At 60.0% G+C, this 56,161-nt stretch carries 52 protein-coding genes and 1 other RNA gene (1 of these 53 cut by a window edge); 16 read left to right on the forward strand and 37 right to left on the reverse strand.

Annotated features, from left to right (window positions below):
* Positions 1-244: 244 nt before the first annotated feature.
* From WAW39_RS14160 to WAW39_RS14200, 9 genes are all read right to left on the reverse strand, one after another.
* Entirely contained in the window at positions 245-874 is a 630-nt protein-coding gene (locus WAW39_RS14160) for a hypothetical protein (protein WP_422319852.1), read from the reverse strand.
* A 103-nt stretch (positions 875-977) separates the two neighbouring features.
* A complete protein-coding gene (locus WAW39_RS14165) occupies positions 978-1,319 on the reverse strand; it encodes a YciI family protein (protein WP_422319853.1) in 342 nt (113 codons plus the stop codon).
* A gap of 443 nt (positions 1,320-1,762) precedes the next feature.
* Entirely contained in the window at positions 1,763-2,032 is a 270-nt protein-coding gene (locus WAW39_RS14170) for a hypothetical protein (protein WP_422319854.1), read from the reverse strand.
* A 108-nt stretch (positions 2,033-2,140) separates the two neighbouring features.
* Positions 2,141-2,554, reverse strand: a complete 414-nt coding sequence (locus WAW39_RS14175; RefSeq protein WP_422319855.1) for an ankyrin repeat domain-containing protein — start codon at positions 2,552-2,554, stop codon at positions 2,141-2,143.
* Positions 2,555-3,384: 830 nt separating this feature from the next.
* Positions 3,385-4,650 (reverse strand): hypothetical protein, encoded by a 1,266-nt coding sequence (locus WAW39_RS14180; RefSeq protein ID WP_422319856.1) that lies wholly within the window; start codon positions 4,648-4,650, stop codon positions 3,385-3,387.
* Positions 4,651-5,215: 565 nt separating this feature from the next.
* Positions 5,216-6,337, reverse strand: coding sequence for an AAA family ATPase (locus WAW39_RS14185; RefSeq protein ID WP_422319857.1), 1,122 nt, complete (start codon positions 6,335-6,337; stop codon positions 5,216-5,218).
* A 535-nt stretch (positions 6,338-6,872) separates the two neighbouring features.
* Complete coding sequence (locus WAW39_RS14190) at positions 6,873-8,699, reverse strand: phosphoenolpyruvate carboxykinase (GTP) (protein ID WP_422319858.1); 1,827 nt, start codon at positions 8,697-8,699, stop codon at positions 6,873-6,875.
* Positions 8,700-8,922: 223 nt separating this feature from the next.
* Positions 8,923-9,741 (reverse strand): SGNH/GDSL hydrolase family protein, encoded by an 819-nt coding sequence (locus tag WAW39_RS14195; RefSeq protein WP_422319859.1) that lies wholly within the window; start codon positions 9,739-9,741, stop codon positions 8,923-8,925.
* A 2-nt stretch (positions 9,742-9,743) separates the two neighbouring features.
* Positions 9,744-10,454, reverse strand: a complete 711-nt coding sequence (locus WAW39_RS14200) for an SGNH/GDSL hydrolase family protein (protein ID WP_422319860.1) — start codon at positions 10,452-10,454, stop codon at positions 9,744-9,746.
* Between the two features lie 390 nt (positions 10,455-10,844).
* On the opposite strand from WAW39_RS14200, the gene WAW39_RS14205 reads away from it, so the two are divergent.
* On the forward strand, positions 10,845-11,480 hold the full coding sequence (locus tag WAW39_RS14205; protein ID WP_422319861.1) for a 3-keto-disaccharide hydrolase: 636 nt from the start codon (positions 10,845-10,847) through the stop codon (positions 11,478-11,480).
* A 278-nt stretch (positions 11,481-11,758) separates the two neighbouring features.
* On the opposite strand, the gene WAW39_RS14210 is transcribed toward WAW39_RS14205, so the two are convergent.
* The 12 genes from WAW39_RS14210 to WAW39_RS14265 all read right to left on the reverse strand — a co-directional run bounded on the left by WAW39_RS14210 (position 11,759) and on the right by WAW39_RS14265 (position 25,498).
* Positions 11,759-13,621: a monovalent cation:proton antiporter-2 (CPA2) family protein gene (locus WAW39_RS14210; protein ID WP_422319862.1), complete on the reverse strand. Its 1,863-nt coding sequence runs from the start codon at positions 13,619-13,621 to the stop codon at positions 11,759-11,761.
* 3 nt (positions 13,622-13,624) lie between these two features.
* A complete protein-coding gene (locus tag WAW39_RS14215) occupies positions 13,625-14,218 on the reverse strand; it encodes an NAD(P)H-dependent oxidoreductase (RefSeq protein ID WP_422319863.1) in 594 nt (197 codons plus the stop codon).
* A 48-nt stretch (positions 14,219-14,266) separates the two neighbouring features.
* Positions 14,267-14,824, reverse strand: coding sequence for a hypothetical protein (locus WAW39_RS14220; RefSeq protein WP_422319864.1), 558 nt, complete (start codon positions 14,822-14,824; stop codon positions 14,267-14,269).
* Positions 14,825-15,186: 362 nt separating this feature from the next.
* Positions 15,187-16,062: a DMT family transporter gene (locus tag WAW39_RS14225; RefSeq protein WP_422319865.1), complete on the reverse strand. Its 876-nt coding sequence runs from the start codon at positions 16,060-16,062 to the stop codon at positions 15,187-15,189.
* Between the two features lie 398 nt (positions 16,063-16,460).
* Positions 16,461-16,889 (reverse strand): ribose 5-phosphate isomerase B, encoded by a 429-nt coding sequence (gene rpiB / locus WAW39_RS14230; protein WP_422319866.1) that lies wholly within the window; start codon positions 16,887-16,889, stop codon positions 16,461-16,463.
* A 551-nt stretch (positions 16,890-17,440) separates the two neighbouring features.
* Positions 17,441-18,046, reverse strand: a complete 606-nt coding sequence (locus tag WAW39_RS14235) for a nitroreductase family protein (RefSeq protein WP_422319867.1) — start codon at positions 18,044-18,046, stop codon at positions 17,441-17,443.
* A 208-nt stretch (positions 18,047-18,254) separates the two neighbouring features.
* Positions 18,255-19,151 (reverse strand): YceI family protein, encoded by an 897-nt coding sequence (locus WAW39_RS14240; protein WP_422319868.1) that lies wholly within the window; start codon positions 19,149-19,151, stop codon positions 18,255-18,257.
* Positions 19,148-19,639: a VOC family protein gene (locus tag WAW39_RS14245; protein WP_422319869.1), complete on the reverse strand. Its 492-nt coding sequence runs from the start codon at positions 19,637-19,639 to the stop codon at positions 19,148-19,150. Before WAW39_RS14245 ends, WAW39_RS14240 begins: the two co-directional genes overlap by 4 nt.
* Positions 19,640-19,748: 109 nt before the next feature.
* Positions 19,749-20,126 carry a hypothetical protein gene (locus WAW39_RS14250; protein WP_397379945.1) on the reverse strand — a complete coding sequence of 126 codons (378 nt, stop codon included), beginning with the start codon at positions 20,124-20,126 and terminating at the stop codon, positions 19,749-19,751.
* A gap of 44 nt (positions 20,127-20,170) precedes the next feature.
* Positions 20,171-20,872: a pirin family protein gene (locus WAW39_RS14255; protein WP_422319870.1), complete on the reverse strand. Its 702-nt coding sequence runs from the start codon at positions 20,870-20,872 to the stop codon at positions 20,171-20,173.
* Positions 20,873-21,451: 579 nt separating this feature from the next.
* The gene (locus WAW39_RS14260; RefSeq protein WP_422319871.1) at positions 21,452-23,788 is read right to left on the reverse strand and encodes a PQQ-binding-like beta-propeller repeat protein; all 2,337 of its coding nucleotides are present in this window, start codon (positions 23,786-23,788) and stop codon (positions 21,452-21,454) included.
* 276 nt (positions 23,789-24,064) lie between these two features.
* Positions 24,065-25,498, reverse strand: a complete 1,434-nt coding sequence (locus tag WAW39_RS14265; protein WP_422319872.1) for a DUF1501 domain-containing protein — start codon at positions 25,496-25,498, stop codon at positions 24,065-24,067.
* Between the two features lie 93 nt (positions 25,499-25,591).
* On the opposite strand from WAW39_RS14265, the gene WAW39_RS14270 reads away from it, so the two are divergent.
* Positions 25,592-26,494, forward strand: a complete 903-nt coding sequence (locus WAW39_RS14270; protein ID WP_422319873.1) for a LysR substrate-binding domain-containing protein — start codon at positions 25,592-25,594, stop codon at positions 26,492-26,494.
* 520 nt (positions 26,495-27,014) lie between these two features.
* On the opposite strand, the gene WAW39_RS14275 is transcribed toward WAW39_RS14270, so the two are convergent.
* Both WAW39_RS14275 and trpC read right to left on the reverse strand, forming a co-directional pair.
* Complete coding sequence (locus WAW39_RS14275) at positions 27,015-27,206, reverse strand: hypothetical protein (protein ID WP_422319874.1); 192 nt, start codon at positions 27,204-27,206, stop codon at positions 27,015-27,017.
* A gap of 215 nt (positions 27,207-27,421) precedes the next feature.
* Positions 27,422-28,216: an indole-3-glycerol phosphate synthase TrpC gene (gene trpC / locus WAW39_RS14280; RefSeq protein ID WP_422319875.1), complete on the reverse strand. Its 795-nt coding sequence runs from the start codon at positions 28,214-28,216 to the stop codon at positions 27,422-27,424.
* 111 nt (positions 28,217-28,327) lie between these two features.
* Between trpC and WAW39_RS14285 the strand changes: the two genes are divergently transcribed.
* Positions 28,328-28,588 carry an acyl carrier protein gene (locus tag WAW39_RS14285; protein ID WP_397379955.1) on the forward strand — a complete coding sequence of 87 codons (261 nt, stop codon included), beginning with the start codon at positions 28,328-28,330 and terminating at the stop codon, positions 28,586-28,588.
* Positions 28,588-29,883: a hypothetical protein gene (locus WAW39_RS14290; RefSeq protein WP_422319876.1), complete on the forward strand. Its 1,296-nt coding sequence runs from the start codon at positions 28,588-28,590 to the stop codon at positions 29,881-29,883. The genes WAW39_RS14285 and WAW39_RS14290 overlap by 1 nt, the downstream gene beginning before the upstream one ends.
* 18 nt (positions 29,884-29,901) lie before the next feature.
* On the opposite strand, the gene ffs is transcribed toward WAW39_RS14290, so the two are convergent.
* Positions 29,902-29,996: signal recognition particle sRNA small type (gene ffs / locus WAW39_RS14295), an RNA gene on the reverse strand.
* 136 nt (positions 29,997-30,132) lie between these two features.
* Between ffs and WAW39_RS14300 the strand changes: the two genes are divergently transcribed.
* Genes WAW39_RS14300 through WAW39_RS14310 form a run of 3 tightly spaced genes read left to right on the forward strand, consistent with a single transcriptional unit; the run spans position 30,133 to position 32,308 of the window.
* Complete coding sequence (locus tag WAW39_RS14300; RefSeq protein ID WP_422319877.1) at positions 30,133-31,233, forward strand: hypothetical protein; 1,101 nt, start codon at positions 30,133-30,135, stop codon at positions 31,231-31,233.
* A gap of 50 nt (positions 31,234-31,283) precedes the next feature.
* A complete protein-coding gene (locus tag WAW39_RS14305; protein ID WP_422319878.1) occupies positions 31,284-32,084 on the forward strand; it encodes a hypothetical protein in 801 nt (266 codons plus the stop codon).
* 26 nt (positions 32,085-32,110) lie between these two features.
* Positions 32,111-32,308 (forward strand): hypothetical protein, encoded by a 198-nt coding sequence (locus WAW39_RS14310; protein WP_422319879.1) that lies wholly within the window; start codon positions 32,111-32,113, stop codon positions 32,306-32,308.
* Between the two features lie 446 nt (positions 32,309-32,754).
* Here WAW39_RS14310 and hisI read toward each other — a convergent pair whose 3' ends face one another.
* Together hisI and WAW39_RS14320 are read right to left on the reverse strand one after the other, a co-directional pair.
* Positions 32,755-33,171, reverse strand: a complete 417-nt coding sequence (gene hisI, locus WAW39_RS14315) for a phosphoribosyl-AMP cyclohydrolase (RefSeq protein WP_422319880.1) — start codon at positions 33,169-33,171, stop codon at positions 32,755-32,757.
* A 44-nt stretch (positions 33,172-33,215) separates the two neighbouring features.
* Complete coding sequence (locus tag WAW39_RS14320; protein WP_422319881.1) at positions 33,216-34,742, reverse strand: hypothetical protein; 1,527 nt, start codon at positions 34,740-34,742, stop codon at positions 33,216-33,218.
* A gap of 75 nt (positions 34,743-34,817) precedes the next feature.
* Between WAW39_RS14320 and WAW39_RS14325 the strand changes: the two genes are divergently transcribed.
* Positions 34,818-36,641 (forward strand): ATP-binding cassette domain-containing protein, encoded by a 1,824-nt coding sequence (locus tag WAW39_RS14325; RefSeq protein WP_422319882.1) that lies wholly within the window; start codon positions 34,818-34,820, stop codon positions 36,639-36,641.
* 50 nt (positions 36,642-36,691) lie between these two features.
* On the opposite strand, the gene WAW39_RS14330 is transcribed toward WAW39_RS14325, so the two are convergent.
* Both WAW39_RS14330 and WAW39_RS14335 read right to left on the reverse strand, forming a co-directional pair.
* The gene (locus tag WAW39_RS14330; RefSeq protein ID WP_422319883.1) at positions 36,692-37,846 is read right to left on the reverse strand and encodes a M56 family metallopeptidase; all 1,155 of its coding nucleotides are present in this window, start codon (positions 37,844-37,846) and stop codon (positions 36,692-36,694) included.
* A gap of 2 nt (positions 37,847-37,848) precedes the next feature.
* Positions 37,849-39,219, reverse strand: a complete 1,371-nt coding sequence (locus WAW39_RS14335) for an NCS2 family permease (protein WP_422319884.1) — start codon at positions 39,217-39,219, stop codon at positions 37,849-37,851.
* 110 nt (positions 39,220-39,329) lie between these two features.
* Between WAW39_RS14335 and WAW39_RS14340 the strand changes: the two genes are divergently transcribed.
* The gene (locus WAW39_RS14340) at positions 39,330-41,255 is read left to right on the forward strand and encodes a sulfatase (protein WP_422319885.1); all 1,926 of its coding nucleotides are present in this window, start codon (positions 39,330-39,332) and stop codon (positions 41,253-41,255) included.
* A 19-nt stretch (positions 41,256-41,274) separates the two neighbouring features.
* A complete protein-coding gene (locus WAW39_RS14345; RefSeq protein ID WP_422319886.1) occupies positions 41,275-41,571 on the forward strand; it encodes a Dabb family protein in 297 nt (98 codons plus the stop codon).
* A gap of 474 nt (positions 41,572-42,045) precedes the next feature.
* Here the strand turns inward: WAW39_RS14345 and WAW39_RS14350 are convergent, their stop codons facing one another.
* A complete protein-coding gene (locus WAW39_RS14350) occupies positions 42,046-42,279 on the reverse strand; it encodes an SWIB/MDM2 domain-containing protein (RefSeq protein WP_422319887.1) in 234 nt (77 codons plus the stop codon).
* Between WAW39_RS14350 and WAW39_RS14355 the strand changes: the two genes are divergently transcribed.
* A complete protein-coding gene (locus WAW39_RS14355) occupies positions 42,278-42,466 on the forward strand; it encodes a hypothetical protein (RefSeq protein ID WP_422319888.1) in 189 nt (62 codons plus the stop codon). The genes WAW39_RS14350 and WAW39_RS14355 overlap by 2 nt on opposite strands.
* A gap of 194 nt (positions 42,467-42,660) precedes the next feature.
* On the opposite strand, the gene WAW39_RS14360 is transcribed toward WAW39_RS14355, so the two are convergent.
* The 4 genes from WAW39_RS14360 to WAW39_RS14375 all read right to left on the reverse strand — a co-directional run bounded on the left by WAW39_RS14360 (position 42,661) and on the right by WAW39_RS14375 (position 45,840).
* Positions 42,661-43,338 carry a response regulator gene (locus WAW39_RS14360; RefSeq protein WP_422319889.1) on the reverse strand — a complete coding sequence of 226 codons (678 nt, stop codon included), beginning with the start codon at positions 43,336-43,338 and terminating at the stop codon, positions 42,661-42,663.
* Positions 43,305-44,372, reverse strand: a complete 1,068-nt coding sequence (locus WAW39_RS14365) for a PAS domain S-box protein (RefSeq protein ID WP_422319890.1) — start codon at positions 44,370-44,372, stop codon at positions 43,305-43,307. Before WAW39_RS14365 ends, WAW39_RS14360 begins: the two co-directional genes overlap by 34 nt.
* Positions 44,373-44,386: 14 nt before the next feature.
* A complete protein-coding gene (locus WAW39_RS14370; protein ID WP_422319891.1) occupies positions 44,387-45,292 on the reverse strand; it encodes a universal stress protein in 906 nt (301 codons plus the stop codon).
* Positions 45,293-45,381: 89 nt separating this feature from the next.
* Positions 45,382-45,840, reverse strand: a complete 459-nt coding sequence (locus WAW39_RS14375; RefSeq protein WP_422319892.1) for a hypothetical protein — start codon at positions 45,838-45,840, stop codon at positions 45,382-45,384.
* A 92-nt stretch (positions 45,841-45,932) separates the two neighbouring features.
* On the opposite strand from WAW39_RS14375, the gene WAW39_RS14380 reads away from it, so the two are divergent.
* The 4 genes from WAW39_RS14380 to WAW39_RS14395 all read left to right on the forward strand — a co-directional run bounded on the left by WAW39_RS14380 (position 45,933) and on the right by WAW39_RS14395 (position 48,650).
* Entirely contained in the window at positions 45,933-47,246 is a 1,314-nt protein-coding gene (locus WAW39_RS14380; RefSeq protein WP_422319893.1) for a PQQ-binding-like beta-propeller repeat protein, read from the forward strand.
* 205 nt (positions 47,247-47,451) lie between these two features.
* The gene (locus WAW39_RS14385; RefSeq protein WP_395730041.1) at positions 47,452-47,805 is read left to right on the forward strand and encodes a hypothetical protein; all 354 of its coding nucleotides are present in this window, start codon (positions 47,452-47,454) and stop codon (positions 47,803-47,805) included.
* A gap of 107 nt (positions 47,806-47,912) precedes the next feature.
* Positions 47,913-48,293, forward strand: coding sequence for an NADH-quinone oxidoreductase subunit A (locus WAW39_RS14390; RefSeq protein WP_397379988.1), 381 nt, complete (start codon positions 47,913-47,915; stop codon positions 48,291-48,293).
* 39 nt (positions 48,294-48,332) lie between these two features.
* Positions 48,333-48,650, forward strand: a complete 318-nt coding sequence (locus WAW39_RS14395) for a Dabb family protein (protein ID WP_422319894.1) — start codon at positions 48,333-48,335, stop codon at positions 48,648-48,650.
* 19 nt (positions 48,651-48,669) lie between these two features.
* On the opposite strand, the gene WAW39_RS14400 is transcribed toward WAW39_RS14395, so the two are convergent.
* The 4 genes from WAW39_RS14400 to WAW39_RS14415 are packed head-to-tail and all read right to left on the reverse strand — an operon-like array spanning position 48,670 to position 53,588.
* On the reverse strand, positions 48,670-49,749 hold the full coding sequence (locus tag WAW39_RS14400) for a lipocalin-like domain-containing protein (protein ID WP_422319895.1): 1,080 nt from the start codon (positions 49,747-49,749) through the stop codon (positions 48,670-48,672).
* A 1-nt stretch (position 49,750) separates the two neighbouring features.
* Positions 49,751-52,291: an FtsX-like permease family protein gene (locus tag WAW39_RS14405; RefSeq protein ID WP_422319896.1), complete on the reverse strand. Its 2,541-nt coding sequence runs from the start codon at positions 52,289-52,291 to the stop codon at positions 49,751-49,753.
* Positions 52,288-52,953, reverse strand: a complete 666-nt coding sequence (locus WAW39_RS14410) for an ABC transporter ATP-binding protein (protein WP_422319897.1) — start codon at positions 52,951-52,953, stop codon at positions 52,288-52,290. The genes WAW39_RS14405 and WAW39_RS14410 overlap by 4 nt, the downstream gene beginning before the upstream one ends.
* A 35-nt stretch (positions 52,954-52,988) precedes the next feature.
* On the reverse strand, positions 52,989-53,588 hold the full coding sequence (locus WAW39_RS14415) for a riboflavin synthase (protein WP_422319898.1): 600 nt from the start codon (positions 53,586-53,588) through the stop codon (positions 52,989-52,991).
* A gap of 74 nt (positions 53,589-53,662) precedes the next feature.
* On the opposite strand from WAW39_RS14415, the gene WAW39_RS14420 reads away from it, so the two are divergent.
* Positions 53,663-56,161, forward strand: the 5' portion of a protein-coding gene (locus WAW39_RS14420) for a DUF1549 and DUF1553 domain-containing protein (RefSeq protein WP_422319899.1). Its footprint extends 111 nt past the window's final position; the window shows 2,499 of its 2,610 coding nt (coding positions 1-2,499); the start codon lies at positions 53,663-53,665; its stop codon lies beyond the right edge, outside the window.

Below are 56,161 nucleotides of genomic sequence, written 5' to 3' on the forward strand. Positions count from 1 at the left end.
AAACGCCAGCCAACTGCAGGACCGGCTCATGGAAGCCCTGCGCTCCATGATCGACCAGCCCTCCGTTCTTCAGTCCCAATGCCGTCCAAAGATGAGTTTATGACAGGCTTTCTAAGAACCGGTCTAGATCACGCGCGGCGCATCGTAGTTGGGCGAGCGCCCAGGATCAGCGACCCGGGCCACGATGGCGCAAGATTGCAATGGGAACGCAATGGCCGGGTTCGCTGCATTGCATGGTCAGGCGTTATTGTCGAGTGATGAAGTGCCATATCCGCTTCCAAAACGGTTCGCGTGCTATTCGCACTTTGTCGGGGTTCTCAAGCACCCACAGAAAGCGGCGCATCTGCTCTGGGTCACGTTCCTTGGTTGGTTCTTGCGTGTATGTGGCTCCCAGAGTCGCGCAGAAAGAATGGATAACAGTCTCGGGAAGCCGCCCCGAAACTCGGAGTTGTCCGTCGAAGGCGTCATGGTATGTGAAAACTAGCGCCGAGTCGTGGTAAGCCTTGATGTGGTCGAAAAGCTCTGGGGTGGCGCGCTCGCCTGCTAACTCGCACAATCCGTCGATAACTGTCGGCGAAAAGGAGACGTGAAAAATGTCGGGCACTGGACTGATACAATCGCGCACAACAGGAACCGTGTCGGTGGCTGCGTGACGTTCATAGAAACCGGCAACGTATGGTGCGATGGCTGTGCCTTCGAAATACAAAACGCCACCAGCAGGAAGCAGAGTGGTCAACGCGCGAAAGAACGGAACTGGCTCGCGGACTGACTCGATAACCCACTGAGTCGGCGAGTCGATGTCAATTCCTGCTCCCTCGCCACGTAGCATACCGCGCAGACCGTCCATCAACTGTTCGCGTTCGCTGGCTGGCATATTAGAGGCGCGTTCGATAACGCCTAACAGAAGAATCGGCAACAAAATCGTTGGGCATTGTTCGGCTCTTCTGCGGGAACTGGAGATCGCGGCACCATCGACGTTAAGAAGCGGGATCGAACCCGAACACTCGTAGCTCTTGAGGGCAGCGGCAGGCCTTCGCGATGCGCGCGGCCCACGCGACGGCTTCATCGCGAGAGGGTAGTTCGAGGACCAGTAAGCCGCCATTGAGCGGAGGTGCCCACGAGTATCCGCCTGCGGAGAACGTGCCATCGGCCGAGACGAGGACTGGCGGGACCGATTCGTCGATACCGCCGCCGAAGACATAGACGCCGGCGGTTTTTGCTTCGTCGATAACCGCGTGTGAGTCGCGACAAATCGCCTCCAGTTCGCCATCGGGTATGACCATCGCCGCGCTTGGGAATGAGATGAGGTATTTGGCCATAGAACTCTTTCTTTAGGAATGGAAGACCTTCGGACGTGAAGTTCTTTGCGGAACAGGAGGATGAGGCGACGGTGAGCGGGAAGCGTCGATGATACGACAGATGCCATGCGAGCCGTTGCCTGCATCCATTTTGTTCGCCCTTGTTCCCGAGGTGGTCGTGATCATGGCTTCTGAGTTGGGGGGGCGGACGCCGGCTCAACCGTGAGCCAAAGAAAACACCGAAAGGTCTCCGTCTGGTCCTTCTTGTGCAACTCCAGCTTCTCAAATGAGGGACGAACGATCTTCATTCGGTGCTTTCCAAGCGCTTGATTCAGCACTGTCGCCGTCGGCGTGGCCATGACGGCCTGCGAAAAGCATGTGTGGAGAGCGGTCATCTTGGGGTTATGCATGTTTCCCGCTGAGAGCCGTGCAGCCTTCAGCTTTTCTGGTGCGATGCGCTCCATCTACTCGAAGACCTCTCTCTGGAAGGTCGCATCCTCAACCAACCGGTGAATGGTGAGCATCTGAAGTGAACTCAGATGACCAGCATTCGAAAGGGTTTCGATGGAGTCTGCAATGGACTTGGTGTCTTGATCAGCATCCGACTGGTAAATCATCACATACCTGTCCCCGACAACGCCTTTGAGCTTTGGGACAACGTTAGTCTCCCATCCCGCAGAGGCGAGTCGGCCACAAACTACCATTGCAAACAGAGCCGTGCCAAAAGTGTTCATGGCGAGGGGTGCTATTGGTTGGGCGAACGCTTCGGATCAGGCGATGGCGAGAGGGAAGCGTCGATGTCACGACAGATGTCATGCGAGCCGTTGCCTGCATCCGTTTTGTTAGGCGACGTTGAACTTGCGAGATGCGTTGCAAAGCAACTCATAAACCTTCGGACCGTCGTCCCTCTTTCGGTCTTTTGCTCGATCGAGTGCGCAGAGCTGCATCCAGCCGCGAACGGTGGGATCAGCACCTGCGGCCAGGAGCGCCTGGGCCACGGCAAGCGAACAGTTGCCAGCGATGTCTCCGAGGGGCGTATTGCCAAAGCGTGGTTCGTCGTGTGCGTTGACGTCTGCGCCAGCTTCGAGAAGCAATCGAATGATATGCAAGTGCCCCTCCCTGGCAGCATAATGAAGGGGCGTGAAGGAAAGGTCATCGAATGCGTTCGGATCGTGACCCGCTGCAAGGAATGCTTTAACAGCCGAAATGTCGCCACGCTCGGCTGCCCAGTGGAGATCATCGCAGGAGTTTTCCATTCGAGTGCATGAAGTGGCCTAACAGGAGGATCAGCAACAAAATTGTCAGGCTTGTCCCAACGCCTTTATGGCTGACGGTTTCGTTGTTCTATTGCGCAAAGCTAGCAAAAGTATCGATCAGCCCGCAAGACCTTTGTTTTTCTGCACCCTTTCGTCTGATAACGTGATCGAGAGCGCTATGCCGGCATGGAGGAGCAGCTGCGCAGGGCCATGGTCTCGTGGACGGATGCGCGGCGGAGCTCATTGCAGACGCTGCTGGTGGCCGTGGAGTGTGGCGAGGTGATGGGTTTGCTTTCCGGAGGGGTGGCCTGGGTACCAGGGTAGCCTCGCCGAGGCTCGGCAACCCTTCGCTATGTTACGTGACCCCGTTGGGGTCGGAGGGCGGCGGAGTGAAGAGACAGAAGATGGCGGCAGCCTGCGAAGGAGGTCGTGGGAGACTGGAGGGTGGGCTGAAGAAGAAGGACGGGCTTCAGCCCGCGAAAGCGGTGTCGGCGATGAAGGCTTGCGCCTTGCATCTTTGCCACCGCAGTCCAAGCGGAGGGACACAGAGTTTTGCGAGGAATCTTTTCTTCCGGGGTGTGCTGTCCGTGAACGCTGGGTGGCTGAAAGCTTCTCGCATACCTCTGGCATGCGAACTTGAATGCTGAGATCAGCATCGGCTGGTCCGGTGGTTCTCGCTCGGCAAGCCTCGCTTCACCACCGGCTCATTTCTTTGCTCCTTCCAGGAGCGAAAGCAGTGGTGGTGTTAAGTGAGGTTGAGACTTTTCGATGGTCTGGGGGAATTGGAGAGCGCTGATCGACAGACAGGAGTGTCTGTCGTAGTTTGGGGGTCAGTTTTTTGCGATGGGCTTGGGTTTGAGGAAGAGGACTTCGGCGCGTTCGATCCAGCCTTTGCGGAGGTCCATGCGGAACCAGCCGTCGGTGTTCTTTTTGTTGATGCGGCAGCCGCTGCGGGGGCCGAATTCCTTGAGGTCGTACTGGGCCCAGGTTTTGCCCATGTCGGGGGACCAGATGATACCACACTTATAAGTGGAGGCGGGGGCGCAGTGGGTGGCGAGGAAGACGCCGTCCTGCACGAGCATGTTGGCGGATTCGAACATGGGATTGAAGAGGAGGGTGTGCTTGGAGGTGTCGGTGATGTCCGAGGGGGCGCAGGTGAAGATTCCGCGGTCGTGGCGGTTGGCGATGGCAGGGCCGTTGGCGTCGGCGATCCAGTAGAGTTTGTCGCCGATGAAGTTGATGCCGCCGCATTTGTAGCGGGAGTTTGAGTTGACGGAGATGAGGACTTTCCAGTCCCAGGTGTCGGCGGCGGCATTGTAGGTACCGCGCAGCCAGTGGCATTCGTTGCCGTGGCCGCGGTCGATGTCGCCAGAGCAGGCGTAGAAGGCGTTTTCGGCGGGATTGTAGGTGACGTTGTGAACGTGTCGGGCGATGATGGTGTTATTCGGATCGCCAAGCAGAGGGGCGGTGGGTGGTGCGTCTTTTTGCTGGAACTTGGGGTTCTGGCCGAAGGAGTAGGCGAGCTTCACGGTCTGGCCGCTGTCGGTGGAGTAGTAGATGTTCACGGGGACGGGGCCGCCGAGGACGTTGCAGTAATTTCCCCAGACGAGCATTTCTTTGCCGTTCACATCGAAGCAGTGTTCGCCATCGAGGGAGTGGAAGTACCAGCCGGGCTGATCGGGTTTGACGGGGGTGTGAGGGAGATAGTCGGTGCCGTCGGGTTTTTTGACGATGATCTCGCGATGGGTTTTGAGGTTGTCGGTGCTGAGGAAGAGGTGCTCGCGTGTGGCGAAGAGGATGCTGCCGTTTTTGAGGATGGTGCTGAAGGTGATGTTTTCGGCTTCAGGGAATTCGGCGGTGTGGGGCCAGGTGGTGCCGTTGTCTTCGGAGAGCATGATGCGGGTGCCTTTGAAGGCGAAGGCTTTGTTGTCCCGCTGGGTGTCGATGTAAGGGGCCTCGGGGGAGGGCATGCGGTAGAGGAAGTGCTCGGTCTCGCCGGTGATGGCGGGGGTGGATTCAGCGTGGAGAGGGTGGAGTGCCGGGAGGAGGAGGGTGAGCGCGGCGGCGGTGGTGAGGAAGGTGCGGCGGGTGTGCATGGCGGGAGTGGTGAGGTGTGTGTGTCGCAGAGCCTGGGAGTGGAGGTGGAGGCGTGGGTGGTTGTGAGGGAAGAGTACGTGGGGGCGGTGGGCTTTCTTCGCGCTGCGCTGCGTGAGGATTATCTGAGGCATTGCATCCTGCTGCAGGCTGAGGAGATGAGTGGCCTTTGGGTTTGGCGGTTCGTAAAACGCAGTTCCGGCGTGGCGAGCTCAAGGACGTTCGGTTTGCCGCAGAGGGGCAAAGAGGCAGAGGGAGCAGAGGTGCCAGAGTTGGTAATTCATTCTCTAAGCGGAGTCTCTTTGGAGTGCTGATGCGTGAAGAAGAGGCGCAAAAGTGAAGCGGGTTGGTGGTCAGTGAATCAGTGGGGCAAAGCCAGAGCCGATTAAAAATCGGCGCTCCCAGTACAGACTTTCCGGAGGCTCAAGAGCCAGCAACCCGTGTTCCCCGCTCTTAACTGAGCGTCATTCCTGCCCGGCTGACTCGCACCATCTTGTTCTGCGTTTTCGACAGAGATCGTGGGAGTCGATTCAGTGTGTTCATGAGATGATATGCGGAGCTGCGAGGTCAGGCGGGGGCGGCGAATTCATCATCATCATCGTCGTCGAAGACGTAGCAGGCTTTTGAATTTTCCTGGCCGCGGAGGCGGGTGTCGCCGTGGCGCATGGTGAGTTCCTGGACGCGGACTTTGCAGAGGGTGGCGAGGATGGTGGCGAGAGTTTTTGAGTGGGAGATGATGAGGATCTGGGAGCGCTCGGAGGCTTTTAGGATGAGCTCTGCGAGGGCGGGGAAAACGGATTCGTTGAGGCTGGTTTCGGGTTCGTTGAGGACGAGGAGGGGTGGTGGGCGGGGACTGCAGAGGACGGCGGCGAGGCAGATGAACTGGAGGGTGCCGTCTGAGAGTTCGTGACCGGCGAGGGTGCGGGGGAGATCGTGGGCCTGCCAGGCGAGACGGAACCAGTCGCCGCACTCTATGTGCAAACGAGAGCCGGGGAAGGCCTGCTGCAGGGCGGTGTGAAAGGCGGTGGCTTCGTTGGATTCGTTGATGGTCTGGATGACGGCGGGGAGATTGGAGGCGTCTTCTGCCAGGACGGGAGACCAGCAGCCGCGCACGGGGCGGCGTGCGGGGGCATCCGGATCTGTGCGCATGGAGTGATAGAAGCGCCAGCGTTCGAGGCTGAGGCGTGCATCGAGAAGGAGGGGGTAGTTTTGCAGATCGCGAATGAGCGCGAGCATGGACTCTGAGGAGCCGACGGGCTCGGTGAGGGTATGCATGACGCCTTTGGCATCGGCGAGACGGACCTGGCAGCTGGTGCGTTTGGCGAGGAGCTTTTTGCCGTAACGCAGGGCCTCTAGCTTGATGTCGGGGTCGAGTTTGAAGGCGGAGCGGCTGAGGGGCATGAGGCCGCATTCGAACTCGTAGCCGAAGGTTTCGGAGAGGACTTCGGCGGAGAAGGTGGTGAGGCGGGCGTGCTCATTGTTGCCGGCCCAGAGGAGGCTGCGCATGCCGCCTTCGGCTGCGACGGCTTCGGCGAAGCCGCCACGGGCGAGTGCGGAGAGGAGGCTTAGGGCGCGATAGACGTTGGTCTTGCCGACGCCATTGGCACCGCGAATGACGGTGACGCGGCCGAGGCGCAGACGGAGATCGCGCAGGGAGCGGTAGCCGGAGAGGCGGACGGAGTGGAGCATGAAGGGGACATCCAAGCGGGGGTGGGTGGGGATGTCCAGCGCGGCGGCTTGTGGACGAGGCGGAGTTCTGGGTGACTCGTCCGGAACCTGCTAAAGCAGGTACTACAATACGTATGGTGTGGTCTGCGACAGCGAATGGGGCGTACCATGCGCTGAGGGCTGATGGAGGGGAGGACTGAGGGCTGGCGCGGAAAGGAGGCTGAAGGATCTGTGGAGGTTTTTAGCGTGGGCGAGGGCTCAGAAAACCGCAGCACTCGGAGAGTGCGGACCAGTTCACACTGGGATTCATTTTGCCCTATGGGAGCGTCACGCCTTGGAAGCCAGTCATGCGCTTGATTCAGCCGAATTTTTGCCGTGACTTGATGCCTGCTCCAGAGTCGGGCGGTTTGGCGGGGGAGGCTTTAGGTGCTGGTGTCAACGCAGCGCGCGAAACACACCCAACCTGCGACCAGAGCTGCACGGCTGTTCGAGAAACATTCGTTCTCGAACAGCCATTAGAAGCGATGGGTGGGATTTCGCCGAGGTGGCGGGTGAATCACATGCGGCAGATGAGGAGCTCGCGTTCGTAGATGAGCTCTTTGGGGAGATGGGTCTTGAGATCGATGAAGAGTTCTTCGTGGGAGAGGATCTCGGTGCGCCAGGCATCGCGGTCGAAGCGCTGGAGTTCTTCGAATTTTTCTTTGGGGAAGTCGAGACCTTTCCAGTCGATGTCGGCGTAGCTGGGCACCCAGCCGATGGGGGTTTCCTTGGACTTGCCGTGGCCGTTGGCGCGATCGACGATCCATTTGAGGACGCGCATGTTTTCGCTGAAGCCGGGCCAGAGGAATTTTCCTTCTGCGTCTTTGCGGAACCAGTTCACGTGGAAGATGCGCGGGGTCTCGCTGAGGGTGCGCTGCATGGAGATCCAGTGGCGGAAGTAGTCGCCCATGTTGTAGCCGCAGAAGGGGAGCATGGCCATGGGATCGCGGCGGACTTTGCCGATGGTGCCAGCGGCGGCGGCGGTCATTTCGCTGCCCATGGTGGCGCCGGTGTAAACACCGCCGCTCCAATTGAAGGCCTGATAGACGAGGGGCATGGTGGTGGCGCGGCGGCCGCCGAAGATGATGGCGCTGATGGGGACGCCCTCGGGTTTTTCCCAATCGGGATCAATGGTGGGGCACTGTGAGGCGGGCGCGGTGAAGCGTGAATTGGCGTGTGCGGCCTTGGTGCCTTTTTCTTTGGCGATGTCTGGCGTCCAGAGATTGCCCTGCCAGTCGGTGCATTGAGCGGGGGGGGTATCGGTCATGCCTTCCCACCAGACGCCGCCATCGGGTGTGAGGGCGACGTTGGTGAAGATGGTGTTCTTGCGCAGCGAGGCCATGGCGTTGGGATTGGTCTTGTCGCTGGTGCCGGGAGCGACGCCGAAGAAGCCTGCCTCAGGATTGATGGCGTGAAGACGGCCATCCGCGCCGGGTTTGATCCAGGCGATGTCGTCACCCACGGTCCAGACCTTCCAGCCTTTTTGAGCGAAGTGCTGGGGAGGGATGAGCATGGCGAAATTGGTCTTGCCGCAGGCGCTGGGGAAGGCGGCGGCGACGTAGGTCTTTTTGCCTTTGGGATCTTCGACGCCGAGGATGAGCATGTGCTCGGCCATCCAGCCTTCATCGCGGGCCATAGCGGAGGCGATGCGGAGGGCGAAGCATTTTTTGCCGAGGAGGGCATTGCCGCCGTAGCCGGAGCCGTAGCTCCAGATTTCACGAGATTCAGGGAAGTGGACGATGTACTTCTCCTTGTTGCAGGGCCAAGGGACGTCCTTCTGTCCTTTCTTGAGCGGCATGCCCACGGTGTGCATGCAGGGGACGACGCGCTTCTTTGACTGATCGATCTTCTCGAAGACCTTTTTGCCGATGCGGGCCATGATGCGCATGTTCACCACGACGTAGGGGGAATCGGTGAGCTGCACGCCGATTTGTGACATGGGGGAATCGATGGGGCCCATGCTGTAAGCGAGGACGTACATGGTGCGGCCGCGCATGCAGCCATTGAAAAGCTTGCGCAGTTTTTCCTTCATTTCGAAGGGGTTCATCCAGTTGTTGGTGGGGCCGGCGCCGTCTTTGGAATTGCTGCAGATGAAGGTGCGCTCCTCGACGCGGGCGACATCGCTGGGGTCCGACTTGGCATAGAAGCAGCCGGGCCACGTTTTCTGATTCAATCGTGTGAAGGTACCGGCATCGACCATTTCATTGCACAGGCGGTCGTATTCGGTCTTGGAGCCGTCGACCCAGTAAATGCGGTCGGGCTTGCAGAGAGCGGCCATTTTACCGACCCAGCGCTGAAGATGGATGTTTTTACTGAGGGGTTTCGAGGAGGGAATCGGGGTCATGGGGTGGGGGTTTTGTGGATAGCAACAACATGCCGAAAGCATGCCAAGTGTCACGGTGGTTCATGCCGCCAATCTTGGCGAAGCCAGCGCAGCACTCAGCCCCCACGGAGCCCCTGCTGGATGTTTCCCGGCTTGCTCTCATCCTGCGCAGACACAGGAGCGCCCCCCAAGCGGCAGAGGCAAAGACCGCAGGGGATGGAATGTCTTTGTGACCTGAGGTGATTTACTTCAGCTGTGCTTCAATCGACTTCGCCACCTGCTGGCCCATGAGTTCGTAGCCTTTAGCGTTGAAGTGGACGTCCTGGGGATTGGCGATGCCGGCGAGCTGTGGAGCGAGGAAGGAGTAAAGATCATCGATGGCGATGCCGTGCTTTTTCATGACGCGGAGAGCTATCTCGTTTTTCTCGGCGATCTGGGCGACGATTTCGGGGCCGTCCTTGGTGTCCGGCGGAACGGGGGTGGTGGTGGCGAAGATGATCTTTGCGCCGGTTTGCTGCATGCGGGCGATGAGGGTTTCGAGGCGCTGCTCGTAGTCTGCGGCGGGCGTTTTGCGATCGTGGATGCCGAAGTTGAAGTGGATGACGTCCCATTTGCCGTCGCCGAGCCAGATGTCGATTTTCTTCACGCCGTTTGCGGTGGGTCCGCAGTTTTCGGGAGCGCGATGCACGTTGGCCTTGCCGGCCATGGCCTTGCGCACATCCTGGGTGTAGCCGCGTGAGATGGAGTCGCCGATGAGGAGGACGCGGGGGAGCTTGGGATCATCCTGCACGAAGTCCCAGGCATTGGAGCGACCGGCGATCTTGTCCTTCTTGTGCAGCGGGAGGTAGAAGCCATTGCCGAGGTTTTGCTCGAGCACGGTTTCCCATGCCTGCTGATCGGGCGGGAGCGTGGCTTTCAGGGCCTGATATTTTTCATCCACCGCCTTGTCTTCGGCGGCTTTTTTGGCTGCGGCTTCGGCGGCATTGGTGGGTTCGTTCTGGGTTTTGACCTGGGCGTGGGAGAAGGTGGCGAGGGCGAGGAGGAAGAGGAGGGTGTGTTTCATGCTCATTTCTTTGGCAGGTTTTCGGCGATCACGGAAGCGACTTTTTCGGCGAGGTAGTGATAGCCTGAGGGAGAGTAGTGGACGTTGGCGGGGAGTTGCACGTCCTTGAGCTTGGCGGTGGCGTGGGCGCAGAGATCGTCGGTGGGGATGCCTGCGGCGGTCATGACGCGGGCGGCGGCTTCGTTGTATTTCTTTTCATCGCCTTCGACGCGGCCATCGGAACCGGCGGGCACGGGGGTGGTGTTGCACCAGATGAGCTTGGCGCCGGTGGCCTGCATGATCTTCACGAGTTCGGCGAGGTTCTTTTCATAATCGGCGAGTGGCACCTGGAGATGGGAGCCGGGGGCTTTGGGGTCGGCGCGCTTGGAGGGATCTTCGGCGATGTATTTGAGATCGTGCAGGCCCCAGTTGAAGTGGATGACGTCCCACTTGGAGTCGCCGAGCCAGGCCTTGATGTTTTTGAGGCCGTTCGTGGTTGGGCCGCCGTTGGTGGGGATGCGATGGACGTTGGCCTTGCCTTTGAGGATTTCGCGCACGTCGAGGGTGTAGCCCATGGAGATGGAGTCGCCGATGAGCAGGACACGAGGGAGGCCGGCGACGTCTTCGACTTTGGCGAGTGAGGGATGCGGGGCGCGTTTTTTGGGCGCTTGCTTGGGGGCATCTGCGGCGAGGGCCGTGCTGGCGAGGAGAGCGAGGAGCAGAATGGATTTCATGTGGCGGATTTAAACGCTGGGCTGGTGGTGGAATATCAGGTTGTTGGAGCGATTTCGGATACTCTTTGAGGAGCGGAGATTTGTGTCACCACTACGTGGTTCTACCGACTGATAATGCCGGTTTGTCGGCAGACCGTGGGCTGGCATCCACGGCTACGGTTATGTCAGTGCTACGCGCTTGCGGGGGTTATTCGGGAGGCGTGACTCTGGGGACGTTCGTCCGGAGCCGCCTGAAGGCGGGACTACAAAACGTGAGATGGGTTTGCGATGTTGTGGAGCAAAGAGGAGGAAGGGCTTTCGGGAACTTGGTTTTGGCAATGGCCGTGAAAAAGATGCTGGCAAGTCCGTGCTCACGACGTTTGATGTCGCCAGTCTTCCCCACCAACCCCTATGCGCACGCTGCTTTCCTTTCTCGCCATCGCTACATTCGCCACTGCCGCCGAGCCGGTCTTTCTGACGCTGGCTGATTTCACCGACACCAAGGATGCGGCGCCTTCGGGTGGTTGGACGACGGAGGGTGACAACACGATTCATCTCGTCGGCAAAGGCGGTGGAAACCTCATTTCGAAGAATGAATATTCGAACTTCGAGCTGGAATGGGAGTGGAAGGTGAACCCGAAAGGCAACAACGGGATCAAGTACTGGGTGACCAAGATCGGCGGCAAGGAATGGCTGGGGATTGAGTACCAGATGATCGATGACAGCGGGCATCCGGATGGACTCAAGGGTGGATCACATACGACAGCTTCGATTTATGACATCAAGGAACCCGTGGCAGGCAAGGCGGTGAAGCCGGCGGGCGAATGGAACACGAGCAAGATCGTGGTGCAGGACGGGAAGATTCAGCATTGGCTGAATGGCGCGCTGGCCTGTGAGGCGGATACGACGACGCCGGAGTGGAAGGAGCGCGTGGCGAAGAGCAAGTTTAAGAGCAAGGAGGGCTTTGCGCCGGGCAAGGGCAAGATCATGCTGACGGAGCACGGGGATGAGACGTGGTTTCGGAACATCAAGCTGACGGCGAAGTAGGTCTGGATGCTGGATGGCTGGATTCTAGATGCTGGATGAAATTCTGAGGTGGAGTGGAGCTTTGTGAAGAAGCGGAGCGGCGCACAGAAGATTGTTTTCGCTCGCTTCGGGGGTGCGAACCCTTTTGCTGACGCATTCGAGGTGTCCAACGAGGAGCCTCACTTTGGGAATAATCAGCTATTTAGACCGGCCCAAAACAAGGCGAGTAAGCGGAGCAGGTGGTGTGGCGGAGTGCTGCGGACTGAAGTCCGCGCTCCGGCAGAGTTTTGCGCCTTCGGCTATTTTTCTTCGGCGCGTGCGATTTCCCAGGCTTGATCGTTGTCGGTGGGTAATTCGGCGAGGTCCTTTTCGAACAACTGGGTGAGCTCGACGCGGCGCTCACGCACGATGCTGGCGTAGGCGTCTTCGTCTTCATGCACGGGTATGAGGAGATGAAAGGTCTCGTCATCGTAACGCCGCCAGCGGCGGGCGGCACGCTCGGTGGCGTAGGCGGGCTGGCCCAGAGCACGCAGGGCGCGCACGGCGAGTTCCTGGGCGCTGCCCATCTGCTCGTGCACGGTGTCTTCGGCGGTCAGACCGAGGTTGATGAGTTCAACGCGGTGATCGTAATCGTGGGCACGAGCGAGGATGCGGAGCTTTGGGAATCTTTCGCGTACATCTGCGATGAGCTGTGCAACTTTGGCCTGATCTGCGAGGGCGATGATGAGCATGCATGCCTGCTCAATGCCGGCGGCGTGAAGGAGATCGAGGCGGGTGGCGTCGCCGTAGAAGACCTTGAAGCCGAATTTGCGCAGCATGTCCACGTGATCGGGGTCGCTCTCCAGGACGGTGACTTTGACGCCCTGGGACATCATGATGCGGCCGACGAAATTGCCGAAGCGGCCGAAGCCGGCGAGGATCACGGGGGCGTGTTCGTCGATGCGATCGGGTGAGCGGGTTTCTTTGCTCACGGCGGTGTAGCGGGGCGCGATCAAGCGATCGTAAATGATGAAGAGGAGCGGGGCGATGGCCATGGAGAGGGCGACCACGGCCACGAGGAGCTTGGAGGTTTCGGCATCGAGGATCTCCTGCTGGATGGCCATGGAGAGGAGTGCGAATGCGAATTCACCGCCTTGTGCGAGGGCGAGTGAGAGAAGCCAGCGGTGGCTGCCGCGAATCTTGAGCAGGGTGGCAATGACAAACATGACCGCGGCTTTCAGAGCGATCAATGCAACCACCAGCGCGGCGATCAGCAGCGGCTTTCCGGCGATGACGCTGAAGTCGAGCGAGGCACCGACGGCGAGAAAGAAGAGGCCGAGGAGGAGGCCTTTGAAGGGCTCAAGGTTGCTCTCCAGTTCATGGCGATAATGACTGCCAGCGAGGACGACGCCTGCGACGAAGGCACCTAGCGCAGGGGAGAGGCCGACCTGCGTCATCAGCAGGGCGACACCGACGATGAGGAGGAGCGCTGCGGCGGTGAGGAGTTCGCGCAGGCCGGTCTTTGCCAAAATGTTAAAGCCGCGTGGGACGATGAAACGGCCGCCGATGACAATGACCGCAACGGCACCCAGAGTGATGAGAGGCTGGACCCAGTGGGGGAGCTCCTGCAACCAGCCATGGTGCTCCACCTTGGCCACGCTGGCGGCGAGCAAAGGAAACACCGCGAGCATGGGGATGACGGAGATGTCCTGGAAGAGGAGGACGGCGAAGGAATCAGCGCCGCCATCGGTGCGCATGAGGGCTTTTTCCTGCAGAGTCTGAATGACGATGGCGGTGGAGGAGAGGGCCAGAATCATGCCGGTGGCGATGGCGGGCTTGGTCCCCAGGCCGCAGGCGATCGCAATGCCCATGACGGCCAGTGCGGTGAACACCACCTGCATGCCGCCGAGGCCGAAAATGGGACCGCGCATGCGCCAGAGCCGCGCGGGCTCCAGTTCAAGGCCGATCATGAAGAGCATGATGACGACGCCGAATTCTGCGAAGTGCATGGCCTCTTCCCCCTGTGCACCACCGACCCAACCGAGAACGAAAGGGCCGATCAAAGCGCCGCCGATGAGGTAGCCAAGCACGCTGCCAAGACCGAGGCGATGCGCGATGGGCACCAGCAGGACGGCGGCACCCAGGTAGATGAAAGCGGAGATGAAAAAGTGAGATGCGTGCATGAGCTATGCAGGAATGAGGTCGTTGATCTTTTCCGCCGAGGCCGCCAGTTCCAGAGGCAGTGTTTCATCCCGCAGGGCTGCGAGGAGGCGTGCGTAGCTCTGTGCCAGGGGCCGGATGCTTGCGGCGTCCGCCAGTTGATTGGCACTGTAAACGATGTGCGGGGCCAGATAGCGCATGCCGCAAAGGAAGGCGGTCTGATCAAAGGGCGCGAGGAGCTGGCGGATGGTGAAGCGATTGCGCCCCTGCGAGCAGTAAACTTCTTCGGAACCGCCGGCGCTGATGGCCTGCAGCATGAGCTTGCCCTGCAAAGCGGCGCCCCCTTCCCCGTAGGCCCAGCCGTAGGTGAGCACGAGATCGAGATATTCCTTCACCAGCGAGGGGGCGCTGTACCAGTAAAAGGGGTGCTGAAAGACGATGACGTCGTGCTGCTGGAGCAGCTTTTGCTCCTCCTCCACATCGATCAAGAAATCGGGATAGATCTCGTAGAGATCGCGGAAGGTCACGCCTTTCACCTCACGCGCAGCGGCTGCCAGCCTGCGATTGATGCGTGACTTATGAGGGGCGGGATGAGCGTAGAGAACGAGAACCGAAGCCATGATGAATGCGCGGCAGCATGGCCGCTGAGAATGGCGCGGCAATCGTTTTCAGGGAACAGTGAGCTCAATGCACAATTTATCCTCAACGCGGCCTTTGAATTTCCACACGCCGTCGATGCGAAGGGCGTCGTCCAGTTCGATGCGGAGTTTGGTGCCGTCTGAGGCGAGGAGATGGATGTCCACTTCGTCAAAGGCGGCCTCGGGGTCGGCGGCATCGTCATCGGGATCGACTTCGAGCTCGACGAATTTGAGGGCGGAGATGTCGCCAAAGTGTTTGGTGATGAGGGCGCGGATTTCGTCGATGCGCTGCTTGTTGCGGAGCATGTCTTTCTCGCGGCGTTTCAGTTCCTTCTCGCGTTCCTTGTCCACATTGATCTCGGTGGGAGAGGTGCCGGAGGCGGCGAGGGCCTCGTCTGCCTTGAGTTTTGCCATGACTTCGGGTGAGTGCCAGCAGGTGGCGAGAGCCGCGTCGTCTTTTGACTTGATGGTGTTTACCAGGGTCTCCGCGAGGGCCTTGAGTTCCGGGGGCGATGGAGTTTTGGGATCCTCGGCATGGAGAACCGGAACGAGACAGGAGGCGACGATGAAGCAGAGGAGGAGTCTCATGACGGAGCGAGGTAGAGCAGCATGGCCGGAATTCAACTCACGGAAGTGACACGGAGGGGGGATGGCGATTCGAGAGAGATGATGAAACACCTCAAGAGTTTAGCAGGCCGCAGAGATGAGTTTTGAACCTGGAACTGCTCGTTTTTTTCGAGGGCAGAGGGAGTTTGGGTACGCTGCTTTTTGGCAAGGGAATGGAGAGCAAAGGAATGGGGATTTCAGCGAGGCATTTCGGCGAATGTGGGGCGCGGGGGTGATGCGGAGTGAAAGGATCGAGGACGAGTTCGAGTAGGAGGACGAGGACGATGCAGCCGAGACGGAGCGGAAGAGTGACGCGGCGGGCTTTGTGCTGCCATCTTGATGGGTTAGCGGGCGCGAGCGAGCCAGACGCCGAGGACGGCGACGGCCATGCCGATGAGGGAGAGGCCGGTGAGGGTCTCGCCGAAGATGGCCCAGGCCATGAGGGCGGTGACGGCTGGGACGGTGTAAAAGAGGCTGGCGACGTTTACTGCGGTGCCGCTGCGGATGAGGTGATTGAGGAGGCTGATGGCGCCGATGGAGAGGACCAGCGCGACCCACAGGAGTGCGAAGACGAACTGGCCGCTCCACTGGATCTGCATGGTCTCGGTGGTGAAGGCGAGCACGGCGGTGATGAGAAGACTGGCGGCGTATTGCACGACGGTGCTGGTGCGGAGATCGAAGGCGGGGCAGTGGCGCTTCTGCCACATGGTGCCGACGGTGATGCCGACCAACGCGGCAATGGCGGGCAGTGTCATGAGGAAGGTGAGGCCGCTGCCGGTTTTGTGCGCGACGACAAGTGCGGTACCGATGAAGCCGAGTGCGAGACCTGACCATTGGCGAGGTAGAACGCGCTCGCCCAAGGCAACACCAGCAAAGGCGGCGGTGAAGAGGGGCTGAAGGGAGACGATCAAACTCAGGATGCCTGCCGGAAGGCCGAGGCGGAGCGACCAGACGCAGCCGCTGAGATAGAGGGCGTGGATCATGAGGCCGGCGAAGGCGACGTGGGCGAGCTGTGATTTTCCTTTGGGCCAGGGTGCGCGAGTGAGGAGGGCGATGGGGATCAGGATCGCGAGCACGATGCAGTAGCGGAGGGTCAGAAAGGTGAAGGGCTCGGCATAGGGGACGCCGAGCTTGGAGCCGATGAAGCCGCTGCTCCAGAGGAGGACGAAGAGCCATGGGATGATGGCGGTCCAGCGGGATGTGCGAGGTGTGTATGACACTCGGTTAGCGAAGTTGAGCGTGAGGCTTGGATCTGAGGCGTTGTCCGAGCGCGGCTTCCGTGCGGCGAGGCTCATTGCAGACGCTGCTGGTGTGCATGGGGTGCGGAGGAGCGCTGGGTTTGCTTCCCGATGACTGGCTTATGTACCAGGGTAGCCTCGCTGAGGCTCGGCAACCCTTCGCTATGATACGCAGCCCCTTTGGGGCTGAGTACTGAGGAGCGGAGTGGCGAAAGGTATCATTCAGCCGAGGCAACCCCTTTGAGGCTGAGGTACTGCGGAGCAGAGTGGCGAAAGATATCATTCAGCCAAGGAGATGCAGGGTGCGGGACATGAAAAACAGGCAGGTGAAACACTCAAGAACATCACACCTTAACCAAGTGCCATTCATGTCTGGTGTTTTATTCGTCAAGCTGTTGAATTCTAGCCAGGTGGCGGCCCCCTTCGAAGGGGGTGGTGAGGAAGATGTCCACGATCTGGAGGGCGGTGGGGAGGTCCATCATGCGTTCGCCGAGAGAGAGGACGTTGGCGTCGTTGTGGAGACGGGTGAGGCGGGCGGATTCGAGATTCCAGCAGAGGCCGCAGCGGATGCCGCGCACGCGATTGGCGGTGATGGCTTCGCCATTGCCGGAGCCGCCGAGGACGATGCCGCGCTCAAACCGGCCCGCAGCGACGGCTTCAGCGACGGGGCGAATGAAGCGGGGGTAATCGACGGGAGCTTCGGAATGGGTGCCGAAGTCTTCGACTTCATGACCGGCCTCCTGCAGGTGCTGGAGGATGGCCTGCTTGTAGAGGTAGCCGGCGTGATCGGAGCCGATGGCGATTTTCATGGTGGGGTGAAACTCGCGCAACAGGCAGGTGCTCACAAGTGTTGATGCGACAGAGTGACATGCGGAGTGGCTGAATCGTCGGACGTTACGCTGACGCGAGGCGGGGCGTTTGGGGGGACGCTGCTGGTGAGGTTTGGGTGCGGCGAGGTGCTGGGTTTGCTTCCAGGCGGGTGGTGGAGACCCAAGGTTGCCTCGCTGAGGCTCGGCGAACCCTGGGCTTAATTACGGAAGGTCTTTGGCCTTCAAGACCTTATTTGCAGTGAGGCTTGGAGTGAAGGAGAAGCTGATATGGAAGGCTGTTGATCGTTTAAAAATGGAGTCCGCAGGACCTGAAGATCGCTGGGGTACATATGGCAAACAGGGACGCGACGCAGCTTTTCCGGCTGGACGCTGGGCTGGGAATGAAGGGAGTCCTTTACCCGGCGAAAGCGGTAGCTGCGATGCAGGCTTGCGCCGTGCATCTCCGCGACCGCACTCCAAAAACGCTGTCGTGCTACTCTTTCATCCATCATGCAAAACACACGATGTGTCCTCTTAGCCTTATGTCAGCCTCAATTGAAGCGGTCGCGGATGACGACTTCGTCGTAGGAGAGCTGTCCGCCTTTGGGCCATGGGGGCTGGGTGCCTTTGCCGACGGCGATCATGAAGGAGATGACGTGGTCTTCGGGGAGATTGATGATTTTGCCGACGGCATCGAAGTCGAAGCCGTCCATGGGGGAGGTGTCGTAGCCCATGGCTTTGGCGGCGAGCATGATGGTCATGCCAGCGAGACCGCAGGAGCGCATGCATTCGTCGCGCTGAACCTGGTCGCGGCCGGAATAGTACTGACCGATGGCGGGGACGAGGAAGTCCTGCACGGGCTGGGCTGCGTTTTTCCAGTACCGGCCGGGTTCTTTTTTCCATGCGTCTTTGTCAGCGCACATGACGATGAGGAGTGAGGCATCCGTGACCTGAGCCTGATCCCAGGCGGCAGCGCGGATTTGTTTCCGGACTTCGGGATCAAGCACGGTGACGAAGCGCCAGTTTTGGATGTTGAAGGCGGTGGGGGACTGCATGGCGGCTTCGAGAAGCTGATGGATTTCAGCTTCGGTCATGCGGTGGGCGGGATCGTAGTGCTTGATGGCGCGGCGGGAGGCGATGGCTTCGAGGGTGTTCATGGGGAGTGGGGAGAAGTTGAGATGTTGGGGGGCTGCGGGGCGCGGTGGAACGCTGCTGGTGGGCGTGGGGTGTGACGGGGTGCTGGGTTTGCTTTCCGGAATTGATGGCGGGTTGCCAGGGCAGCCTCGCTGAGGCTCGGCAACCCTTCGCTATGATGCGAAGCCCCTTTGGGGCTTGAGGGAGGTCGGAGTGGTGTTTGAGAGGAGATTAAGGATTGCGGGTGGCGTGGAGTTTGATGTGGAGGTGGACGTGATCGTTGACGACGTGTTTGCCGAGGAAGGCGAAGAGTCTGCCGGAGCCGTAGTGGCTGCCGAACTGGGTGCGGTCTAGCTCGAACTGTGCCTGACCGGTGAGATTGTCAGCGTCTGCGGCGGCGATGACGGCGGGGAAGCTGAGCGGCTTTGTGACGCCGCGCAGGGTCATGGTGCCGTGCAGGGTGTAGTTTGGTGTGCCGGGGGTGCAGGATGGGAGAGGGGCTGCGTGATCGCAGATGAACTCGGCGGTGGGAAAGCGGTCGACGGCGAAGAAGTCGTCATCGCGCAGGTGGCGGATGAGCATGGCATTGTAGGCTGTGTCGACGAGGTCTTCACAGGCGATGCTGTTCATGTCGAGGGTGAAGCGTGCGGTTTGGAGGATGCCGTTTTGTACTTCGATGTGGCCGCTGGCGAGCTTGAGGGTGCCATGGTGATGATTGAAGAGACTCCGCCCCGTCCAACGGACGACGCTGGTTGCGGTGTCGAGATTGTATTGGCCGTTGGGAGTTGCGGTGCCGGACTCGGAGTGGGTTCCTTCGAGTGGGAGATTGTTTTGTTTCCACTCGGCGATGCCTCCGGTGAAGGCAGCCACGTTGGTGTAGCCGGACTTGGTGAGTTTTTCGGCGGCGGTGGTGGCGTCCAAGGAGTCGCCGCCTGCGCCGTAAACGATCAGTGGCGCGTTTTTGTCGGGGATGAGTTCGGCCACCTTGGAGGGGAAGATGGTTTCATAGACGCAGGCATTGATGGCGCCTGGCAGGTGAGCGCAGGCGAAGTGCTCCTCCGGCAGGACGTGGATGAGGGTGGCGGTGTTTTTCTGCGCCTGGAGTTCGGTGATGGAGAGGGTTTTCATGGCTGTGGATTTTCTGCCAAGAGTGCGTCGAGATCGAGATGTTCGGTGGTCATGGTGAGCTCGCCTTTGGAGTCGCGCGGCCACAGTGAGGGATCGCGATCGACGTAGAGCTCGATGCCATTGCCATCGGGATCGTGGAGGTAGAGGGCTTCGCTGACGCCGTGGTCGGAGGCGCCGTCGAGGTGGATTTTGTTTTTGATGAGGCGGCGCAGGGCGTCGGCCAGAGAGGCGCGGTCAGGGTAGAGAATGGCGACGTGATAGAGGCCGGTGGTGCCGCGAGGCGGGGCTTTGCCGCCGCGGCTTTCCCAGGTGTTGAGGCCGATGTGATGATGGTAACCGCCGGCCGAGACGAAGGCGGCCTGGGTACCGTAGCGCTGGGTGAGCTCGAAACCGAGGACGCCGCAGTAGAAGGCGAGGGCGCGCTCCAGGTCCGCCACCTTGAGATGGACGTGGCCGATGCGGACGGCGGGATGGATGGGCGTGCTCATGAGGCTGACGGTGGTTTACGATTGTTGACGGTGGTTGACCGTTGTTTTCCAGAGGGGATCGAAGAAGCGGGCCGGACACATTGATGAATCCGGCCCGCGTGGGGGTGCGTTATTTCGCCGAGAAAAGGGTGCTGAGGTAGTCTTTGCGACCGGAGAGGGCGACGAGGGAGAGGACTCCGAGGACTACTGGCATTTCATAACCACCTTTGACGAGGAAGAAGTGGTAGAGGGCGATGTTTACCACGACAGGGCCGAGGAGAGTGAGGGCGAGGTTGGTGAAGCGGCCGCTGAGGAGCAGGAGGCCGCCGGTGACTTCCAAGACCTTCACCACGGTGAGGTAGCCGCTGCCGTAGATGGCGAACATGAAGTTGGCGGCAGGGCCTTCTGGTGGGGGAGGAATCGGGATGAAGTGGAGCCACATGTTGGCACCGAAGACGGTGAAGATGAGGCCAAGGAGGAGGCGAGCGATGGTGGGGATGTGTTTCATATATATGGGGAGGTTGACGGTTGTTTACTGTTGTTGGGTTGGGATTAGGCGAGGTCGAAGAGGAGGGCTTCAGTGTCTTGGGTGGCCGTGAGGGTGAGGGTGCCGGTGTCGTCGGTACTAACGGCGTCGCCAGGATTGATGGGGGTACCATTGACGGTGAGGGTGCCTTTGATGAGCTGGATCCAGGCGCCGCGACCGGGGGCGACTTCATGGGTGGTGGATTTGCCGGCTTCAAGGCGCACGCGGTAGATGTCGGCGTCTTGATGGATGGTGGCGGAGCCTTCGCGGCCATCGGAGGAGATCACGAGGACTTTCTCGGCGGTCTCATGCTCGGGCTTGGGATGCCATTCGGTGTAGCTGGGTTTGAGGCCGTTTTGACGCGGACGAATCCAGATCTGGAGGAGACTGCCGGGTTCAGTCTTGGAGGGATTGAACTCGCTATGGGTGACGCCGCTGCCGGCGCTCATGAGCTGGATCTGGCCGGGGAGAAGGGTGCGACCGTTGCCCATGCTGTCCTTGTGCGCGAGAGCGCCGTAGAGGACGTAGCTGAAGATTTCCATGTCGCGATGCGGATGGGTGGGGAAACCTGCGCCGCCGGTGATGACGTCCTGATTGATGACACGAAGGCTGCGGAAGCCCATGTGCGCGGGATCGTAGTAGTCAGCGAAGCTGAAGGTGTGGTAGCTGTCGAGCCAGCCGTGGTTGGCATGGCCGCGTTCATTGGAGAGGCGAAGATTGAGTTTCATAACGACGCTGCATTCGCGCAGAAGCCGTCAGTCCTCCAATGCCACTTGCTTCACAAGTTCATGCCGTGAGGTAATGATTTTTGGGTATGGGGCACTGCATGATCGCGGAGCCAATGCGCCGCAGGCTGGTGCCCGAATGACTATCGCGAAGCGCTGGGTTTGCTTTCCAGAGTTGCATTCCGTACCCAGGGACGCCTCGCTGAGGCTTCCTCCTTAGCTATGCGAGCTTTGAATGATGCGAGAGCGCTGGACGTTGCGGGAGCGTGAGGGATCGGGACGATCCCTCTCCTCCAAGCGCTCCATGCGCAGATCTTTCCGGCCTAGTTTATCAACAGGCTGCCAGGGCCGGAGTGTGGCGGCGCGAGGTGGCGAAGAGAGTGGCATCTTATCAAGCAGGTTCATGGTCGAGGGCAGGATGAGCCGATCTGGCAAGAGGCTTGAACATTGCCTGGGTGTGATTGGAAAGCTCCATGACATGCCGCGCGCAACAGCCTCTTTGGGCGCGGAGTTATGCATGCTTGCGGAGTGCTGCGGAATAAATTCCGCGCTCCCTGCCCCGAATTCGCAGGCGATTTGCGCTTACTCGCGGCCTTTGACGACCTTCACCAGAGGACGATAGCCGTACTCGTTGAGGAGGGTGATGGCGCCGCGATCGCTGGAGTCGCGGGCGACGTCGGACCAGGAGTTGAGGGCGTTGTAGATGCTGTCCATGGCGGCTTCGAGGGATTCGGCGCGGGTGGCGGCGGCGTGGGATTTGTAGAGGGACTCGATGGCGCTGATGTAGTGGAAGGTGAATTCGAGGCGCTTGGCGTTGTAGAGTGTGAACGTGCGCGAGCCTTCGCGGGCGCGGGTGTTGGCACGGTACATTTCGTTCATGGCGGTGGCGTAGAACGCTTTGGCTTCGGTGAGCCAGTCGGGCAGGGTTTTCTTGGAGTTCAGATGGCGCAGCAGCATGTCGGGTGCGGGGATGCCGAGATTGGGATCATTTTTGGAGATGAGCTGCGAGGCTTTGTCGATGGCCTGGAAGCCAAGCCACATGCGCTCGGCAACGCCTTCACCGCAGATGGGAGTGACGAGCTCGCTGAGGGCTTTTTCGCTGGTGAAGTCGTTTTTGGGCAGGACGGAAACGGCCACGGGTTCTGCGGCCACGATTTCAAAACCGAGTTTGGTGGCGTGCTCGCGAAAGCGAGTAGTGATGGCGGCGACATCGGGATTGCCGAAAGTGGACGCACCGTGGAAGGCTTTGCGACCGCCGGTGTCGCCATCGACGCGGATGGGTTTGAATGGGACGATTTTTGCGGGGATGGCGATGGTGGTGTACTTCAATGTTTGGAGGCGCTTGAGGAGTTGTTCGAGTTCCTCCTGGGTCCATGACTCCTGCCCCATGGCGTTGCCGGTGTAGCCATTCCAGACACGTGAGCCATGCGGAGGCTGCGCGGTGATGATCTCGATGGTGTCCGAAGTGGAAGCTGACTTGGTGGTCTCCGCCAAAGCGGGTGCGGAGGCAGTGGAGGAAACACACAGAAGGCTTTCGCGGGTGCGGACGAAGAGGCGGCCGTCAGCGATGGCGGGTGTGGCGATGATTTCTTCGCCCATGTCGTGCTTGGCGAGGACCTTGAGCTGCGGCGCGTCCTCGAGTTCGACGATGAAGCCGTTTTTGGCGGCGATGTACACTTTGCCAGCAGCGGCGATGGGTGAGGCGAAGTAGTCGCCGAAGTTGCCGAGGCGGCTGCGATCCCACAGTGTTTTGCCGTTCTTGGCGTCGTAGCAGCTGGACATGCCGCCGCTTTTGACGACGTAGAGGCGGTCGTTGAAGAAGAGGGGTGAGGAGAGGTTTGAGGGGGTCTTGGGATCGATGTTCCAGAGGACGTGGGTCTTGGTGACATCGCCACTGCCGCCGCCTTTGATGGCCTGAATGATGTTGCCGCCAGCGGCCATGTTGTCAGGGGACTGGAAGGCGGTGTCGATCTCCTCGGGGCCGATGACTTTGTCGTGGTTTTTATCGGAGGCGTCGAAGCGCTCGTGGAACTCTTTGGGAGTTTCCTCACGGGAGAGGATTTTGTCCTGGTTGGTGTCGAGCCATTCGAGCAGGGCGTGCTTCAAAGTGCGTGTGGAATCGCCGTAGCTTTGAACGGCGACGTAGATGACGCCGTCATGCACGACGGGCGAGGTCATGATGGTGCGAAGGAGGGTGTTGCAGGTCCAGAGTTCCTTGCCGGTGGCGGGATCGTAGCCTTTCAATTTGCCGCTGCCGGCGATGACGAGATCGGTGCGGCCATTGGCTTCACAGAGGACAGGCAGCGAATAACCGGCGAGCATTTCTTTGCGCCGGGTCTTCCATTTTTCTTTGCCGGTTTTCGCATCGACGGCGACGACGAAGGGGGCGAGGTCGTCGTCCTGGCAGAAGATGACGGTGTCGTTGTAAACGATGGGCGATGAAGCGGCGCCCCAGTCCATCAAGTAGGCGGGTTGCGTCATAGTATGACGCCAGACTTCCTGGCCGGTGGTGAAGTCGAAGGCGAGGAGGCCGATGGTGCTGAAGTAGACGTAAACACGCTCGCCATCGGTGGCGGGAGTGGAGGAGGCGTGGCTGTTTGGCGGGGTGATGCGCGGGAGGGTGCCGGTGTCGAAATCGCTGCGCCAGAGCTGTTTGCCGTTGATGACGTCGAAGCTGAAGAGGCCGAGCTTTTGATCTCCGAGCATGGCGGTGGTGAGGACGCGGCCGTTCTTCACGATGGGCGACCCGATGCCGTCGCCAATCTTGGCTTTCCACGCGATGTTTTTTTCGGCGGAGAATTCCTGGGGGAGATTTTTGGAGGGGGAGATGCCGGTGCCATTGGAGCCGCGGAACTGGGGCCAGTCTTCGGCGTGGAGGGTGACGGAGAGAAGCAGGGCGGTGAGGAGGATGCGATGCATGAAGGGCATTAGGTTAAAGGTTTTTAGCGAGGCTGGTGATGGTGTGCATGCCACGATGCGCAGGCGTGTGGCGGAGGGAAATGCAGACGCTGCTAGTGGCCGGGAGGGTGTGGCGAAGTGCTGGGTTTGCTTTCCGATATGCTTGAGGCAACCCAGGGTCGCCTCGCTGAGGCTCGGCTGACCCTGGGCTATATTCCGCAGCCCCTTTGGGGCTGGTGCGAGAATGAGTGCGGTCTCTATAAAGAGTGCCGTTCATGCGATGCATACGCAGGGCGGTCAGCCGAAGAGTTCGGTGAGGGGTTTGCCTTCGTCGAGGAGGTTGTAGGCGCGGCCGAGCTTGTCTTTGGCTTCGAGGTCCTGGATGCCCATGGCGTAATAGACGGTCTTGGTGATGTCTTCAGGATAGATGGGGCGGTCTTTGGGGAGTTCGGCGCGGGCGTCGGTTTCGCCGACGACCTGGCCGCCGCGAATACCAGCACCTGCCATGAGGACGCTCATGCAGGAGGTCCAGTGATCGCGGCCGGCACCGAGGGTGCCGCCGGAGCGGCGGTCGCCGACTTTGGGCATGCGGCCCATTTCGCTGGTGACGAGGACGAGTGTTTCATCGAGCAGGCCCCGGCCTGAGAGGTCTTCCATGAAGGCGGAAAAGGCCTGATCAAACTGCGGGAGGAGGTACTTGCGAAGGCAGTTAAAGTTGTCGCCGTGGGTGTCCCAGCCGCCGGCGCTCTTGCATTGTTTGGCGGTGCTTTCGTCTTCCTTCCAGAAGACGGTGACAAAGGGGACACCGGCCTCGACGAGGCGGCGTGCCATAAGGAGGCTGGTGCCGTTGATGGTGTTGCCGTAGCGGGCGCGCAGTTTGTCGGGCTCGGACTTGATATCGAAGGCGTTTGAGGTACCGCTGGATGACAGGAGGTCAAAGGCACGCTCCTGCTGCTTCACGTAGTTTTGGACTGCGGCTTCGTGATCAAGTTCGCGCCGGGCCTGATTCATGTCGTTCAGCAGGGCGTGACGGTCCTGCATGCGGGCAGCGGTCATGCTGCCGGACATGGAGATGGTGGGGGCGCTGAAATTCAGGGGTTCATCGAAGCTGCCGGTGAGATAGAAGGGATCGTGCTCCATGCCGATGCGGCCGGCGAACTGGCCGGGGCGGGTGAAGGGCAGTTTGCTGGGCTTGTGCGGGAGGGAGATGATCTGCGGGAGCGTGGGATGCACTGGCCGCTTCATGCCGACCACACTGCCCATGTAGGGCCAGTCTTCGGGATAGGGGCGGCGGTCATTGCCCTGCTGCTTGAAGGTGGGATCGGGGGCGTGGCCGGTGAGGTTGTAATAATAACCGGCGTGGTGATCGCCCGTGGCGCGACCGCCATCGGTGACGCCGTGGACGAGGGCGAAGTTGTGAGCTTGTTTGGCGAGAAGCGGGAGGTGCTCACAGAGGCGGATGTCTGCGCCGGTGGTGCGGATGGGTTTGAACTCGCCGCGAAATTCCAGAGGGGCTTCGGGCTTCATGTCCCACATGTCGATGTGGGAGGCACCGCCGCAGAGGAAGAAGAGCACGGTGGATTTCGCCGGCTTTGCGAGCGTGGAGGCGGGAACTCCGGGGCCGGTGGAAGCTTTCAAGGCAGGGCCGAAACGCAGCGATGCGAGTCCCAGCGTCGAGGCCGTGAGAAAGGCCCGGCGGTCCATTGAGGGACGAAAAAGCGGTGAGTCCATAAGATGCGCGCAAGCCACCTACGTTCGCCAAATGGCCGCCTTACGGATGAGCGGACGATTTGCGCATAGAGCCGGAGTGTGGTCTGATCCGGCGTGGAATTTCACCAGCTTCGTTACTTCATCGCCGCCGCCGAGGATTTGAGCATTTCAGCTGCGGCGAAACGCCTGCATGTGACGCAACCTGCGCTGAGTCGGCAGATCGGCGTGCTGGAGGCGGAGCTGGGGGTGGCGTTGTTTGACCGCATTCGGAAGCGAATCTATCTCACGGAGGCGGGTCGTTTTTTTCTGCCGAAGGCGAGGCAGATCGTGTGTGATGCGGAGACGAGTGCGCAGCAGCTGCGCGAGCAGTATGGCAAGGCACGGCGGACGCTGCGCCTGGGATTTCTGGCGCCGTTTCTGGATGATCTGGTGGTGCCTGCGGTGCGTGAGTTCCGGCAGCGGCATCCGAAGGCGCAGGTGAGCTTGTTTGAGCTGCCGCCGAGGGCGCAGCTGGACCGGCTGCGGAACCATGAGCTGGATGCGGCGATCCTCGGGAACATCTCGGAGAGTGATCGCACCTTTTTCAACACGCGGACGTTGTCACGCCATAAAATGGCGGCGCTGCTGCCCGAGGATCATGCGCTGGCGAAGAAGAAGACGATCAAGCTCGCGGAACTGAAGAACGAACGGTGGGTGTCGCTTTCTGACACGTCTTTCCCGGGGCGGCGGGAGTTTTTGCGCTCGATTTGTCAGCAGGCGGGGTTTGATCCGCAAATTGTGAGCGAGGTGGATTCGCTTTCGATGATGCTGGGGACGGTGACGACGCTGGGCGGGGTGGCGTTGATTCCCGGGCATGCGAGCAAGATGCCGCACGGGGGATGTGTGTTTGTGCCGCTGGCAGCGCCTGTGCCGACGACGGAGCTGCTGCTGGTGCTGCCGAAGCAAGAGGCGAGCAAGGAGCTGACGACGCTGACGAGTTTGATCGCGGAGCTGGCGGCGCAGTTGGCGAAGGGGTAGGCGGTATTGGAGTGGTGTGTGATCACGGCGCGACTGCGCGGCGGGGCTGGTGGCAAACGCTGCTGGTGAGCGTGGTGTGCAGCGGAGCGCTGGGTTTGCTTTCCGGTGACTGGCCTGGGTACCAGGGTAGCCTCGCCGAGGCTCGGCAACCCTTCGCTATGTTGCATGACCCCGTTGGGGTCGGAGTGCGGCGGAACGGAGTGGCGAGAAGATTGTGGCTGATCACCACGGAGGTTCAGCGAAGGAGATGATGGGCCGAGGTGTATAGCGTTTTGCGAAACTGATTTCCGGAAAGTGAGCGTGGAGCCGCTCGGCGGCCTCTTGAGGACAAGCCGCCCTACCTCGCGCTGGACATTCGAATGCCCCTCGCGGGTAGGGCTGGTTGTCCTCAACCAGCCGCCGTCGAAGCCCAAGATTTTCGAGCAAGAAGCAGCCTGCTAAACGGAAATGAGTTTTGCGAACCGCTATAGCGGCGAAACGAAACATCCACTTACTGAGCCGTGCACAAGGGGGATAGCATTCATTGCCTGCGCAGGAGGTTTGAAGCTTCGCCAAGCAACGCCTTGATTGCCCGAGATTCGTCAATCTTTCTGGCATTTGAGCGTGCAGGCCAGGCGCGATTGACGATTGTTGAACAAGGATTGTTGATTTTTGAAGTGTCGAGCCAGCTCAACTTATTGAGTGAGCCATGCACAAGGGGGACAGCATTCATTGCATGAATGCGCTGAAGGTTTGGAGCTTCGCCAAATTCCGCACGCCTTGATTGCCCGAGATTCGTCAATCTTTCCGGCTTTTGAGCGTGCAGGCCAGGCGCGATTGACGATTGATGAACAAGGATTGCTGATTTTTGAAGTGACGAGCCAGCGACAACAAGGTGACGTTATGAGAGGCTCGATCGCTGAGCGCCATCGTAGCTAGCGAGGAGTCTTACTCGTGCAGGCTGGCGGTGGAGGCGCGGAACTGGGGGAGGTCGGCGAGGATGTTCTGGCTGCGCATGAGGGTTTCGCCGATGAGGAGGGAGTCGGCGCCGGCTTCGGCGAGGCGGAGGGCGTCGGCGGGGGTTTTGATGCCGCTTTCGGAGACGAGGACGATGTCGTCGGGGATTTCCTCGGCGAGTTCCTCGGTGGTGGCGAGATCGACGGTGAAGGACTTCAGGTTGCGGTTGTTCACGCCGATGATGCGGGCGTCTGTGGCGAGGGCGCGTTCGAGCTCGGGGAGGTTGTGAACTTCGACGAGGGCATCGAGCTGGAAGGTGTGAGCGACTTCGAGGAGATGCTCGAGGGTGGGCTGGTCGAGAGCGGCGACGATGAGGAGGATGGCATCGGCCCCGGCGACGACGGCTTCAAAGATCTGAGCCTCGTGAATGATGAAGTCTTTGCGCAGGCAGGGGATGTCGAGCTGCTCGCGGATGAGCGAGAGGTATTCGAGGCGGCCCTGGAAGTATTTTTCATCCGTGAGGACGGAGATGGCACTGGCACCGGCTTTCTCATAGCCCCGCGCGATGGTCAGGGGATCGAAGTCTGCCGCGATGGTGCCGACGGAGGGTGAGGCGCGTTTGACCTCGGCGATGATGCTGAGGCGCGTGGGGTCTGCGCGGAGGGCATCGTAAAAGGAGCGGACGTCATTGCGCAGGGCGGCGGCGGCGCGGAGCTTTTCAGCGCGCGGCAGCAGGCGTTGCAGTTCGGTGTGCTTGTGGGCGATGATTTCGTCCAGCTTGTTCATAGGGGGGCGCACGGTGGCGGAGGGATGGCGTTGTGCAACCCTCTACTGAAGGCAAATACGCATGCAGGGGCTTCTTGACGTCGTGCGTGAAGCAGGCTCTCTCTGCAAGAAATGCCCGAAGTGCCCATCAGTCCCGCCGCCGTGATCGAACTGCTCACCACCGAACACATCCTGGAACCGCAGGAGCCCCTCACCCCTGACACGGACCTGTTTTCCATGGGACTGGATTCCATGGCGATGATGCAGCTGCTGCTGCTCATTGAGGAACGATTCCGGCTGACGATCAATCCGGCGGAAATGACGCGGGAGCGTTTTGCCACGGCCAGTGCGCTGGCGGGCTTTCTGGGAGAAAAACGCCGCCTAGCCGCCTGATGCCGATCCTGCCCGCCACCACGGTCGATTTTTTCCTCGCGGGGCTTGAGGCGTTCATGCGCCGAAGCGGGCAAGGAACGCATTGGGGGGTGACCGTGCTGCAGCTGGAGGGGAAACCGGACGCGCAGACTTTGACGCGGGCATGGGAACAGATCCACGCCCAGCATCCGATGCTGGGGGCGCGGCTGAAGCGGCAGTGGCGCGGCTGGCGGTGGGTCTGGGAGACACATGGCACAATTACTGCACCGCCCATCTGCTGGCATGGGGTGCAATCGCTGCCCCCTGGCGAAGAGGTTATTCAAGAACGGCTGCAGGGCAGAAGCAGCAGCGGAGCACTGACCACTCCTTTATGGATGGAGGTTTTTCCGTGGGGGACGGACGGCGGACATGTGATTCTCCTGACCTGGCGGCATGCGCTGCTGGACGGGACGGGGATCAATCTGCTGCTGGAAAAGCTGGCGGCGGGAGCGTGTGCAGCGGGGCCTCCGCCCCAGACCCTGCCGCCGCGTGAAAGCATGGCCCGCGTGTATAAGAGAGCCAAACCGCTGACAGACAGGCTGCATGAGATGACCTCTGCCGGATGCCTTTCCGCATGGAAGAAGGGGATGCCCACCGGCGGACGGCCGGAATACCGGCTGATCGAACTTTCCAAGGAGGAGTCTGCAAAGGCCATGGCGCGACTACGCGGGCTGTGCGGCGACTTTTTGCAGATGCCGTTTTATGCGGCGATGGCCGCACGTGCTTTGCGGCTGCTGCATGAACGGCGTGACTGGCACAGTCCGGAGATCCACCTGCACCTGCCAATGCAGCTGCGGGGCAGAAGCCGTGAGCTGATTTTCGGCAACCACATGGGAGCCATGCCGCTGTTTCTGGATGCCGGGGCGCTGGGCACGGTGGATCAGGCGGTAGCGCATGTGCTGGAAAAGTACCGTGAGGCGATGAAGCAGGAGAGGGCGCAGGCATCCGAAGCGCTGACGACGCTGGCGGCTCAATTACCACTGAGTACATTCATCCCCATGGTTCGCTGGACGAACATGGGGCAGATTTGCAGCCTGTTTCACTCACATACCGGTTCTTTTCTGCCGGGACGCAAAGAATTTGCGAGAGCCGCAGTGCAAAACATTTACACCATCCCCAGTGTCAGCACGCCGCCGGGACTGGGCATTTTTGTCTCTGATTATGCCGGACTCATCACGGTGACGCTGGCATGGAGGGGAGACGGAGTGTCTCACGCAGAGATCGAAGCACTGGATCGGCGCATTCGGACGGATTTGACCGGCATTGCGGAAGAGTGACCGCAATGAAATTGATTAAAGTGCCAGGGAACCGCGACATGGACAGGCAGGCTGCCGTTGCTTCCGTCAGGACCTGGCGGGGTTCGCAAGCTGAACATCCGCGGCCCCTGACACTGGTGTTGTAACTGCTGGGCTCATCGGGCACAAGCAAGATTGCAGCCTAAAGACAAAATGGGTGAAAATTGGTGTTGTCGAAACCCGGTGGTTCCGGTAAAAATTAGACTTTAAATTCTCAAATTACGCTTTCGTATGGTCTGGAAAATTCTATCCGCTCTCTCTGCCGTCTGTCTGGGCACCGCCTGCTATTTTGCCTGGGCAAACCAAAAACTGCTCGTGGAGGAGCGTAAACGCGAGGGTTTTGCCAATGAGAATCTGGCAGCCATGACGGCCCACATCGCCAAGGCAGAAGAGGCGAAAAAGAGCCGTGAAACGCAGCGCGACATGGCGAATCAGGAGCTCGAAACCACCAAAACGTCCGTGGCAGACTTTGCCGCCAAGGTGCAGACCGCCGAGCAGGAACTGGCTGCGGTGAAGACCAATCTGGAGCAGACCGCGAAGGTGGTGAGTCAGAATCAAAAGGTGATTGACGAAGCTGGCGACATCAAAAAGCTGCTGGCTCAGATCGATGCCATCAAAAAAGAACGCGCCGAAGCCGAATCGGCACTGGCCAACCAAATTCAACATCTGGCCGCCGCGCAGGAAAGAATCACCAGCCTGACCAATGCAGCCAAAGAGGCCGAGGAACGCGAAGCCCGTGGCCGGCGCGGCATTGTGGATGACGATTTCACCGCCAAAGTTGCCTATTCTTATACCGACTGGGGCTTTGTGGTGCTCAACAAGGGCAACGGTGGTGGTGTTTTTGCCAATGCGGATCTTGAAGTGAAACGCGGCAAGGACGTGGTCGCCAAGCTGAAAGTGCGTGATGTGGAGCAAAATTCCTCCGTGGCCGACTTGGTCAAAGGCAGCCTTGCAGAAGGCGAGCATATTCGCTCGGGTGATCTTGTGGTGGCTGCTGCTGAGCAGAGCGCCAAGACCGCCGCAACCAAGACGCCTGATGGAGCCGCTGCTCCTGCAACGGGAGCCGCAGGCGCTGCCCCAGCCGCCACACCTCCTGCAGCAGGTGCCGCGATGGGTTCTGATCCTTTTGGTGCTCCGGCCCCAGCTCCTGCGGCTCCTGCCATGGGTGCCGATCCGTTTGGAGCTCCTGCGACCCCGGCAGCGCCTGCCGCCCCTGCCATGGGCGCTGATCCGTTTGGCACCGCTCCTCCTGCGACACCTCCAGCCGGAGGCGCCGCGCCAGCTCCAAGTACTGCGGACCCCTTTGGCACAGCGCCACCGGCCGCCAAGTGATCGCAGACATCCGTTAGTCGCCTGACACCTTTCCCAGCTCCCCTTTTCCCATGACCAAAGTTCTTTTCATCCTTAGCGCAGTGGTGATCCTTGTAGCCAGCTTCTTCGCCTACCAAAATGGGCGTGAGTTTGCCGACGTTCGCACCAAGGTGGCGGGGATTAACGCAAGCATCACGAGTCAAAAGAGCGCCCAAGAAAAGCTGCTGCGCCCAGGCTCGGGTGAAGTGCCCAAGCTGGTGGCAGACATCGCCCGCGTGCAGGGTGATCTGGACGTCGAAGCAGAGAAGCTCAAGGCGCAGAAGAACAAGCTGGCTCAAACCCAGGAAGAAATCACGCGCGCCCAGGAAGAGTTTGCGGTGAAGGAGAAAAAGAAGCAGGAACAGGACGCTCTCCTCAAAGATCTTCCGCAGGGCATGAAGCCAGAGACCATGGTCGAAGGCATCCAGAAGCTGAAGAAGGAAAAGCTCGACTTTGAGGCGCAGGCTGAAATCAAAAAGAAAGAAGTGGCCGCTGAGGAAGACAAGGTGGCTGGCATCCAGAAGCGTTTGGATGAAGTGGTGCACAAAATTGAGGACCGCCGTAAAAACTTTGAGCGCAACAGCCTGAGCTCCCGCGTCATCGCCGTGAACTATGACTGGGGCTTTGTGATCATTGACGCAGGCAAGATGACGGGCCTCACCGAGCAGACCAAATTGATCGTCACCCGTGGCGCGCAGACTGTCGGCAAAATCAGCATCATGACGGTTGATGGGAAAAATTCCATGGCCGCCATTGTGCCGGATGCAGTCGTCAATGGTCAGGTGATCATGCCAGGAGATCGTGTGATCCTCGAAAACTTGGTGCAAAACTGATTTGTCTCGTGCATAGGGAGGACCTCATGAAGACACGACTGCTCAGCTTTCTGCTTTTGGCAATCACCGCCGCATGCTCCCTTTCCTCCTGTGCCTCGGATGAACCGAAGCGCAAGAAAGTGGTGGGACCGGATGGCAGTCAGTACAGCAACCTCCCGTGGAACCGTCCGCGGTCCTGGGAAGGCAACGCCAAATACGGTGGCATGGTTCCTGGCAGCCGCTAAGGTGCTGACGCGCCAACGGTTTGGTGGACAATCTCGTTGGTGAGGGTTCGCGAGAGCCTTGGAGCTCGGTATGCTAAAAGGAGGTCATCCTTGCTTGGCCCCTATTATTTGGAAGGGATGGACGAAGCGGAGTTCGGAGGGATCAAATTGATCCCTTTCCTTTGTTACCAACGCCGCAAAAGACTCCAAATATGGTTTTCGACAGGGTGCTGTAGCGAATTCGGAAACTGGTTTTCGAACAGGGTGCTTGGGGACGTTCGGCGGCGGTTGGAGGACCAACCGCCCTACCTTCGCGCCATGAGCGCTTGAACGCCAAGCACGAGACAGGGTTGGCTGGTCCCAAGTGGATGCCGTCGAAGGCAGTCATCCCCTAACAGGAGCCAGCCGGCCATTCTGAAATGAGTTTCCAGAATCGCTATGGGGATGCTGGTGTCTGAGAAGATCGCTTATTCCGCAGCTTCGAGAAGTGCTTCGCCGTCTGCTGTTTTGACGATGCGATAGAAGCAGGTGGGACGCTTGGTGTGGCAGCAGCCGCCGCCGTGCTGTTTGACACGCAGAACCAAGGCATCCTGGTCACAGTCGGTGCGGATGTCGATGATCTCCTGAAATTCACCGCTGGTGGCCCCTTTGTGCCAGAGCTGGTTGCGGCTGCGGCTCCAATAAACTGCCTGACCAAGTTCCAGGGTCATTTTGAGGGACTGCTCGTTCATGTAGGCGAGCATCAGAGGCGCACCGGTCTCGGCATCAACCGCCATCGCGGGCATGAGGCCATGCTCATCGAATTTGGGGGCAAACAGCATGCCTTCTTCAATGGCATGCTTCGACTCACGGGGGGCGAAGGAGATGGGAGGGGAGGCGGACATGGAAAGGATCTATGCTAGCGGCACATCCCTGCCGTGCAACCACCTCATTTTCCAGGAAAGATGGGGAGCACACTTTTGAGGAGGTCGGTTCCGGCGTTTACGCCGTTTTCGATGACGCCGCTGGCCCCATTGATGACTTTGCCGGGTAATTTGGCTGCGCCCTCACCCAGCACTGGTTTGAGCAGGGTTTCAGCCCCCTGGCCGACGATGGCGCCGGGGGTGTCAAGGAAGAGGGACATGCCGGCAGCACCGATGAGGCGGCTGCTGAGGTCCTCCATGGGGGCATCGAGCGTACCGACGATGCGCACCCGCGTCCATTGCAGGCCGGGAGGCGCGCCCGGGTTGTTTTCCACAAAGACGCGGTTGTTGGCGCCGGGGATGCCGCTCAAGGTTTCTGGCGTAACGCCGAGAAGGAAATCACCCTCCAGCGCGCGGCCGCGAATGGTCAGGGCGCCTTCGATGCGGAGGAGGCCGTTGGACTGCACGATGATTTTTTCAATGCGGAGGGCGTCGCCTTGTGGCCGGATGGAGGCGCTGCAGATGTCGAGCACGAGGCGTTTGAACCTGTGGGTGTTCGTGTAGGTCACGAGCTTGTCGAGAATGGGCAGACCGGTGAGCGCGCCGTCCTTGAGCGAGAGATCGGCCTTCCATGCTGGCGGTGCATTGCGTGCGCCGGCCATTTCGAGATCGCCTTCGATCTTGCCAGAGAGGCGCTGCTTCCACCACTCATCGAGAAATTCATCCATGGGGACGGCTTTGACATGGGTGAAGATCTGCCATGCGCCGGTTTCATACTTCACTGAACCCCGCAGGGTGGCCTCAGAAGCCTGCTTCCAACGCAAGGCGGCGTCACTGATCTGAAACTGGGTGTCTGCCACACGCAGCGTGGCCCTGGTGAGATCAAACTGGAGAGGCTCTTTTTGTTGGGGAGCCAGGATGGGGGTGTGCAATTTACCCCCGTTCAATTTGGCGGACACGGACACCTCACCTGTGTGCCAGTCGCCAAGGCGCAGCTGTGAGTCTGCGATCTTCCATCCTTCCTGTTCAAACATGAAACGATGAGCCTCGAAACCGCTGATGCGCGTCTGGGTGGGGATGTAGCGGCGCAGAAAGGCGGGGATGCCATCGTTACTGGCGTCGAATTTAGCGGCGTTTGGAGCGGGCGGACTGCTTGCAGCTGCGGTGTGGCGCAGGGTGAGGTCGTCTGCTCCGGCATTCTGGATGCTCCACTTCCCCTGCCGGATGGCACCGAAATCGAGGGCAGCACGCAGGCCCCCTGCCTCCACGCTCCAGCCAGGATTGGAAAAGGACAGTTCGGTGACGCTGGCGGTGTCATCGTTCCAAGTGATCGGAGCGATGTGCGCGCTGCCGTCCATGCGTGCGGCAATCAGATCCTCGGCCTTTTGGCGAAAATCATCCTTCTGAACATAGGCACGGATATAACTGGTGACGAGGGTGGGAGCCAGCAGCATGAGAATGACCCCGCTGACGAGGATCAAACCCGCCAGCCACCACAGCCAGCCAAAAGAAGAAGAGGAGGGACGCTGGCCCGGTCTGTTGCGGCGTTGCATTTTGGTGGTGGATTGAATTTTTTCGTCGCCAGAGCAGGACTCCCCGGCCTAGTGTCAGAAACCTATTTAACCTGTATGCTCAAAGCTCTCAACGTTTGTCTTGAAGTCGAAGGTCCGAAAGACTCGGAGAACAGCACGCTGCACCTGCTCCGAGAAGTGAGCTTCAATGTTCCCCCCGGGCATCTGGTGGCGATCGTGGGGCCATCGGGCTGTGGCAAGACGACCTTGCTGAAAGTGATCACCGGCATTCAGCAGCAGACGTCTGGGGAACTGCTGTGGGACGGCAGGAATTTGAGCGATGAAGAGGATCTGCATCCTGGAGATCTTGGCTACGTGCCGCAGTTCAGCGTGGCCTATGATCTGCTGACGGTGGAGGAGAGCATCGCCAGCGCGATGGTGCTGCGGACGCAGCTGTCGCAGACGGAAGATTTCATCCCGGCGCTGGACCACATTCTGGAGGTGACGGGTTTGACGCATCTCTCCGACCGACAGGTGAAGGTGCTTTCCGGAGGGCAGAAGCGCCGCCTGGGTCTGGCGCTGGAACTGGTGACCGACCCCTGCCTGCTGCTGTGCGATGAGGTCACCAGCGGACTGGACCCGAAATCCGAAAACGAGATCACCAATCTGCTGCGCGTGCTTTCGCGCGGGCATCCGAAGCGTGTGGTGGTCAATGTCACGCACAGCCTTGCGAGTCTGGACGCCTATGACAGCGTGATGGTGATGTATCAGGGAGTGCTGACCTATCACGGCCCGCCGAATGCGATGATGCATTACTTTGCGGCCGAGCACCCCGAAGAGGTCTATCTCAAGCTCACGGAGCGCAAGGCCGGGGACTGGCATGAGTCATGGGAGAAGCACCGTGACACCTATTACAAGCGCCATGGATTCGACGGCAGGCGTGTGCTGCCTGAAGAGGAGGAGAAGAAGGAGGCCAAGAAAAGCAGCGGCCCCTCCAAGACCACCGTGCGTGAGGAGCGTGCGGTGGCAAAAATAGAGCACGTTGAAGCGTTTGAGCATCTGGACCTGCCCCCGGTCGAAATGCCATCCATGACGACGCAGTTGTTTGAGCTGCTGCGCCGGCGGTGGACGATTTTCCGCCGTGACAAGGCGCAGGTGTGGCTGCACCTGGCGATGCTGCTGGGCTTTCCGCTGCTTGTCGTGATTTTCGCGCTGGACGGCATCAAGCCGCTGCGGGCGCTTTCGACCCATCAGGATGACAACTTTGCGCAGGAGATCATCCAGGTGTCGAAATATAAAGAGGAGCAGCTCAAGGCCGGAGGGCTGGTCTCCGGACTGATCATGCTGCAGGTGGTGCTGGTGACCCTGATGGCGAGCAACAACGCGGCGCGTGAAATCGCCTCTGAACGACTGATTTTGGAGCGCGAGAAACTGGGAGGACTGCACCCGTTTGCCTACATCGGCAGCAAGGTGATCTTTCTGGGCATGTTCGTGCTGGCGCAGAGTTTATGGATGGGGTTCTTCGTGGACATGGTGACCGGAGGGCTGCCTGGAGATCTGGTGACCAAGCTGGTGCTGCTAGTGCTGGCCTCGGCGGCGATGACCAGCGTGTGTCTGGGCATCTCGGCCATGAGCAAGACACCGGAAAAGGCCACAATCCTGTGCATCTACCTGGTCGGCTTTCAGCTTCCGCTCTCGGGTGCGGTGCTCACGCTGCCTGACTGGCTGGAGAACTGGGTGCAGCCGCTTGTGGTCGCCTTCTGGAGCTGGAGCGGCAGCCTGAGCAGCATGCGCAGCACCGCCTTTTATGATGCGGTGAAGCAGGTGACCTCCACGGATCTGATCGGGCCCGGGATCGCTGGATTCGTGCTGTTTGTGCATGTACTGGTCGGCCTTGGCATGACCTTCATCGGCGTGCAGCGGAGCCAGTGGGACACTTGAAGAGGGTTACGGTTGTTGAGCGTGATTTTTCTGAGCCGCTGATCTGGGCGTTAGAATTTGTCGGCCATTTTTATGCCGAGCCAGAAGGCGGCTGGGATGATGGCGGCGAAGAAGGTCCAGTGACGCTGCGGCGGAGGAGCGGGGCGAGGGTAGGCGGGGATGAGGCCGGCGGATGTCATGCGATCGTAGAGATCGGGGTGTGACAATCGTTTCGTCATCACTGCGGGCATCTGGTTGGCCTGGTAGAGCTTCTCAAGAGCACGGGCGTAGACCGGACCTTCGGCTTCATTCGTGACGGACATGGAGTCGGCGCGGTTTTCCATGCGCTTGGCGGTGTTCGCGGCCAATTTTCGAAGCAGCAACACACCGAGAAAAAGCCAGAACACGCCACCGATTTGGAAGTGGTGCACGACGGGACGGGTGAATGCGAAACCCAGCCAGCTCAGGCCGCCCAGCATTCTCGAACAGAGCACGGAGCGAGATTCGCTCAGATGCGCCATTTCATGCTGCACGAGGGTGCGCAGTTCGGCATCATCCAGCTCTTTCATGGCCGGCGTGGTCACGATGATGCTGCGGATATACATCAAGGCGAAAGCATTGGCCATGATGGCATCCATCACCCATGCACGGACGGGAGGCACGCCGGATGCAGCGGTGACTTCGTCGACGATCTGCCGCAGACGGGAGGTGTGCGGATTTGCACTGAGGCCAGGCAGGGCACGCAACCAGACGCCGGAGTAAATCAGGACCAGCAACACGGCAGCCACACCCAACCTGAGCCAATCTCTGGATTCAAGACTTTCGGAGGTGGAGATGGTCGCCCAGACAATGACGCCAAGCCAGGCGGAAGTGAGGAGCAGCATCCACAACGTCTGCCGCAACCAGAGACGCAGGGTGAATCCAGGCCAGACAAGGCGGTCGATGAAAAACTGTGCCGTGAAAAAACCGCCCAGTGTACCGAAGAGCACCATGCTGACAGCAGGCACATCAGCGGCGAGTTCATGGCGCAGAATAAAACCAAGACCGATGACACTCATGGCAACGGCGGTGCGTGTCTTGCGCGCCAGCCACAGCCAGCGTGCACGTTCCGTCCAGTGCTGATCCCGGACCCGCATCCAAGGGCGCAGGGACAGCCGCATCAGCGTGTAGCTGTAGAGACCACTGGCGAGAAACAGCAGGCTGAGAAAGAGTGCGGGAGAAAGCATGATCAGTGAGGCAGGCCGAAAAGATAATAAGCGGTGCAGAGCAAGGCGAGCACGATGATGCCGGCGTTCAGTTCGCGTGCGCGGCCTGAGGCCAGTTTTAGAACTGGATGCACGACCAGACCGGCGGTGAGGCCGTTGGCGATGTTGTAAGTGAAGAGCATCATCACGATGGTGACGAAGGCCGGGACCCACTCGGTGAGATCATCGAAGTCGATGCGGCGGACGGAGCCGGTCATGAGAACTCCGACGGCGATCAAGGCGGGGCCGTAGGCAAAGCGGAGCTGCTGCAGGGGCTCGATCAAGGGGATGAAAAACAGCGAGAGGGCAAACAATGCGGCTGTGACGAGCGCGGCGAGGCCGGTGCGTGCGCCAGCGCTGATGCCGGTGGCGGATTCAATGTAGGCACCGCTGGTGGAAGTGCCGACGAGACCGCTGAACATGCAGGTGAGCGCATCGACGAGCATGGGCTTCTCCACCTGGGGAAAGTTTCCTTTTTCATCGAGCAAGTTCGCTGCGGCACCGAGTCCGGTGAGTGTGCCGAGGGTGTCGAGAAAACTCATCAGGAAGAGGGTGAGCAGCACGGGAAGGAAGCTGAGCTGGAGAACGCTGGTGATGTCCAGCTTGAAGGCGATGCGGCTCAGGTCATACTCGCCGGTGAAGGGCAGCGCAGCGATGGCCTTGGGCATGTGGCCGAAGCCGAGCGCGCCGCCGATCAGTGCTGTGACAATGATGCCGATTAGGAGTGCGCCGCGCACTTTGCGAATCATGAGCACGGTCATGAGCAGGAAGCCGCCGAGTGCGAGCAGGACCTGAGGATCGCGCAAATTGCCGATTTTGACGGGGACTGCAGGGGAGAGGAACAGGCCGTGCGCATCGGTGGGCAATGCTGTCGTTGGCATGCCGGTCACGAAGCTGGTGACGATGCCGGTTTCATACAAACCGATGAAGGCCAGGAACAGACCGATGCCGACGGCGAAACTGTGTTTCAATCCGGCAGGCACGGAATTCGCCAGCCAGCCGCGAATGCCGAGCAGTGTGATGATGAGAAACAAAACACCGCTGACGAAAACAGCGCCGAGACGCTGCACCCAGCCAATGCCGAGTGCGGCGAGACCAAAGGCGATGAAGGCATTTTCCCCCATGTAGGGCGCGACTGCGATGGGTCGATTGGCGATCAGGGCCATCAGCAGACAGCCCACTGCCGCCGTCAAAATGGTGGCCACGGTGCCGGGACCCACGGGAATGCCGGCGAAAGAGAGGATCGCCGGATTCACCACCATGATGTAGGCCATGGTGACGAAGGTGGTCACGCCGCCGATGATTTCGGCGCGGACTGACGAGCCATGCTGATGCAGTTTGAAGAAGGCAATCATGCTGCGGTGGAGAGGAGCGTGGAAGAACCGAGCTGCAATTTGAATCCGCGTTCCAATGCGGCGTGTTTTATGCGCAATTCCAGGCTGGCGGCGGTCGTTCACAGCGGGCCATGAAGTCCCTGCTGCTGCTTTCATCCTTTGTCCTCCTCCACTCATCTCTATGGGCCCAACCCAATGTGGTGCTCTTTCTGGCGGATGACATGGGCTGGATGGACAGCGGGGTGTATGGCTCGAAGTACTATGAAACGCCCAACATCGACAAGTTCGCGACGCGTGCGATGCGGTTTACGAATGCGTATTCGCAACCGCTGTGCTCGCCAACCCGAGGGAGCATCCTGAGCGGGCAGTACACGGCCCGGCATGGCATCACGACGGCGAGCGGGCACCAGCCGCCGCAACCGGCGGGGCATGTGTTTCTAGCGGAAACAGGCCCGGCGAATGCGCCGATGCTGATGCCGGAGAGCAAGAACTACCTGGAGCCTGCGCAGATCACACTGGCGGAGACTTTGAAGGGGGCGGGCTATCGCACAGCGCACATCGGCAAATGGCACCTCGGGCTTACGCAACCCTTCTGGCCGGAGCAGCAGGGTTTTGATGTGGCGTTTCACTGCCATCCGGATCCCGGTCCTCCGGGAGAGTATTTTTCGCCTTATGGGGTGCTGCTTGATGGCAAGCCCGGCGGCAAGACGAAGGTGGGAACGATCACTGACGGGCCGCAGGGGGAGTACATTGTGGACCGGCAGGCAACGGAGGCGGTGAAGTTCATTGAAGCGAGCAAGGGCGGTCCGTTTTTTCTCAACCTGTGGTGCTACGGCGTGCATGGACCGTGGGGGCACAAGGTGGAATACACGAAGTACTTTGCGGCGAAGAAAGATCCGAGCGGAAGGCAGGGGAATCCGATCATGGCGTCGATGTTGAAGAGCGTGGACGAGTGTTTTGGGCGCATCCTGTCGGAGCTGGAGCAGCAGGGCATCGCTGACAACACGATCATCATTTTCACTTCCGACAACGGTGGCAATGCGCACAGCAATGTACCCGGCACCGGGAAAACGGAAGCGGCGGAGAAGAACAAGAGTGAGTTCCTGGCTGACTGGCGCAAGTGGGCCGGTGATCAACCGCCGACGATGAACACCCCGCTGCGCGATGGCAAAGGCACGCTGTATGAAGGCGGCACGCGTGTGCCGATGATGTGGGCCTGGGCGGGCAAGATCAAGCCTGCCAGCATGAGCGAGGCCGTGGTAGGACCGATTGATATTTACCCGACGGTGATCGATCTCCTCGGCATCGCGAAACCGGAGCAGCAGGTTTTTGATGGAGTGAGTTATGCGAAGGTCTTGAAGGGTGAAGGCGAGCTGAAGCGCGAGGCCTACTTCAACTACCATCCGCACGGCGGCGCGAACCGTGCCGGTGGTGTGTGGGTGCGCCGTGGAGATTTCAAGCTGCTGCGCTGGTTTGGCAATCCCAACACGCACGAGCTTTACAACCTGCGCGAAGACCTCAGCGAAGCGCATGACCTTGCCACGACGATGCCGGACAAGGTGAAGGAACTTGATTCGCTGATTGATGGTTTTCTCAAGGACACTGGCGCGACTTATCCAAGGCCCAATCCAGCGTACAAACCCGTGGCTGCCAAAGTGCCTGCAACAAAGACTGATCCGCTGGATGCGTGGAAGGAGCGCCAATGCAAGGCCACGGTGAACGCGAGCATTCTGACGATGAAGAGCACCGGAAAAGCGGGCACGGGATTCCTTGGCCATGGGATGGCCAAGATGAATGGACCTGCCACGGTGAAACTGCGCGTGCGGAGTGATGCGGGCGGCGCAGGCAAGATTGACTCGCTGCCCCATGGTGCGGCAGATCCCAGTATGGTGCATTCCGCCGCGCTTGAGGTGAAAGCGGGTGACTGGCAGGAGCTGAAGATTGAGCTGGGTGACAAGGGGCCGCTGGGCACGCTGCGTGTCTACCTGCCCGATGGTGAGATTGACTTCATTGAAGTTGCGCCAGCCAATGGGAAAGTGCAGCGGTGGGATTTTTGAATTCAACTCCCCTTCCCTTATGATCCGCCATACTGTCGCCTTCCGTCTCAAGCATGCCCCTGGCTCCGCCGCCGAGCGGGATTTTTTACTGGCAGCCTGCGAGCTGGCGAAGATCGAAGGCGTGCAGAAGTTTGAGTGCCTGCGTCAGACCAGCGTGAAGAACAGCTTCACCTTTGGTCTCTCGATGGAGTTTGCGGACGCAGCCGCGTATGCCTTTTACAGCGAGCATCCGGAACACACGGCCTTTGTGCAGCAACGGTGGATTCCTGAAGTGGTGGAGTTCATGGAGCTGGACTACGTGAGGTATGTGCTGTGAGGTTTGGGCACACAGTCAGCAGCTATGGTGCGTTGAAACGCTGCTGGTGGGCGCGGCGTGCGAAGAAGGCGGTGGGTTTGCTTCCCAGTCGTGTGCTGCCATACCCAGGGTCGCCTCGCTTAGGCTCGGCTGACCCTGGGCTCAATTACGCAGCACCGTTGGTGCTGATGTGGGCGCGGGGCAGAGAGGTCGAAGAGAATGGTATTCCAGCAAAAAAGTGCTGAGCGCGTTGCGTCACGGATCGACGACAACCTGCATCAACTGGGCGGCCTTCATGCATGGCAGTTACCGGTGACAGCCTGCACTAACCGAGGACCATTCATGACTGTTAGTTACTGCCGAGAGTGAACAAGAGAGTTGGACTCTTCTTGGCGGGGAGGGCTGAGTCAATGCAGTGCTGGGTTCAAGATGATGGGCAAAAAAAGCGCCGCGCCAGGTGTGAACCGGACGCGGCGTGAGGAATTCAGGATTGAATCAGGCGCTGATGTGATTGGAGACCAGCTTGGTCATCTCAAACATCGTCACTGTCTTCTTGCCGCCGAACACCGCCTTCAATGCGTCATCGGCATTGATGTTGCGCTTGTTCTTTGCGTCCTGGAGACCATTCTTTTTGATGTAGTCCCAAAGCTTCTTCGTGATCTGGCCACGAGGAGCAGGCTTGTTGCCGACGACGGCCCCGAGGATCGCGTCAGGCTGCACTGGCTTCATGAGCGCAGGATTGGGTTTCCGCTTTGCTTTGGCAGCCTTCTTGGCTGCCGGTGCTTTGGCAGCCTTCTTGGCTGCTGGTTTTGCTTTGGTTGCTTTCTTGGCCATAGTGTTGTTGGCGGCTGTTGCCGTAGGAGCAGGTTATGAGAGCGCCCTGCTGAGCGTCAACGCAAATTTAATCAATATTTGAGGTTGTTTCCCTGCGTACAGGCACTCGGCTCCCTGCGCAAATGCACTTCGGCAGACGCCGACAACAGCCTCTTCTTCGTCGCTGCATTTGGGCATCATCGCGACTGCGTACCGGCATCAATCAATGAACGGCAACGGAGCCACACCTGAGTGAGCACCCATTCCCATGAGGATGATTTCAAACCGAAAACGAAGCTACACTTTCGCGCGGCTTTCAACCCATTGCACTGCGTAGCGAACCAGAGAGGCGCCGTCAGTCATGCCGAGTTTTTCTTTGATGTGAGCGCGGTGGGCTTCGACGGTGCGGGCGCTGATGCTGAGCTGAGCGGCGATGTTTTTGGTGGGGACGCCACTGCCGATGAGCGAAAGGATTTCGAGTTCGCGATCTGTGAGCGCGTCCATGCCGGTGGCTTTGGAACGTGAAGCGCCAGTGACCTGCTCAAGCATGCGTGCGTTGAGAGATTCACTGACGTAGAGACCGCCGCTGATGACTTTGTGAATGGCGGTGACGAGGTGATCTGCGGCCTCCTCCTTCATCACATACCCACGAGCACCGGCACGCAGCGAGCGCTCACCATAGAGGGTCTCATCGTGCATGGAGAGCACGATGCACTGGGTGGAAGGATGCAGGGCACGGATGTCTTTGACGAGTTCGAGGCCGTTCTTGTCCGGCAGGGTGAGATCAATGACGGCGAGATCGGGCTTGAGTTTGCCAACGACTTCGAGCCCATCACGAGCGCTGCCGGCCTCACCGATGACGTCAAGCCCCTCCTCGGCACGGATCAACTGTGCGAGGCCATGGCGCATGATGGGGTGATCGTCGATGAGGACGAGGCGCTTTACAGATTTTTCGCTGGTGCGGGAACGCTGCATATGACCTGGGTGCCGCCGCCGGTGCGCGGCTCGATTTTGAGTGTGCCGCCTATCATTTGAGCGCGATGGCTCATGGTCAAGAGGCCCATGCCAGTTCCTTTGGCCGGCGAATCGGGAATGCCGATGCCATTGTCGCGGACGTGGAGGACGATATTGCCACTCTGACGGGCGAGATGAATGTCCACCCGGCTGGCCTGGCCATGCTTGACCGCATTGGAGACAGCCTCCTGGGCGATGCGAAAGAGCTGCACGGAGAGCTTGTTGTCGGCCAGCTGCACGGGATTGTCGTAACGAAAATCACATGCGATCTCAAACGCCCGGGCGGTGCTCTGGGCGAGCTCCTCGAGCGCTTTCATGAGACCGCCGGAGTCGATCACCACGGGCATGAGGCCGCGGGAGGTTTCACGCGCACGTGTGTTGGCCTTGCTGATGAGATCGACGATTTCCGCCAAGCTCTGGGCTTCGGCGCTGCCGGCCTTGGTGAGTTTTTTTTGCGCCACCTTGGCGAGGCAACCGATGGCAGCGAGCTGCTGGCAGAGATCATCGTGGATGTCCTGGCCGATGCGCGCCTGCTCCTCCTCGCTGATGTGGAGGATCTTGTCCTCCAGAGCCTTGCGATCGGTGATGTCGCGAATGATGCCGGTGAAAATGCGACGCCCACTGGGCAGCACAGCTTCACCGACGGAGAGGTCGATGGGGAAGACGGTGCCGTCTTTGCGCTGGCCCACGACTTCACGCCCGATGCCGATGATGCGCTTCACGCCGGAGTTCAGGTAGTTCTGAATGTAGCCGTCGTGCCGGCCGCGATAGGGCTGCGGCATGAGGAGGCTGATGTTTTTGCCGATGATCTCTGCACGCTGGTAGCCAAAGAGACGAACCGTGGCGGTGTTGGCGGTTTCGATGATGCCGTTGGCATCGATCGTCACGATGGCATTGACCGCTGTTTCGACGATGGCGCTGGAGATTTGCTCGCTGGCCTGCAATGCCGCCTGCAACTGGGCAATGCTGGGATCATCGGGCGCTGGTCGCTGCATCGGCATACAGGATCTCAATCTGGAGCGATGACAAAGCCGTCCGGCTTCACGGCAAGGATCGAGCAAGGAGCATGCTGCACGATTTTCTCCGCCGTGGTGCCGATGAGCATCTCGCGCAAGCCCGTTTTGCCATTGGTGCCGAGCACGACGAGGGTGGCGTGCACTTCGTTGACATGATCCAGAATGGCTTCACGGATGTTCACGCGCTCCGTGACGTGCTGAGCGACCGTGACGTTTTCTGCATCACGTGTGAGGGGCTCAAGGAAGGCAGCGAGATCTTTGCGCCAGGTCGCCACAGCCTCAGGATCGTAGGTGGCAGGGAGCGAGGGAGCGAAGCCGCCGTAATCGAGCGACATGGCGAGGGCGCTTTGATACACATGAAGACAGTCGAGCGAGCCACCGTCCTGCTGCGCGACATGGAGCGCGCATTGCACCGCCTTGGCAGAGTTTTCAGAAAAATCGACGCAGGCGACGATCTGCTTGAAGGGCCCCTGGGCATCTTCGCGCACGACGAGGACATCGACGGGCGCTTTGCGCACGCACTTGGCGGTGATGACGCCGATGCGGTGCGGTTCATTGCGCGATCCCTTGGCCCCCATGACGAGGAGATCGGCGCTGTGGGCGCGGCAGGCTTCGACAAGTTCGGAGAAGGGATTGCCGATGCGTACTTCGGCATTCACGCCTGCACCCACTTCGGCATCATCCACAAACTTTTTGAGCCGCTCCACCCATTCCGCACGAATGGTGGCCTGATCGGCGGAAAGCGCGCTTTTGAGTTCATGCACGAGGAACTCATCCATGACATGCACAGCGGTGATGGCGGCGCCGTCAAGTGAGGCGCGGTGCACCGCCTCCCGCAGCGCGATGCGGCAGGAAGAGGTGAAGTCGATGGCGGCGATGACGTGGTGGAGCTTTTTCATGGTGTGTTTGAATTAAAGTCATTTCACCATAGCCGTCGGAAAAAGGCAATGCCGCGCCGGGGTTGCGGCGTAGTGGGCAGAGCTTGTGCTCAAAGCCCGGCTTCTTCCTGCGCCTGCTCGACGGCGGCTTCAAGAGTCCACAGGGTGCGATCAAAGCTCTTCTGGCGTGCACGAAACTGGGCTTCGTCGGTGATGGCGGTGAGCGTTTCCAGCTCCTTGACCGCAAAGGCGTGATGCTGCTCCAGAGCGGCGATGCGTGTTTTGAAGTAATCGCGGCCGCCCTGATCCTTGAGCACATCGATGTCCGCCTTCCAGCGGGTGAGGGCAGTGCCGGCCTGCTGGAGGTATTCTGTGCGGCTGGTGGTCACATGGTCCTTGGCTTTTTTGTACCACTCGCGGCCTTTGATTTCGCCCTGCTCCTTCACTTTGGAGAATTCGTTTTTCAGCTTTTCGGCAGCACGGCGGAGCTGGTCATTGAGGCTGTCTTCAGCGTGGAGTGAATGAGCGCAAAGGCTGAGGGCGAGGCAGGTGATAATGGCTTTTTTCATGGTCTACGATGGATACGGGTGGATGCCGCCAACCATGCACGCTCTTTTCCTTGGCGAAAGATTTTCCCACCAGCACCGTCAACTTCACGCCCATGATCCGCACGACCGCCCTCACCGCCCTGTCCATTTCCCTGCTGAGTGTTCTTTCGAGCGCCCAGCCCGCCACGAAGCCTGTATTCTGGCCCGGGAAGGGAGGCCCGACGCAAGACAGCATCGTCCCGGCGGCCGATGTGGCGCGCATTCCCCTGGAGTGGGACAGCGCCTCCGGCAAAAACATTGCCTGGCGTACGCCGCTGGAAGGCCTGGGGCATTCCTCGCCGGTGATCGGCGGTGACATGATCTGGTTCACCTCCGCCACGGCGGACGGTACCAAGCAGTTCATCTATGGCATCGACCGTCACAACGGGAAGATCGTGAATCATGACGTGGTGTTTGAGAACGTGGCTCCTGAAGATCTGGGCAACCCCATCAACAATTATGCAGCCCCTTCTCCTGTGCTGGAAGAGGATGCGCTGTATGTACACTTCGGCACCTATGGCACGGCGCGCATTGATCCTGCGACGGGCAAGAAAGTGTGGGAGCGCCGCGACATCAACGTGCGCCACTTCCGTGGGCCGGGCTCATCGCCAATCATCTACGGCGACCTGATCATTCTGACCTTTGACGGCATTGACCAGCAGTTCGTCACGGCGCTGGACAAGAAGACGGGCAAGAGCGTGTGGAAAACTGCACGCACCACGGACTACGGCGACCTGGACAAAGAAGGCAAGCCGACCCGGGATGGCGACATGCGCAAAGCCTACCATACGCCAGGCGTGTTTAAAATGGGGGGCAAGGATGTGCTCGTCTCCATTGGATCCAGAGCCGCCTTTGGCTATGAGGTGTCCACAGGCAAGGAACTCTGGACGATTCGCCACGGGGGATTCAATGCCGCGATTCCGCCACTGCGTTACGAGGACATGCTGATCCTGAACACGGGCGCGGAAAGGGCCCACACGCTCTGCGTGCGCATTGACGACAAAATGAGCGGGGACATCACTGACAGCCATGTCCTGTGGGACCGGGAGAAGCGGAATGCGAGCGAGGCGGCCCCGGTGCTGGTGAATGGCATCCTGTATCAGACCACGCGTGGCGGCATCGTGAGTGCGGTGGAGGTCAAATCGGGCAGGGATCTCTGGGATGACCGGCTGGCGGGCAAGCACGTCCCTGCCCCGCTGGTGCTGGGGGACAAACTGCTGTTCGCCAATGACCGTGGGGAATGCTTTCTGGTCCGGGCCTCACCGGAAAAGTTTGAGGTCGTCGGGCAAAATCAGCTGGGCGAGCAGATCACGGCCTCTCCGGCGGTGGCAGACGGGGCGCTGTTTATTCGCAGCAGCGGAGCGCTTTACAAGATTGCGACCAAGTAGCCGGAAAAGGCAGATTCCCGGGTGAAGGCTGCTTAAGCCACTGAAAATTGGCCATCCAAAGTAAATACAGAAACGGAACTCCAGCCTGATAAAACGTTAGTCAAGGGGATCTTCTTTCACTGCGCATGTGGCGTAGGGGAAAAATCCGCCCGCAATCACAAAACCGTCGCAAAGAGACCAAGGATGTGCTAGGTTTAAAGTCCATATGCCTACCACCACACCGACACGTAAGACACGCTTCTCCCGCCGAGTCCCTGATCATGTCACTGACGAGCTAGTCAATGTTCTCTCAAAGCCGGAGACCTATGAATTCAACACTCTGTTTGGATTGGTGTATGACAATCTCAAGCTGAAAAATGCTGTGAGCGGTGGCGAAGAAATGTTACGCCTGCGTTCCTATGAAAAGCTGCAGAATCTCGTGAGCCGCGGCCTTTGCGCCAAGGTTGGCAAGACCTACCGCGGCCTTGATGGCCTGCGTGCCGCCCACAATGCCGCGATCGCCGCCCGCAGCGCTGCTGTTGTGGCCCGCACCACGGCTGCTGCCGCTGCCCGGGGCTGATGCTTCCTTCGATTTGGGCCGCTCTGCCTCCGCGCAGGGCGGCCCTTTTTGTTTCCGGGTTTGACGCTGCGCCGCCTCTCGCTAACCATTCGGCATCATTCACCCCCATGTTTGAGAATTACATCCCAGTCCTGCTCCAGATTGTCATCGCCGGTGGTTTCGCCGTGGTGACCCTCATCGCGTCAGCGCTGCTCGGCAAATCCGCCAAGCGCAACACGATCAAAGACTCCGCCTATGAGTGCGGCATGCTTCCCGTGGGAGACAGCCAGCCGCGTTTCAGCGTGAAGTTTTACATCGTGGCGATGCTCTTCGTGCTGTTCGACATCGAAGTCGTCTTTCTTTATCCCTGGGCCATCATTTACAAGGACTACCTCGCTGCCGTAGGCGGAGGCGCCTCGATTCTTGCTGTCGCCGCCGGCTTCGCTTCCATCCTGCTTGTTGCTTTCGGCTATGCCTGGAAGAAGGGCGTGCTGGACTGGAAATCCTAGTCTTTCTGCAAGCTGCCACGGGACTTTCCTTCTGCCTTCATGATCGCCTACCTCAGCCTGTTTCAGCTCAAGCCCCAGGTCACGGAGGAGAAGCTGGAGCAGATGATGTCCCAGACGCGAGTGATGCTGCTTCGGGTTCCGGAGGTGTTGACGGTGAAGACGGGCAAGCGCGTCAATCCGTCTGATCCCTACCCGTGGTTTGTGTATCTGGAGGTCGAGACGATGGACAAGCTGGCCATCTGCCAGGATGACCCGCACTACTTCAAGTTCCGTGAGGAAGTGCTGAAGCCGAACATCTCTGAGCAGGAGAGCACGGCCTTTGAGATGGAGCCGCGCAAGGACGTGAAGTACTCCTGAGTGGCGTGGTCCCGGGCTGTCACTTTGCCTTGGGCGCCAGATGTCCGGTGAGATCGCCGGCATAACCTGCCAGCTCCAAGAAAGAGCGGCCTGTGATCTGCCCGCGTGAATCGATCACATCGCAGGCACCTTCCCAGTAGGGCAGCTGTGTGATGCCGCCGTCTTGCTCCTGATCTGGGGCCAGCGGCTTGAGTTCCAAAGATTCGCCCTCGAAGCTGAGTCGAATATGAGTGGGATACTCCGCCGCATTGCGCGGGCTTTTCCATGTGCCCAAGACTTCCCAGGTGAAGGCATCGCTGGAGAAATGGCGGACTTTTCCGTTGAGATCAATCAAAGCGAGGGTGGAGGCGGGGTCTGAAGAACCGTCCTTCCTGCGCATGCGGTAGACCATGATCTCTCGGCCGTCCTTGAGCTGAAGGGCGGCCCAATCCCAGCCCACCTGCCCCGCCTCCAACTGGCTGCTGCTGAACTCGTGATCCATCCATGCCTCGCCGGTGACTGCATGCTCTGTCGCGCCGATTTTGATCGTGCCGCTGGTCTTCAAGCGTGGCCAGGTGAGGTAGTGGCTGGCTGCTGTGTCGGAAGCGCCTTTGCGGGAGACCCCGTCTTTGCCGAAGATGACCAGGGGCTTCACGGCTTCGAGTTTGAGTTGCAGCAGGGCTTCGTTGTTCACTGTCGCTGCGATGTGCAGGTGCTGGGTTGTTTCATCGAGCTTGAGCGACCAGTTGCCATTTCGCACGGCGAGCGTCGTCTCGGATGAGGCTGCGTCCCAGCCTGCGCGGTTGAGGCGTTCTTGATGCAGAAAGCGGCCTGTTTTTGCATCCAGCAGCGCGGCGTGGGCGAGGTGGAGCTGCAGAGTCTTGCCGTCTTCACGACGGGCCTGGCGGAAGAAGGTGACCTGAAAGCCGAAGCGATGGCCGTCTTTGGAGTCGAGATGGCCAGTAACATACCACCACTCGGTACGGAATTCAGGATGGCTGCCGTGATCGCGTGGGAAGGCAAAGACTTTCCCTGGCTGGGGCAGTGCAAAGCCATCCGTGGTGGTCTGCGCATGCAGCCATTGAGTGAGCAAGAGGAAGAAAAAGATGGTGTGCTTCATGTCATTCCTCGGTGTGTTCTGCAGGCAGCATGGCGGCCCAGCGTCCGACCAAAGCGGCGACGAGCATGCCGGTGGCGATCACCGCTGCGCCGAGCACGACGAGATGCCACCACACGGCGTGAAACTGCAGGGTCCAGCCGAAGCATTGTTTGTTGATGCGATAGACGAGCAGCCAGCCCAGCCACAGGCCTGCGGCGATGCCGGTGAACGCGCCTGCGCATGCGACGCCGAGGCCTTCCAGTGCGGCCGACTTGGCGATCTCTCTGCGCGACATGCCGAGGGAATGCAGCGTGGCCAGCACGGCGCGGCGTTCGAGCAGGAGGCTTGTGAGCGCGAGGCCGAGACCGACGACGGCGACGATGACGCCAATGACCTCCAGGGCATGAGTCACGGAGAAGGTCTGGCGGAAAATGCGCAGGGCTTCGCGACGGAGGTGTGCGTTGGTGAACACGCTGAGTCCGGGCTGCTGAGCTTCGATGTGGCTGCGCACGGTTTCGGCATCCACGCCGGGTTTTAACATGAGGGCCACGCGCCAGGCTTCGTCGGTGTCGAACCAGGAGCGGAACATGGCGGATGGCAGTGTGAGTGATCCTCGCTCATTGCCGTATTCTGCGTTCATTGCCACGACGCGCACTTTGTGACCTGAGAGGTCGATGACATCGCCGACATGCGTGGCGAAGCGTTCGCTCCAGCTTTCGCTGATGATTGCGGGGGTGATGTCATCGTCAGTCTTCCACCACTCTTTGTGCTGCGGGGCCTGCACCCAGGCATAGAGATCATGCTTGTCTGCAAAGACGGGATTGGTGCCGAGGATCAAGACTTCGCCGCCATGCCACATCAGTGTCTTTGCCTGCACGAAGGCCAGTTCGTCAACTCCCGGTTCCTGACCAAGCTCTGCCACTGTCTTTGGTGTGATGGCGTGGGTGGAGGATGCGCTCTGCGCCCCTGCACTGCTGATGTAAATGTCTGCCTTCATGGTGCGATCGATCCAGCCGCGCATGGTGTGATCAAAGCTCGCGACCATGACTGCCATGCCGGTGGTCATGGCCACGGCGCTGGCCAAGGCTGCAACGGCGAAGCGATGCCGCACGGTGGGGCGGCGGAGGTGTGACAGAGCAATGCGCCAGACGGCGGAAAGGGCTTTTTTGCGAGCGACGAAGCGCAAGATCGTGCTCGCCGCCAATCCGGCACCTACGAGCCAGAGCAAGGCGGCGGTGTAGCCAGCAAGGGGGAGGCGCGTGCCGTTTTCAAAGCGAAGCACGGGGAGTTGGGCGAGCATAAGTGCTGTGAGCAACATTGCCCAGCCGATCCATTCGACGCGCCATACGGTGCCGCCTTCAAAGGGCGTCGCATGATGTCCAATCATGTGCGCTGGAGGGGTGCGTGCGGCCATGCGAGCGGGCCACCATGCTGCGATGAGACTTGCGAGGATGGAGATGGACAGGGCGAGCAATGCCTCCGACACACTCAGCGAGGCCTGCTGTTCGCTGGTGGCGCCATAGAGCGCGTTCATGGTCTTGGTGACGCCGCCCACGGCAGCCTGAGCGCCAAGCCAGCCGAGCAGCACGCCCAGACCACCACCGCAGAGGCCGAGCAAACCGGATTCAAGGAGGAAGGCGATTTGGATGGCGCGATCTGTGACGCCGAGTGATTTCAAAATGCCGATCTCATTGCGGCGCCTGAGCACGACGCCATCCAGCGCCTGGAAGATGAGATAGCCACCGACCAGCAGGGCGAGCAGCGAGAGGATGGTGAGATTGAGACGGAAGGCCTGAGTCATGGTGCCTGCGAGTTGGCGACGGTCCGAACCGCCGCGGACCTGCCAGTGAGCCTTGAGCAGATCGCCGGTTTCTGCGCGCAGATTGGGGAACAGGGGGCTGTCTTGTGACAGGACCTCGACTCGGTCGATGCGATCAACGCGCTGCAAGATTTTCTGTGCTTCAGGCAGATCCATCAGGAGGAGGTGAGCAGGGAGACTCGGGACTCCGGGCACCTCTGGCACGATGCCGGCGACCTTCAGAGTGATCACGCGATCATCGACGATGAGACGCAGTTCCTCGCCGGCTTTCGCGCCGAGCTTGGGGCTGACGTAGACTCCTTCATGCATTGACTGCATGTTTGAAGCGCCGAGTCCTGCGGGGGCTTCGCCACGAAGATTGAGAAGGGCGATGAAATCCACGCCGAGGAGACGCCATGTGGCACGCGAACCGATTTCTCCGTTTCCTTTGTCGAGGGCAGGCGTCACAGTTTCCTCCACCACGGGAAGCAGGCTCACGGGACGTGGGCCCAGAGCCTCGCGTATCATGCGCAGATCGGCTTCATGGAGGGAGCCGGTGAGAGCCTGCACCGTCCAGTCTGGCTGGCGGGTGACGCCATCGGTGAAGGTCTCGAAGCCAGAAAGAGCGGCGTTACTGGCGAGGCGCACCGCGAGATACACGCTGGAACCGAGTGCCAGGATGAGCATGAGGGCGAGCTGCTGTTTGAAAGCGAGCCGCCAGTGGCGCAAGGCACAGCGACGCAGGATGAGAAGCACGGTGCTCATGCGCCTTCGACGATCTGGCCGTCCTGCATGCGAAGCACACGCTGGCAGTGTTTCACGGCGTCCGGGCTATGAGTAACGAGAAGGAGGGCGGCCTGGGTTTCCTGCACGATTTCCGCCAGAAGATCGAGGACCTGTGCGCCGGTGATGGTGTCGAGACTGCCGGTGGGTTCATCGGCCAAAATCAGGGTGGGGCGATGAACCACGGCACGGGCAATGGCCACGCGCTGCATTTCGCCGCCGGACAACTGGCCGGGCAATGCGGCAGCACGGTGAGCGATGCCCACGCGCTCCAGAAGCTGCCGGACGCGTGTTTCGCGCTCGGAGGTGGGAATGCCTAGAAGCTGCAAAGGGAGCTCGATGTTTTCTGCGGCGCTCAGTGTGGGCAGCAGATGATAAAACTGAAAGACGGTGCCGATGTGGCTGCGGCGAAGCTGGGCGAGGCCATCTGCGTTTAAGCCTGCCAGCAAATGGCCTGCGATTGAGACGCTGCCGGTGTCTGCGCGATCCACGCCGCCGACGCAGTTTAGCACGGTGGTTTTGCCGCTGCCGGAGGGGCCGAGCAGCGCGACACGCTCGCCCTGGCTGAGATTGAATGAAACGCCGCGCAGGATGGGGCGATCGGCGTAGCTTTTGGTGAGTGAGTGGACTTCGAGGACCGGCATTGGAATGGTAACGGCCTGCCTGGACTCGTGGATGCTCACTTCATGGCGCGCATGAGCTCGCGCACGTATTTGCCGAGCATATCGAACTCCACATTGAGGCGGTCGCCGGGCTTTTTGGTGTGCAGATTGGTGAGCTGGAAGGTGTGGGGGATGATCCAGCAGACGACGGTGGTGTCTGTCACTTCAGCGGCTGTCAGGGAAATGCCGTCGAGACAGATGGAGCCCTTCGGAATGATGAGGCCGCGGTGCTCGGAGGGAATCTCGACTTCCAGGCGGTGGTCCTGGCCGTGCTCGCTCCAATCGAGCACCTTCACCGTGGCATCCACGTGGCCTTGGACGAAGTGCCCGCCAAAGCGTGCGCCGATGGACATGGCGCGTTCGAGATTGACGAGGGAGCCGGGTTGCAGATCTCCGAGGCTGGTGACCTTCAGGGTTTGCATGAGGAGATCGAAGCAGGCGGTTTGTGCGGTAGAGTCCTTGGTGGTGACGGTGAGGCAGCAACCGTTGACGGCCACGCTTTCGCCGTCCGCCAGTTCGGACGCCATGCCGCCGACGTGCAGGGTGAGCCGAGCGCTATCGCCGCGAGGTTCCAAGGAGATGACTTTGCCGGTGGTTTCAACGAGGCCTGTAAACATGTTCCGAAATAAACGGGCAAAGCGCGGCTGTCGAATGGAAGGAGACCTCTTTCTCGGAGCGTAGTACGAGCATCATGCTTCGTGTCCTTGTCCAGCTTGGTGTTCTAATGGTCTCCGCCGGTGTTTTCGCTGCGGAGCATTGGGCGTTTCAGCCGCTGCGGCCTGAGACGAGCGGGAGCATTGATGAGTTTGTGCGGCGGAAGCTGGCGGAGCAGGGGCTGAAGCCTTCGCCTCGGGCGGATGAGCGCACGCTGATCCGCCGGGCCAGCTTTGACCTGACGGGGCTGCCGCCTGCGGGTGAGCAGGAGGGGACTTTTTCGCAGGTCGTGGACAGGCTGCTGGCTTCGCCACAGTATGGGGAGCAGTGGGCCCGACACTGGCTGGATGTGGCGCGGTATTCGGACATGAAGGGGTATGTTTATGCCCGTGAGGAAAAACGCTGGGTGCATGCCACGGCGTATCGAGACTGGGTGGTGCGGTCATTGAACCATGACATGCCGTATGACCGCTTTTTGCTGCTGCAGATGGCGGCGGACCAGGTGGTGCCGCCGAAGTCACCGGACCTGGCGGCGATGGGATTTCTCACGCTGGGGCGGCGTTTTCTTGGAGTGTCGCATGACATCATTGATGACCGCATTGATGTGGTGACGCGTGGCACGCTGGGGCTCACCGTGGCGTGTGCGCGCTGCCATGATCATAAGTTTGATCCCATTCCCACGCGTGATTACTATGCGCTGTATGGCGTGTTTCAAAGCTGCGCGGAGGCGGTGGTGCCGTGTGCGACGGGGGAAGATCCGAAGCTGGTGGAACTGGTGAAGAAGAATCATGACCTCATGACGAAGCGTCGTGAGGAGCAGATGGCGCGCACGCGGGCGCGGATGAAGGACTATCAGAAGGCGCTGACGGAGCTGGACAAGTATCCTGAGCAGGGTTTTGACCAGATCATCGATGAGAAGGACCTCAATCCTTTCATCGTGCATCGCTGGAAGGCGTGGGTGGAAACGCATCCTGGAGTCGAGCTGACGGAAGAAGTGCTCAAGAAGCCAGATTCACCGGCTTATGTGCCGGACGAACACATCACGAACAATGAGATGTATTTTCCCTCGGGGGTCATCACGGAGCTGTGGAAGTCGCAGGGTGAGGTGGATCGTTATCTACTCAACAACAGAACTGCGCCGGAGCAGGCGACCGTGCTGGTTGACCGCGCGCTGCCGAGCACACCACGGGTGCTGCTGCGCGGGAATCCGCTGACGAAGGGGGATGCGGTGCCGAGGCAGTTTCTGAGTTTGTTTGGTGCGCAGCAGCCTTTCACGAAGGGGAGCGGGAGGCTGGAGCTTGCCAAGGCCATCATTGATCCGCGCAATCCGCTGACGGCGCGGGTGATGGTGAACCGCATCTGGCAGCACCACTTTGGACGTGGTCTGGTGAGCACGCCGAGTGATTTTGGCAAGCAGGGCACGGCGCCGAGCCATCCGGAATTGCTGGACTGGCTGGCGCGGCGTTTCATTGACTCGGGGTGGAGCATCAAGGCGATGCACCGGCTGATCATGATGTCGGAGACGTATCAGCAGAGCAGCGGCGGCGGGGCGGTGGATCCGGCACATCCTGATCCGGACAACCGGCTGCTGTGGAGGATGAACCCGCACCGGCTCAGTTTTGAGGAGGCTCGTGATGCTTGGCTGATGGCTGCTGGAAGGCTGAACCTGGACGTGGGTGGCACTCCCCTGCCCTTGTTTGCGGCGGATAATCAACGCCGCACGCTCTACACGCTGGTGGACCGTGAAAATGTGCCCGCTGTGATGCGCACTTTTGACTTTGCCAATCCGGATCTCTCCATTCCGCAGCGCACGGAGACCACTGTGCCGCAGCAGGCGCTGTTTGGGATGAACCACCCGTTTGTGGTGCAGCAGGCGAAGGCACTGCTGGGGCGTGCGGATGTCAAAGGGGCTGATGCAGCTGGGCGTGTGAGGCTCATTTATAGGCATCTGTTTCAACGGGGGCCGAGGGCGGATGAAATGGAGCAGGCGCTGCGCTTTGTGCAGGAGGATGAGCCACAAGTCGTGGCGCAGGTGGATCACTCGAAGTCGTGGCAGTATGGCGTGGGAGAGTGGGATGAGAGCACGGGCAGGGTGAAGGACTTCAAGCCGCTGCCGCACTTCACGGGCAGTGCGTGGCAGGGAGATGAGGCGTGGCCGAATGCGAAGCTGGGCTGGGCGCAGCTCACGGCGACAGGCGGGCATCCAGGGAATGACCGGAAGCATGCGGTGGTGCGGCGATGGATCGCGCCTGCAGACGGCACGTATGCGGTGAAGTCCACTCTACTGCATGAGCCAGCTCCGGGGGACGGCATCCGCTCTTTCATCAGTCACAGCCAGCAGGGACGCCTGCATGCGGGGAGGCTGCATCAAGGGAGTGCGGACCTGAACTTTGACACGCTGGCTTTCAAAGCGGGCGAGACACTCGACTTCGTGGTGGACATCGGTGAGGCGCTGAACAGCGACCAGTTTCTGTGGTCGATGCGGATTCATCAGACTGGCAGCGTCGGTGCGGGTGGTGATGACGTGCCCACGCAG

Origin of the sequence: Prosthecobacter sp. (assembly GCF_049294395.1) — a bacterium.
GTDB lineage: Bacteria > Verrucomicrobiota > Verrucomicrobiia > Verrucomicrobiales > Verrucomicrobiaceae > Prosthecobacter.

Excerpts from the sequence above, each read along its gene's own strand:
- WAW39_RS14160 (WP_422319852.1), bottom strand. The coding sequence starts at position 874 with ATGCCAGCCAGCGAACGCGAACAGTTGATGGACGGTCTGCGCGGTATG.
- WAW39_RS14165 (WP_422319853.1), bottom strand. The coding sequence starts at position 1,319 with ATGGCCAAATACCTCATCTCATTCCCAAGCGCGGCGATGGTCATACCC.
- WAW39_RS14170 (WP_422319854.1), bottom strand. The coding sequence starts at position 2,032 with ATGAACACTTTTGGCACGGCTCTGTTTGCAATGGTAGTTTGTGGCCGA.
- WAW39_RS14175 (WP_422319855.1), bottom strand. The coding sequence starts at position 2,554 with ATGGAAAACTCCTGCGATGATCTCCACTGGGCAGCCGAGCGTGGCGAC.
- WAW39_RS14180 (WP_422319856.1), bottom strand. The coding sequence starts at position 4,650 with ATGCACACCCGCCGCACCTTCCTCACCACCGCCGCCGCGCTCACCCTC.
- WAW39_RS14185 (WP_422319857.1), bottom strand. The coding sequence starts at position 6,337 with ATGCTCCACTCCGTCCGCCTCTCCGGCTACCGCTCCCTGCGCGATCTC.
- WAW39_RS14190 (WP_422319858.1), bottom strand. The coding sequence starts at position 8,699 with ATGACCCCGATTCCCTCCTCGAAACCCCTCAGTAAAAACATCCATCTT.
- WAW39_RS14195 (WP_422319859.1), bottom strand. The coding sequence starts at position 9,741 with ATGAAACACACCCTCCTCTTCCTCCTCGCCCTCGCCACCTTCTCCCAC.
- WAW39_RS14200 (WP_422319860.1), bottom strand. The coding sequence starts at position 10,454 with ATGAAATCCATTCTGCTCCTCGCTCTCCTCGCCAGCACGGCCCTCGCC.
- WAW39_RS14205 (WP_422319861.1), top strand. The coding sequence starts at position 10,845 with ATGCGCACGCTGCTTTCCTTTCTCGCCATCGCTACATTCGCCACTGCC.
- WAW39_RS14210 (WP_422319862.1), bottom strand. The coding sequence starts at position 13,621 with ATGCACGCATCTCACTTTTTCATCTCCGCTTTCATCTACCTGGGTGCC.
- WAW39_RS14215 (WP_422319863.1), bottom strand. The coding sequence starts at position 14,218 with ATGGCTTCGGTTCTCGTTCTCTACGCTCATCCCGCCCCTCATAAGTCA.
- WAW39_RS14220 (WP_422319864.1), bottom strand. The coding sequence starts at position 14,824 with ATGAGACTCCTCCTCTGCTTCATCGTCGCCTCCTGTCTCGTTCCGGTT.
- rpiB (WP_422319866.1), bottom strand. The coding sequence starts at position 16,889 with ATGAAAATCGCCATCGGCTCCGATCACGCCGGCTACCTCTACAAGCAG.
- WAW39_RS14235 (WP_422319867.1), bottom strand. The coding sequence starts at position 18,046 with ATGAACACCCTCGAAGCCATCGCCTCCCGCCGCGCCATCAAGCACTAC.
- WAW39_RS14240 (WP_422319868.1), bottom strand. The coding sequence starts at position 19,151 with ATGAAAACCCTCTCCATCACCGAACTCCAGGCGCAGAAAAACACCGCC.
- WAW39_RS14245 (WP_422319869.1), bottom strand. The coding sequence starts at position 19,639 with ATGAGCACGCCCATCCATCCCGCCGTCCGCATCGGCCACGTCCATCTC.
- WAW39_RS14250 (WP_397379945.1), bottom strand. The coding sequence starts at position 20,126 with ATGAAACACATCCCCACCATCGCTCGCCTCCTCCTTGGCCTCATCTTC.
- WAW39_RS14255 (WP_422319870.1), bottom strand. The coding sequence starts at position 20,872 with ATGAAACTCAATCTTCGCCTCTCCAATGAACGCGGCCATGCCAACCAC.
- WAW39_RS14260 (WP_422319871.1), bottom strand. The coding sequence starts at position 23,788 with ATGCATCGCATCCTCCTCACCGCCCTGCTTCTCTCCGTCACCCTCCAC.
- WAW39_RS14265 (WP_422319872.1), bottom strand. The coding sequence starts at position 25,498 with ATGGACTCACCGCTTTTTCGTCCCTCAATGGACCGCCGGGCCTTTCTC.
- WAW39_RS14275 (WP_422319874.1), bottom strand. The coding sequence starts at position 27,206 with ATGAATGCTGTCCCCCTTGTGCATGGCTCACTCAATAAGTTGAGCTGG.
- trpC (WP_422319875.1), bottom strand. The coding sequence starts at position 28,216 with ATGAACAAGCTGGACGAAATCATCGCCCACAAGCACACCGAACTGCAA.
- WAW39_RS14285 (WP_397379955.1), top strand. The coding sequence starts at position 28,328 with ATGCCCGAAGTGCCCATCAGTCCCGCCGCCGTGATCGAACTGCTCACC.
- WAW39_RS14290 (WP_422319876.1), top strand. The coding sequence starts at position 28,588 with ATGCCGATCCTGCCCGCCACCACGGTCGATTTTTTCCTCGCGGGGCTT.
- WAW39_RS14300 (WP_422319877.1), top strand. The coding sequence starts at position 30,133 with ATGGTCTGGAAAATTCTATCCGCTCTCTCTGCCGTCTGTCTGGGCACC.
- WAW39_RS14305 (WP_422319878.1), top strand. The coding sequence starts at position 31,284 with ATGACCAAAGTTCTTTTCATCCTTAGCGCAGTGGTGATCCTTGTAGCC.
- WAW39_RS14310 (WP_422319879.1), top strand. The coding sequence starts at position 32,111 with ATGAAGACACGACTGCTCAGCTTTCTGCTTTTGGCAATCACCGCCGCA.
- hisI (WP_422319880.1), bottom strand. The coding sequence starts at position 33,171 with ATGTCCGCCTCCCCTCCCATCTCCTTCGCCCCCCGTGAGTCGAAGCAT.
- WAW39_RS14320 (WP_422319881.1), bottom strand. The coding sequence starts at position 34,742 with ATGCAACGCCGCAACAGACCGGGCCAGCGTCCCTCCTCTTCTTCTTTT.
- WAW39_RS14325 (WP_422319882.1), top strand. The coding sequence starts at position 34,818 with ATGCTCAAAGCTCTCAACGTTTGTCTTGAAGTCGAAGGTCCGAAAGAC.
- WAW39_RS14330 (WP_422319883.1), bottom strand. The coding sequence starts at position 37,846 with ATGCTTTCTCCCGCACTCTTTCTCAGCCTGCTGTTTCTCGCCAGTGGT.
- WAW39_RS14335 (WP_422319884.1), bottom strand. The coding sequence starts at position 39,219 with ATGATTGCCTTCTTCAAACTGCATCAGCATGGCTCGTCAGTCCGCGCC.
- WAW39_RS14340 (WP_422319885.1), top strand. The coding sequence starts at position 39,330 with ATGAAGTCCCTGCTGCTGCTTTCATCCTTTGTCCTCCTCCACTCATCT.
- WAW39_RS14345 (WP_422319886.1), top strand. The coding sequence starts at position 41,275 with ATGATCCGCCATACTGTCGCCTTCCGTCTCAAGCATGCCCCTGGCTCC.
- WAW39_RS14355 (WP_422319888.1), top strand. The coding sequence starts at position 42,278 with ATGAGCGCAGGATTGGGTTTCCGCTTTGCTTTGGCAGCCTTCTTGGCT.
- WAW39_RS14350 (WP_422319887.1), bottom strand. The coding sequence starts at position 42,279 with ATGAAGCCAGTGCAGCCTGACGCGATCCTCGGGGCCGTCGTCGGCAAC.
- WAW39_RS14360 (WP_422319889.1), bottom strand. The coding sequence starts at position 43,338 with ATGCAGCGTTCCCGCACCAGCGAAAAATCTGTAAAGCGCCTCGTCCTC.
- WAW39_RS14365 (WP_422319890.1), bottom strand. The coding sequence starts at position 44,372 with ATGCAGCGACCAGCGCCCGATGATCCCAGCATTGCCCAGTTGCAGGCG.
- WAW39_RS14370 (WP_422319891.1), bottom strand. The coding sequence starts at position 45,292 with ATGAAAAAGCTCCACCACGTCATCGCCGCCATCGACTTCACCTCTTCC.
- WAW39_RS14375 (WP_422319892.1), bottom strand. The coding sequence starts at position 45,840 with ATGAAAAAAGCCATTATCACCTGCCTCGCCCTCAGCCTTTGCGCTCAT.
- WAW39_RS14380 (WP_422319893.1), top strand. The coding sequence starts at position 45,933 with ATGATCCGCACGACCGCCCTCACCGCCCTGTCCATTTCCCTGCTGAGT.
- WAW39_RS14385 (WP_395730041.1), top strand. The coding sequence starts at position 47,452 with ATGCCTACCACCACACCGACACGTAAGACACGCTTCTCCCGCCGAGTC.
- WAW39_RS14390 (WP_397379988.1), top strand. The coding sequence starts at position 47,913 with ATGTTTGAGAATTACATCCCAGTCCTGCTCCAGATTGTCATCGCCGGT.
- WAW39_RS14395 (WP_422319894.1), top strand. The coding sequence starts at position 48,333 with ATGATCGCCTACCTCAGCCTGTTTCAGCTCAAGCCCCAGGTCACGGAG.
- WAW39_RS14400 (WP_422319895.1), bottom strand. The coding sequence starts at position 49,749 with ATGAAGCACACCATCTTTTTCTTCCTCTTGCTCACTCAATGGCTGCAT.
- WAW39_RS14405 (WP_422319896.1), bottom strand. The coding sequence starts at position 52,291 with ATGAGCACCGTGCTTCTCATCCTGCGTCGCTGTGCCTTGCGCCACTGG.
- WAW39_RS14410 (WP_422319897.1), bottom strand. The coding sequence starts at position 52,953 with ATGCCGGTCCTCGAAGTCCACTCACTCACCAAAAGCTACGCCGATCGC.
- WAW39_RS14415 (WP_422319898.1), bottom strand. The coding sequence starts at position 53,588 with ATGTTTACAGGCCTCGTTGAAACCACCGGCAAAGTCATCTCCTTGGAA.